Origin of the sequence: Acetobacter sp. AC2005 (assembly GCF_037901235.1) — a bacterium.
Lineage (GTDB): Bacteria > Pseudomonadota > Alphaproteobacteria > Acetobacterales > Acetobacteraceae > Acetobacter > Acetobacter oryzoeni.
In genome coordinates this window covers 57,672-113,070 of record NZ_CP149626.1, presented here as the reverse complement: position 1 = coordinate 113,070, position 55,399 = coordinate 57,672, and the positions used below count along the sequence as shown (strand labels likewise).

Below are 55,399 nucleotides of genomic sequence, written 5' to 3'. Positions count from 1 at the left end.
CGGCCAGAGTGGCAAAGATACCGAACACCATGCGGCCGGATGCGGTTGTGGTGTCGATCTGAGCGCCTTTTCCGGTCAGCACACGCAGGCCGATCCTGCGGTCTGACAGATCCTTCACGGTGTTGACCAGGTGGGCGAGCGAGCGCCCGAGGCGATCGAGTTTCCAGACCACCAGCACATCGCCGTCGCGCAAGGATTTGAGGCATGCAGCTAAGCCGGGCCGATCATCGCGGCTACCGGATGCACGATCATCATAAATATTACCTGGCTCGATACCGGCGGCACGCAGGGCGTCGTGCTGGAGGTCGAGGGATTGGGAACCATCGGCTTTGGAGACGCGGGCATATCCGATCAGCATGTTTCTTAAACGTTGGTTTGAAGCGGTGACGAACATGAGCACATAAGCTTGCACTATTGTGTATCTTAACCAGCATCGCAATCAAACTATCTCAAACCTTACCTTGGAAAGAATAAGGAGCATGTATGCCGCGTCGCGTGACCCTGACCGATCGACAGCGCGAGGCGCTGTTTCACTTACCGGTCGATCAAGGTGATCTGCTGCGGCACTATACCCTTAGCGATGAGGATCTCGGGCATATCCGCCAGCGCCGGCGCGCCCACAACCGTTTCGGCTTCGCGCTGCAACTGTGCGTCCTGCGCTACCCGGGCCGGGTACTCACCCCTGGCGAGCTGATCCCGGCACAGGTATCGGATTTCATCGCGGCCCAGCTCGGGCTGAGCCGTGACGATCTACTCCTCTATGCCGCGCGCGAGGAGACCCGGCATGAGCATCTGGCGGACCTACGCCGGATCTACGGCTATCGCTCCTTTTCGGGGCGGGGCGCACGGGATTTGCGCGATTGGATCGCTCGGGAAGCCGAGGCGGCGACATCGAATGAGGATCTTGCCCGTCGCTTCGTTGCAGAGTGTCGCCGCACCCGCACAATCCTTCCCGGTTTCTCAACGATTGAGCGCCTTTGTGCCGATGCACTGGTCAAGGCCGAACGCAGGATCGAAGATCGTATCGCCCATCGCATAACACCAGCCCTGAGCGAGAATTTGGCTCATCTGTTAGAGAATACGGTGGATGGTCGCATCACCCGCTTCGTATGGCTGCGACAGTTCGAAGTTGGCGCAAATTCGGCGGCGGCCAATCGGCTGATGGATCGACTGGAATATCTCCACAAGTTCGATCTTCCGGCAGATTTGCTGGACGGCGTTCCCGCGCATCGTGTGACCCGCCTTCGCCGGCAGGGCGAGCGCTATTACGCCGACGGCATGCGCGATCTGCCCGAAGGCAGGCGGCTTGCAATCCTCGCTGTCTGCACCATGGAATGGCGGTCATCTCTGGCTGATGTCATCGTGGAGACCCACGATCGCATCGTAGGCCGTCTCTATCGGGTCTCCGAACGCCTTTGCAGCACCAAGATCGCCGACGAAAAGGCGGCCGTTCGGGACACGCTGAAGTCTTTTGCTGAAATCGGTGGTGCTTTGCTTGGAGCGCAGGACGATGGCGCATCCCTGGACGGGATAATCACCACCGGTCCAGGCTGGGAACGGTTCAGAACCCTTGTCGCCACGGCCTCTGCGTTGACCAATGTGCTCGCTGCCGACCCGCTCAGCCGTGTGCTGGACGGCTATCATCGCTTCCGCCTCTATGCGCCCAGGATGCTGCGCCTGCTCGACATGCAGGCGGCGCCGATTGCCAAGCCTCTTCTGACGGCTATCGCGCTGCTACAGAGCGGGATCAAATCCGATCCTCCTATGGATTTTCTACGTCCCAACTCCAAATGGCATCGCCATCTTCGCGCTGCGCCCGCCGGCGACTACCGACTTTGGGAAATCGCGGTGCTGTTCCATATCCGCGACGCTTTCCGGTCCGGCGACATATGGCTGGCAAAATCGCGCCGCTATGGCGACCTCAAGCAGATCCTGGTCCCGCCACAGGCGATAGAGCAGACCGCGCGGTTCGCTGTGCCGCTGCAACCCGGCGAATGGCTTGCCGAGCGCAGGGCTCGACTGGATACACAACTGAAGGCGCTTGGCCGCGCGGCGCGAACCGGTACGATCCCAGGCGGCATCATCGAGAACGGCAAGCTGCACATCGACAAGCTGAAGGCTGACACACCCGAAGGCACTGAGGATCTCGTACTCGATCTCTATCAACAGCTCCCGTCCACGAGGATCACCGATTTGTTGCTGGAAGTCGATGAGCGAACCGGATTCTCCGAGGCTTTCACGCATCTGCGCACTGGCGTGCCTTGCCGCGACCAGATCGGCCTGATGAACGTGTTGTTGGCGGAAGGCGTCAATCTTGGTCTACGCAAGATGGCAGCGGCGACCAATACGCACAGCTTCTGGGAATTGCTGCGGATCGCACGCTGGCATGTCGAAGGCAGCGCCTATGATCGGGCGCTCGCCATGATCGTGGAAGCCCATGCCGCTCTGCCTATGTCCGCCTTCTGGGGACAAGGGAAATCCGCATCCAGCGACGGGCAGTTCTTCCTTGCTACCGAGCAGGGCGAAGCGATGAATCTGATCAACGCGAAATATGGCAACGTCCCAGGCCTCAAGGGATACAGCCATGTGTCCGATCAATATGCACCCTTCGCTACCCAGGTCATCCCGGCAACGGTCAGCGAGGCACCTTATATACTCGATGGGCTGCTCATGAATGACGCAGGCCGCCGCGTCCGCCAGCATTTTGCCGACACGGGTGGCTTTACCGATCATGTGTTCGCCGCCAGCTCCTTGCTCGGCTACAGGTTCGCACCGCGTATCCGAGATCTCTCTCAGAAAAGACTCTATGCCTTCACGCCCAACGCGACGCCCGCCAATGTGCGAGCGCTGGTTGGCGGCAAAATCAATGAACCGCTCATCGAGCGCAACTGGCCCGACATCCTGCGCGTCACGGCAACGATCGCAGCGGGCATCGTCGCCCCCAGCCAGATTCTTCGCAAGCTCGCTTCCTACCCGCGCCAGAATGAGCTGGCCCTCGCATTGCGGGAGATCGGTCGCATCGAGCGCACCCTGTTCATGATCGACTGGATTCTCGACGCCGGTCTCCAGCGCCAGGCTCAGATCGGTCTCAACAAGGGCGAGGCCCATCATGCCCTCAAGCGCGCCATCAGCTTCCATCGTCGAGGTGAGATACGCGACCGCTCAGGCGAAGGGCAGCACTATCGTATTGCCGGCATGAACCTGCTCGCCGCCATCATCATCTTCTGGAACACCATGAAACTCGGGGAGGTCGTGGACAGACGCGCCGTGGACGGCATCATCATCCCGCCTGATCTCCTCGCCCATGTCTCACCGCTGGGATGGGAACACATCAACCTCACCGGCGAATATCGCTGGCCTAAATCCTTAGCGTAGGATTTCGCCCCCTCCCGCAAACGACCCCAACTATCCAAATGAGATAGTTCTATTAAGTTGTTGTTTATTCATGGGAATATATTTTTCCGTGCATAGACGAGTATCGTTGCAGACAAAAAGTAAGGGCCACTTTTGGGGATATAAAAACACGATAGAAGATCGTGTGAACGCACATAAACGTGATTGTTATGGCTCGTAATTAATTATTCATAGTCGTGAGGACAACGGCAATCATCCTGAAAGGGCTACGTTGTGGTCCAGCCTATAGCCAGCCCATGATTGAAATGGATGCACAAAAAAACTCTAAAGATCACCCGAGAGAGTAAAGATCTATCCTGAATACTAATTGTTTCCAGATAAGACTTCTGCCAGTGACTTGTAAACACTGGCAGAATCTATAACAGCCCAACGACATCATGATGATCCAAATGGAGATGTACCTGACGCTGTGCGGAATAAATATTCCACTGTCGAAAGCATCTCGTTAACAGAGCTAATTTGACCACACGCAATTATGGACGCAGCTCGTCGCTCAAGATCAATTTGGTTTTTTTCAGTTTCTGGGTCTGTTTTGAAGAAGAACGAAATCGGTGCCTGTAATGCTTCCGCGAGTTGATATAACGTTTGCATTGAAGGGTTTTGTAGACCTGCTTCAATAGCAAAAATCGAAGAAAATGGTACGCCGGAAATACCTCTCAGTTCAGATCTTCCCAATCCTCTAACTATTCTAAGGCTCCGGACACGTCGGCCAATCATGATAAGAATTTCAAGCGATCCCGGTATTTTAAACCCTGATTCTGCAGCAAAAACGGCAGCCGTTTCTTCAATAGCTGGATTCGTAGGCTTTCCCATCTCCGACAATGTCTTCATTAATCTCAGCAGGTCGGGCTTGGACGTCTCTAATGCTTTAGCGGCTACTGCAAGCGAATCAACATCTTTTTGTGTCAAAGGGGGAGGAAACGGTTCCAATGCTCCACCATGCGGAGGCAGAACTTGGTCGAAATCAAGTTGTAATGCTTTTGCAAGTCCGAAAAAAGTGCCAACGGAAAATGGTTTGCCAGTTTTCTGACTTGTCCTGAAATACTTGATTGTACTTGTATGGATACCAGATAATTTCGACAGGGTCGTGGGGGTTATACCAATACGTTTGCACTGTTCAGTTAAAGTTGCGCTGATGTTTCGGTACAAAAGCCCATCTTTAAACAGTTTCGTGTTGGCCTGCGTCTCTTTCGGTTTCTTAGACATTCCATAACTCTTTCTCGGCAGGCGTCCCGACCGCCATAAGATCGGGAACAAAACACCACGAAAGTGGTGGTTTTAATAATGCGTAACGTCCTTTCGTTCGTTAAAGTCCATGCCAGTCAATACCAGTCAATACCTTTATATTGATGGTTAATGCATCGTCATACAGTTTCTGGTCGCATCATAGCGGTTTTCATATGGTTTCGAAGGAGAGAAACCTATGATTATCCCTGCTATCTGTCTTGCGATCAGCGTAACGACACCAAATAATCCCCGTCATTCGATGTTCCATAACGCTGCATTCCAGCTAGTGCAGCCAAATCAATCGAAAAATAAGGACGTGCAAGTCCATTCTATTCCATCAAACCGTGATCAACCGACTGAAGAGACTGTTGAAAAGCCCTTAGCCGAAACTGGAACCGGGGAAATTAAGTCTCATCGTAGTCATTTTCGTCGTGTCAGCGGCTTTGGAAATGAGGTGCCTCTAGGCTTTGCCGTTCGTCAGATTGTCCCATTTGGTGTGCGCGTGAGTTTTGGAGGGGATATTGATACGACCCGACTGGTTAGCTGGGCAGGCGGAGACACATGGAACCGGGTGCTGGCCGCGACAGTTGCGCAACTCGGATACGCCATCGATGTTGGCCATAACTCAGTAAGGATTATCACAAAAAAAACTGTTTCGTCGCATGATGAACGGTGACGCTGGCCTCATTCAGGAGGCAGATCATGGCACAAGCGTCATTACAGAAGACCCAACGCGACCAAACTCAGCACGGCGATGTGCTGATGGCAATCGAGAATCTGGCAAGGGATATCGCGCAACAAGGACGTGATTATACTCTGCAGCGCCTGCAGCAACCAAATATCCGGACATTATGGGGCAAGACACTGGATGTTGTCCCACCCGAATACTGGAATGAACTTCGTCAGGCGCTGGATGAACTTGCCGGTCCACATGGCAGTCTCTCTGGTTTGTTGACGCCTGAATCCCAATTTACCAGAGGCGTATTTGGCCGTGCCCGTGTTGAAACACTCGTGCGACTGCTTGCTCCTGAACGCTTGCAGACTTTGGCCAATCTTATTCCCTCTCACGCAAAGACAATCCCATGAAAGCAAGGCCTTTATGCTTTCCTATGGCCCTTTGTCTGGGACTGTTGGCTACCCCTGCGTTTGCTCAACAGACCGAGCAGGGAAGTGTCGGATGCGCCGAGTTAACTCAGGCGGCCGCAAATGCAATCAACCAGCGTGTACAGGCCAATGATGCTTACGAAAAACAGCCAGATAGCATTGGTCCTCTCTCTTGCCTTGATGGTTTCCTTCACGGGCAGGGTTTGAACGTCATCACAAGCGGCCTGGACCCAATGTCCCTGATCCAGAACCTTGAAAGCCAGTTGGGTTCCCAGATCTGTCAGGCAGCTCAGAGTGCGTGGGGGAATGCCATGGGAGGCACACAATGCAGCCTGAGCCTGTCAGGTATCAATCTGGGGCTTGGGTTCGGAAATGTCGGGAGCGGCACCATGTGCCCGTCTCTGAATTTTGGCGGCGGCGGACCGCCTTTAGCCTCTGGCGGGTTTGGGACTACTGGAGGATCTGGCGGTCTTTATGTGGAAAGCAACCCGCTTCTTCCATCGGGATACAGCGCAGATAGCGCTATGGATGGGGTGTTCTGATGTCGAAGCAAAACAGGCGAATTACGCACACTGCACTGCTTGCTGCAGGGGTTTGCCTCTTGACTGTCAGCATCCAGCCTCAACGCGCTTATGGATTCATGGGTGAGGCTGCTGTTGTCGGGGCCATTCATGCTCTGCAGTCTTTTATGGGCAAGCAGATGGATAAAGTCGGGGAAAACATCACCAATAGCCTCAACGACATGACGAACCCAAACTCGGTGTCATCAATGATCCGCGATGCCGCCACCCAGGAAGCAAATTACGCCAAGGGACAGGTTGCGGCACAAAGTCGGATAGCGGATGCACAAAATACAGCTATGGCAGCCTTTCTGCGTCGTCAGCAGGAAACCGGTATTCGCGACGAGCACATGATGTCTCCAGAGTTTTGCGGTGGACTGGACAGTCAGCAGACTACGATGGCGGCTGCGAGAGCTTCGCGATCTGCATTGGGAGCAATTACCACAATCGTTGAACCACGAGGGGAAGCCGCCAAAGGAACGCCCTCATACTACGGGCGGGCTCAGGGGGTTGATGCAAACACCAACTTCCATTTGAGACGGTATTGTTCCCAAGAAGATGTTGACGCAGGGCTATGTAGCGCTGTCTCCCGTCTGCCCAACGCTGACCAGCGTGCCAGCACATTATTCATCGCGGATACCCTCTCCGGTGATGGTGCTGTGGATGCAGCCAATGATTATTCAACGACACTGATCCAGCCTGTTGCTCCGGCAGCTATCCGGGGTGAGCAGGCAAGCAGCACCATGGGACGCGAGCAGATGCTCCAGCGCCGAGCATACAATGCGCGCATGTCTCTGGCGAGGTTTGTGATGGCGTTCATCACGTCACTGGAAACGCCTTCTGTGTCCCTGACTACCGAACAAAAAAGGGAAATGCAGGCTGAAGGCCTGCAACCTCTTGATCGTGCATCGTGGTTGCAGGCCATGAGCCTTGAGGTCAATCGCCGCGTTTCAAGCGTCAGTTGGAATGCAGCCCTTCAGGCAATGCCAACGGCCAGCATCCTGCGCGAGATTGCGACGGAACTGGCTCAGTCAAACTATCTCGCCATGCAGAATTATCGCCTTGGACTTTACCAGGCATCCATAGGGGCGACAGGTATCGCCCAGAACGAGGAAGCACGTTTGCAGCATGGCTCGAACAAGATGCCGTCTCCAACCATCAATCCTTGAACCAAGAGGTCACTATGTCTGAAACCCTTACCCAGATTGCCGATCTGGCAAATGTCATGGATTATCTTGATCGCACGAAAGATGTGGTGCGAGAACATGCTCCGGATGTTGTTCAGCGCTTTGAGCGCCTAAAGGAACGGGTATCGAGAGCACCTGAAGATGATCTATTTCTCCGGACAGAGATTGCCTACTCAGTACAGGATTTTTCGCGGGTAGCTGGCCCCGTTCTTCCTGATACGCACCCCTTAGCGGCGGAAATGAAAGAGAGAGCCACATCTGCACCAGAAATAAACTCTGAGGAAGTCCAGCATCTCCTTGCCAGCACCGTCTCTCTGACAGACCAAAGACTGGTCAACCAGATCAGGGGAATGGTTGAGGATATGAGGTCAGGCGTGGCAGATCCAGAGCACCCTGATTTTCTGTTTTCGATCGAACAGTTAGAGCGAGCTGTCAGCGGCGCTCAAAATGTAAATGAGCCACAAAGTTCTTCGGACACACGCCCAACTGATGAGACCAGACCTGGTCTACATCCTTCTCCGGGAGGCGGGCACGCGGAAGAAAACAATCCATCTGCAGATCAGACCACACCACAGAAGGAAGGGAGCCGAACAGAACCTCAGAATGCCGAACAAGCCAAGAAAGAGCCTGCAGGAACTGACAAAGCACAAAGCACGGACAAAAAAGAACCGGAAGCACAAAAGGAGCTTGAAGCTCCGGTTGTTCAGAAGATGAGCATGGGGGCTGCGCTTGTCGGCGGCTTCTCTCGTTTGGCAGGTGCCTTGGCGACAAAACTTGAAGCAGAGCCCGGCAAGCTTTCACCCGGATGGCTCGATAGGGCGAGAGAGAAAAGCCAAAGGCATGATGCTGCTCAGGCTGAGAAGAACATGGACCACACCGCCCATTTAGGTTCAAAAGCCGTTGAGGCCATGCAAGCTCTTCGACAGGGACCGGGATCCAGTATCCTTGCTGCGATTGCAGAGGCCGCCGCCAGTGATCCGGGCGGCATGTCAGCTGTGTTATCCGAAATGAAACCCGGTGGAAAATATGCGTCTCTGCATGGTCAGTTTGAGGCCGAAAAGCAGAACAATCAGGCATTCGCCAGCAGCCTTGAGAACGCGGCCAGTAAACTTGACGCCTACGGGAAGGGGCGGGAAGCCGCCCAGAAGCTTGGTGAAACCATGAACACTACAACGCGGGTGGAGCAACGTTTTGCACAGATAGATGCGCAGATCGGAAAGGAGGCCGAAAGTCTCCCTGGCAGCAAGCCTGGGACGTCGATGATGGAGGAACTCGGGGAAAAAACCAAAGAGTTGGTCAAAAAAGCCGTTGAAACTCTCGCACGTCTCTTCCGTGCCGCACCGTCCAGCGGCCCGACAATGTCACCGGGCTGAGGGAGCAACGGCCATGACAGTTAGAGGATTTCTGGCATCGGTGTTCATGGTGTTGGGGCTGGCACTATATGTTCCATCCGCGATGGCGCAGTCTGGTTCAGTAACTGGAAGCACTACACAAAGCACAATGTCGGGCTCATCATCTGAGGCTTCCGGTTCTCACACCGTAACATGGGATCTGCTTGATCCTGAAGACGATTGGACTGCGGTGGTGGTTCGCTCGATCTTTCCCGTGTTTTCGTCAGGAGATTCCTCCATAGGGTCTGAAAATACGGTTATTGGTACCATGCTGGCCTGGCTGTCCGCTTTTGCCGGGGTCATTGCGTCAGGTTGGGTGACTTATCTGTGGTTCAATACCAATTTCCGTGGTGCCGAGACAGCCAAGCTTCTTGGTGACAATCAGTCCCAGATGTCGATCGTCAAGATCGGTCTGGCGGCATTGATGATGTTTCCCACGATATCCGGTTTCAATGGTGGGCAGGCGGTTGTTGTCCAAGGCTCGCTCTGGGGCATTGGGATGGCAAAGACTATCTATCATTACGCAGTAAAGGCCATTGGTCCGGATGGTAAAGTCATTGCGACACCGATCGTGCCAGGAACCAAAGGTATCGTCCTTAATCTGGTCAAGGACGAATTCTGCCGATCACTGCTGAACGTTGCGTCAAATAACCCGAACCTGATTCCTGCGCCTACGGGACGCACAATACAGGGCATTTCAGGACAATCCATAGGTCTGGTGGTGAACTATGCCTACAACATGACACTGGGGGATGGCACACCGACTTGTGGCGCTATCAATCTGGAAACGCCAGCAATGGGCAAAACCAATCTTGCGGGAGTTTCTGTTGATACGGCTGCAATGCAAAAAAATGTGCTTGATGCCGTACTTGCCGCAGACATCCGTGGCCCCGTGGAAACGGTCGCTCGTAATTTCTGGATGTCAAAGAAGACACAGGATCTTGCGCCTCTGATGCAGATTGTGATGACTGCCACAAATGACTACACGTCCAGACTGACCGAACAGGCGGCTCAGATGCGCTCCCAACTCGAAAAGGCTATCAGTGATCGCTCAACAACCTTAAACCAATGGGGTCTCGGCACAAACGGAGATGCAACAAATACTGCCAACCGTCTGGATAGCCTCGGCTGGTCTGGTGCTGGCGCGTATTATCTCGAATTTGCCCGACTGAACGGGCAGACGCTCTCTCTGATGACTGCCACCCCTAACGTCACAACGCCGAGTTACAGTGGTATTGGTTCTGCTCTTGCGTCGGATGTCGCTCCTCTCATCCAGTCAGCGCATACCTTTCTAGGCAATATTGACGCCATGGTTGCAACGACTGATGGCATGAGCGCGCCGGGTGGGAATGGTGACCTCTATTCAGGTGCCATGCCCGGTGGCGATGGGTCCAGTGTTGTGACACAACTCTTTCGTGCCCTGCACTTCAACGATTACGCCTTACAAATGCTGGTTGGGTTTATGGAACCTTCTGGCACAGGGGGATATTGGATTGATCCCTTTGGAAACCTTATGTCTCTTGGGCACTGGCTTATTACTCTCTCTGTCACGGCCATGGGTACAGCGTCAGTTCTGTCTTCAAATGCTGGAATGATCAGTACGGGTATTCTTTCCTTGCTGGCAGGTCAGCCCGAAGGGGCCGTTGCGGCTGGACTTGGTCATATGGCGATGCAATTTTTCTCGACACCGATCATGCTCGGTTGTTTTGCAATGCTTGTGCCGGGACTTACCGTCGCGTTTGTTCTTCCCATGGTCCCGTATGTCATGTGGATGGCAGGTATTGCCAGCTGGTTGATCCTTGTCTGTGAGGCTGTTGTGGCAGCACCTCTATGGATGCTTGCGCATATGACGCTGAATGGTGAAGGGCTGCATGGCAACGCTCGGCAGGGTTATGCGTTATTGTTTGACGTGTTGTTTCGGCCAACACTCATGCTGTTTGGTCTCTTTTTCGGGTATTTCGTGTTTGATGCAATGTCTTGGCTAGTGCACCAGACATTCGGGGTCGCGGCCGGATTTGCGCTTTCACATGGTTGGCTGGTCAGCAATTTTCTGGGCATGTTGCTTCTGGTATGGATGTTTGTGTTGCTCCATATGATTCTTGCACTTGCTTCGTTCAGGTTGATTGCGATTGTGCCAAACCGTGTCCCGCAAATTCTTGGTTTCGGTGGCGGTGAACGGATTGATGTCGATGCGTTTAGTCGTGACGTTGCAGCTGTGGGCATGGCCGGAGCAATGCAGAACATGCAAAAGGCATTAGCTTCGAAAGAAAGCCATTCTGTGGAAAGTGTAAGCACAACTCCACCAATGAAAAAAATGCTTGCGAGGGATACAGGCAAACTCGATACTACGATGAATAAAACATCAGGCTAAAGAGGAGGCCCGGATGACAGATACTGGATTAGGAACGTTCGGCGCTTATATGTTGGGTCGATATTCGGCTGAATCCTCTGAAATTGTGAGCCGACAAGTTCATAATTTTTTTAAGCCTCGCACTAGGCTGGTTTCTGAGGCCGACTATAATGAAGCTGCGAAACTTGCACATAGAGCTGTTGAATATGTGCAAGTTTTAGACGGGAAGCTTGATGCCATTAAAGTTGAGCTTGCCACAGAACGTGAGAAATCTGCCACTCTTGAAGAGCAGTTGGCAACGGCCAACGCAGCCAATGCGGAACTTCAGAGACGCCTGGAAGCTGAGAAGGCCCATGCCGTCATGCTTGATGATCGCCTGTTCGACCTCACGAGAAGACATGTAAGGCTTTGCAAACAAACCGGCATGACGGAAACGTCTTCGACATAAACGTTTTTGATCGCATGATGCAGCCGCATTGTTTGATCCATCACAATGGAGATGACAATGCGGCCTTTCTTTTATCTTCCGCTCGCCCTCATGTTGGCTTTGTCAGCCTGCGATGGGGGTAATGTTGAGTCAGCGTCCCATGCTCATGGACCGAAACCATCTCGCCTGCACAATCTGTATTATGAACCCAATGGAGCTTATGGTTCTGCGCGAGCCATATGGGCATCCCCCGTCTACAATCGTGAGGGTACCATCGTAAAACCCACAGACTCACGCAACGATACGGGTCGTGAAGATTATGAGCATTCACCGTGGGCAACGGGAGCGAGTGGCGGGGATCAGAACGCGCCTCCCGGCACCTGGTGAAATAACGAATGGGTCGCCTTTTACTGGGCGGCCCAATCTTTAGGGGAGGCGGGGAAGCAGGCTATCCGCTCTGTCCAGAAATTCTCGGAAAGTCGCGATCTGGCGTGTCCTAAGCTGCCAGTTTACAGAGCAGTTCCATAAGGATATGGAACCCAGAAGAGCCAGAAAAGGCAGAAATGCCACGGATGAAAGCAGGCGGCTGCTTGTCCAGGGAAAGAATATCATTTCTGTTGACCACATTATAAACAAGACAATGGTCAGAAGACCCGCACATAAAGCGCGGAAAAAAGTCTCACGCTGGCGTTTTCTGATCACATTATACAAATCATCATCTGTCAGATAACGATAGGGAATAGCACTTCGAATGGCAGGCAATGGCTTCTTTCCAACAATGTCATTGCGTGCGTCTTCGATGAGTTCATGATCATCGTCTTGTAAGGAAGGTGGATTTGGCACTTTACCCTCATCCTTATGTGGCTCAGGCTTTGCTGAGAGTTTAAGGATGGTCCAGAGCAGACGGATGACATTGAAATTCCCGCTAATTTGACGCCAACCTACGGCGTCACTTGGCGAGCCTGTCACGTGCTTTGCCAGTTTGGCCGTCGTTTTTATGACGCCTTTTTTCTGAGATGCTTGGAAAGAATTGTCGTGTTCGCTCATCGCGCCAACTCCCCCAGAAAAGAAGACACATCTGTCGGATTTCCCTCTAACCTTCCCAATGAACCGTCTGTGCGGATCCAGAGGAACGTCGGCGTGCCCTTGAGTGCAATGCTTTTAGCAAACGTTCCATTTTCTGCGAGTTGACTGGCAGCGTTAGAGGCTGGTGTGTCGGCCCGTTCATGAAGGTGTCCCCCAAGCCATGCCCGCACCATATCTGTTTCAGGATATGATAACATGGCTTGCGCATTGCGCGTGCTTTCTCCGCGATCTTCGTAATCCAGAACTGAAAGTGGAACCACTTTCAGGCGAAGTTTTCCAGCTTGTACAAGCGGCATCAGATTTTGAGCCGCCTTGATGGAATACATGCACTGCGGATCTATCAGCATGACGGCCGACGGCGCAGAAAGAGAGCCTACTGTCCCACCATGCAGAGATGCCAGAACAGTTTTTGTGATCTGGGCACCATCCATCCGAACAGATGGAACAGCTCCAGGAATATGCTGGATTTGCTGGCGGGTGACATCTCGACCAGATGCGTCCCAAAGAGATCCTGCTACCGCGGCTTGTCCATCTGGCGTTGCGTAGATTACCTGAAAATGGGAACCATTTTGCAAAAACATCCCTCGAATACCATGCCACTGGGCAAGATCAGTTGCGCGTTTACCAGAAAGCGAACGCAGAGTGTCATAGGGAACGGGGATTGCTGTTCCACCAAGCACTCCACGATGATCTTTGAGCAAGAAATAGATAAACACGCGATCTGGCGTATAGGCTGCTCCGGTTTCAAAGCCATGAAACTGACCTGGGCTTGCGAGATGGGCACCAGAACCAGTCAGACGATTCAGAGCATCATATGAGTCAGACGGGTTTGACTGGCGCTTAGGTGGTAAGGATGGAGAAGGAGCGGATGATGTTCCGTTACTAGCAATAGAGCATTGTTGAGCCTGAGTGACCGTCGGTTCGAGCAGGATAAGGGTAAGGGCCAGCGGATAAAAACGTAACACGGTTTTCTCCCTACATAATGTTGGGAGAAAATTTATCGGGTCAGGATGCGACAGACTGTTTTTTTTTGTTACTACTGCAATTTATCAAAGATGCTGGCGGTATCCAATGGAAAGGTTCTGGGGTCGCCTCTGGAAGAATGGGTCTTACGATTTTCAAAAATCGACTAATAAGACGTCGCTCTGATGGCGTTGCCCTGCGCCTGTACCATTTTATCACCTCAATAAGATGAACCCATTGCTCTCTTGGAAAAGACAAAGTTAACACGAGAGACGATCTTAATATGGGATGCGGGCAATCAGGGATAACGCGGCAAATATGTTTCTTCAAAAAAACAATTGCCTCTCGAACACATGTCGGCAAATCTTCTTTTGCCAGCAATGCAAGGGAAGAAAAACCCCGATAGAATTCCTCGTGCATTCAAATAATCCCTTTATGCCACCAGAGGTTGCTGACCACCTCTATTTCCGTATTTTCTTGTTGGTTAAGTTATTACGGATAGTTACTGACTGTGTCTTCAAATAAACCATTTCACGGAACCGGGAGAAACCCCTGTACACGCATCCGTGAAGAACAAATGTTCCTCAATCTTGGCTATGTGTCATTTTGGTCGCATGACGCCATATTAAAGTCCTTATTCAGACCTGTTCGGTCGCATCATCACTCAGCATTTTCGTCCTAGGCTTTTGAAGGAGGCATCATGCTCGCTACGATTGAAACTCAAGAAACTGAAACAGAGGCTCAGGTCGGTGGTATTGCCGCTGATCGCTTGCGCTCGATTATTGAGAGGGTCGAACGTCTCGAAGAAGAGCGCAAAGCGCTCGCCTCGGACATCAAGGATATTTTCACTGAAGCCAAATCGGCCGGGTTTGATGTCCGAACCATCAAGCAGATCATTCGCTTGCGCAAGCAGGAGCCCGCAGAGATAGAAGAGCAGGAAACACTGCTGGATATCTATCGGCGTGCGCTCGGAATGTAAGAACGCAACCTGGCTGGTGCCTGCTGTCTATCTCGCAAGACATAGCAACCTGCCCCCTGGTACCGTTTAATTGGATCGTAAAGGAGATCAAACCTGCAGGATAAGGAGAAGGCATTCGGCAGACAACAAGCGGAAAACCGCCATTTCCAAGGCATATCAGGCGAGGATAATATGGAGATCATAGGATTTCAGAGCGAGAAGATGACAAGCTTAAATGACTAAGTAAGATGTCCTGATTCGACTCGTTTCCCATGGGACAACATGACCTTCTTAGGCAGCTTAAACGCCTGTTTTTGCAGAAATAATAGGGTCGTTCATTGTGGAATCAGTCTCAAGCATTTAAGCCCTTGTGGTTGGTCGCATCATGAGTGTGCATTCTGTCGCATGACGAGCACGTTTCAGGAGCGCCAACCAGAGACACTCGTTCGCATCGAATTTTCCTATGAAAGGAAGATACGGAGCGTTGAGAGACCCAAGAATGACGATGGCCATGCCCCAAGTGCGGCGTGATCCGTCGGTAAGAGCGAGAAGGAAGAGAGAGCCATGACATAGTTTCCCCCTAAAACGACTGAGGCCCCGCTTTCGCGAGGCCTGCAGACACAAAATACATTCCCTGATGGGGATGTCGGATGAAAAAGAGTTTGGCGACAATTTTTCTCCGACATATCCCGTAAAATTGCAAGTCTTTTCTTGCCACAGGGGGCGTTTGTCCTGCGGGTCAGCATCGCGACGGGGAAGGTATTCCCATTCGTCGGACAAAAAGAATAATGTTATCAGAAGGTTATTCCCGCTCTGCGGGCATAAGGAAAATCACGCCTGCCATGGTTGCGGCGCGAACAACAGCTGAGGCTCTGCCTCTCCAGGCCGTGGAAATGAGCGACCTCTATCGCTATCTACGCCAGGGGCGGTCGATTCTCGGCCTGACATGCCAGCAGACGGAACTGCTCTGCTATCTGATCGCATTCACCCAACCAGCTGACTGGTCGGGTGAAGACGATGTCCTGCCGGTCTCCACCGCATCCAATCTGGATATCCAGCAACGCTTTGATCTAGGGCGAACCCGCGTTAAAAACCTGTTGCGCGAGCTGGCCGAAGCAGGGTGGCTCCTTCACCGGGATAGTCCCAACGGACAGCGTTACCGTCGTTCCAACCCTTTTACTCCGCGAAGCCAGCAGGCCTACGGTTTTGATCTTTCTCCGCTTGCCCGCCGATTTGATGATCTCAAACGTGCGGCTGAAACGGCTCTTTGGCGCCAACAGGAAGGTCGTCGCCTCCATCGGGAGGTTACAACACTCTCCCGCACCATCTACGCCCTGTTTCAAACTGCAGAAGAAGCAGGGGTCACGGTGAAAGACGGAAAACAGATACTCGCCCGTACCTCTGCTCTTGTCAGTCAGCGGGGGAGTGAACGTGATCCGAAATGGCTTGACCCCATCTGCCAGGAACTTCGTCAGATTCATGAGCAGGTTGAGCGGGAGATCGCTTTTGCCAAGGAGATGACCGTCTCTTCAGATACCTCTGATTCAGTTCCTTTATCTGTGGAAAGTGACCCCATGGGGACACCAGAACGCCCCCACTATACTTATACAAAATCAACCAGCTTAGCTAAAGCTACTGTAGAAGCGGCCGGCTTCGCCGAAAATTGCAATGAAGCTTCGCGTAGTCGGTCGTCCTCGTCCTCCCGTGCCGCTCAAACCCAACCTGTCCCCTCGGCTGTTACAGATCCGCTTCGTGGTTTCCGGGCTAAGCCATCTTTTGTCCTGCATATCGCCCCGATTTTCCGGCAATATTGCAGTTCCGACAAACCGGCAGAAACCGAAATCATACAGGCCGCACTCTTTGCGTGCGAGCAGCTTGGAATATCCCGACATGCCTGGGCGCAAGGGCAGGCGGTTTTTGGGGATTACCCGAATGCTGTGGTGATTGCGGCAATTGCTGCACGGACGGACGCAGGTGAAGTGCGCTCACCAGGAGGCCTGTTGCGCGCCATGATCGCACGGTTCCTTGCGGGGCAACTCGCACTGGATCGCACCCTTTATGGGCTGGCGGAAAAGCTGAAACGCGGACCGACTATAGTGCAGTAATCACGGGAGCGGGTCTCGGGTCAGTGGAAATCGGAAATGCTTTCTGGTCGCATAATGGTCTGGCTGACTCCTGATTGTAGGAGATCATACGATGCAGACGATAAGGGATACGTATCCCCATTCGCTCGGCACAACCGGGAGGACTGAGGGCAACATGAATGAACCAACGCGCTTTCCACGGGTCGAGCGCTATCGAAAGGAATTGGCCAAACTGACGTTTGAGCCCGTATCTCCGGAGATGACGTCTTTCTACAAGGTGCTGATTCAGGACGCGATGAGCGCCATGACCGAACATGACAGGCCAGAACGTAACCTGATGGCTGAAATTTGCTCCATCACAACATTACTGATTGAGGCGCGTGTGCCGGCTGAAATTCTCATGGATTATCTTGAACGCCTTCATGAGGAACTGGATGAACCGATCCGTCCAATGGAAGGAGATGAATGATGCCTGTCACTGACCCCTATCTCTATCCAGACACCGATGTTCTCGTGAACAAGAAGGGCTATCAGAACGCAGATCGCCTGCGCGTTTTTGAAACAACCCGTTATCTGAGCCGGGCGATCACCATGCCGACAGCAACCAGCTCACCATCTGCATTGAAGAATCTGCATCATCATCTGTTCCAGGACGTCTACGACTGGGCAGGACAATACAGGACATGCAACCTGTCAGTTGACGGCCGGAAAGGTCTTCACCCACAGAGTATTCATCAATCCGTTAATGCTGTTTTCCAAAACCTGAATGCGAATAATGGTCTGCAGGATCTGTCATCTGATCGTTTTGCACGGGCAGCAGCCACGCATATTGCCTCTTTGGATAAAATCCTGCCCTTCCGGCATGGGAACCAGCAGGTCACGCTGTTGCATCTTGCCCATCTTGCCAGAAATGCGGGGCATACATTTGATCTTAGCCAACTGGATCACGACCAATGGAACAGGGCAAGCAGCCAGGCGGCAGTCAATGACGAGCGTCTCATGACGCATGCCATCGCCTCATTGTTCAAGTCTGGTCGTACCATGACGCCTGACCAGGCGCGCCGCGAAGCTCTCTCGCTGCGTGATCCAGCACGCCATGAAATACAATCCCGGATTGAGGGGGCCACCAGAACACTTGGTGCAGGCCGGGCTGACAGCACCACGTTGAAAGAGCTGAGGGGGTTACGGGGAGAACTGAAAGCTCTTGAGAGTGACACACAGGTTGGCACAGTTCTGCGTCATATTGATCAGGCCCAAAAGGCCGGCATTGAAAAGCTGACCGTTCTCCCCGGACGGGACGGATCGGCGCGTGACGCCATCTATGCCATCGGTCGGGCAGCCGTTCGCAGTCTTGATCTGCGTGAGGATCAGCGTGCAGCGCAGGGGATGAAAGCTGAACAGGCACACTTATCTTCTTCCTGGTTTACTCGGGCCAGCCAGAAACTGTCTGCGTCAGAAGGACCTGCCCCGCAATCAAATGGGCCAAAATCGCGAGGCCCACAGATTGGATAGAACACTCTGTGCCTAATCAGCACGATAGTGGCGTATGATGCGTTCTGCGTTCTCTATCGCGCGGTCCAGCTCCTCATAATTTATGGGTGCAAACGTGGGCACTGGTCCTAGGGACCGGATGTCCACGTCCTCCTCTGGAAGATTGGTTTCCTGACTTTCGCTTTTTTTCGGCCGCCCGCGTTTCCTGCCGGGTAGGGGTCTTTTGGGAGGGCGCACGATCTCGCGGAGTGGTTCAAGTTCTTTCAGGGCGAATAATCGCCTTGCTGTGCGATGCGTGACTTCAACAATTAGACCATCTGACAGAAATCGTTCCAGATAGATGTAAGCCGCTTTTAGAGATAACCCCAGTTCGTCCGAGAGGCGCGTTGCAGATATCAGTGGGTATGCGGCAAGGATATCTATGACCTTATCGGCACGTGATGTGCTTCTCTGGGCACCTGATTGCAAGCGTGCGTGACGCCAGCTTCGTTCGAGTGCACGCGTACGGTTTTCTACGGCCGTCATTTCATCATACAGACAGTTGAGGAAGAACGGGATCCATTCTGATGGTTCCCATGGTGCATCCGCTATAAAAGCTCTGGCGCCAACAAGGGGAAGCGGAAAATGAAGGATATCAGTACGTCGCCAATGTCGGATCAAGGCTGCGCGCATCGGGGCACGGGCATGACCAGCTTCTACCCAGGCATGAAATGCAGTAGCAGCGCCAAGAAGAGGGCCTGATGCCTTGCTGTGCTCAGAAAGCCACCCCAGGGCGCTCTCTATCGCGTTGCGTTGTGCTTCATCTGGCTTAACGAGCCATTGGTATTGTGCAAAAGCAGCATGTGCCGCATCAACAGAGGACCCCCGCTCAAAGACATCAGAGCCGAGTGGTACCACTCTCAAGCCCTCAAGTTCGGCGGCAAGGCGCCAGGGATCTATGAGGTGGCCATCGACAGCTGCACAGGCACGTGCGGCTTCAAGCCGTTCCCGAAAGAGGATGGCAGGGAGAAGAGGGTGATGACGGAGCCGCTGATCAATGCGGCCGAATGCAATCGCCGTCTGGGTGAGAGCAATCATCAACGAGGCGGATCAATCACTCCAGCCATGGAGTTATATTCTCCAGTATCAACTGTAACATCGAAATGCATTTTAGCAGTTTCAAGGAGACGGGATGTCGCTGTTAACCAGCCCTCAACATCTGCCTGGGGTGGGGCTTTGGGAATCCTGCCGCCAGGTGTCGCATACCGGTAAGTGGTGGCATATCCTGTTAATACTTCTAGTGGACGAAATTCCGGCTTCCATGGATTTTCATCAGGCATGGTATCAAGTATCGCGCCTAATTGATGTTGTTGATGCCGGTTAATATGTAGTCCTTCGGCTGTCATCGTTGCGATCAAGAGCGCCTCAACCGCATAAAAGAGTTGATTGACTGCATTTCGGCTGCGTGTCTCAAGAAGTGTTTTTGCGTCATGAAGGTAACAGCTTGCCAACCAAATCTGCGCGCCGATTTTTTTCGCAATGGGATCAGACTTTTCAGGCAACGCGAACACCTTCACGATGTAAGACATACGACAAAGTATTCGGCACGTTGATTGCTGAACGGACTTCAATATCGCGTTCAGCGACAACATCAGCAATCAAACCGGCGCTTCGCCCAATAGACCAGGTCGTAACGGGATTAAGATCATTATCAGTGGCCGTATTGGGGAGGACGAGGAAAATGTCCCAGTCGCTATCTGGCCGGTTTGTCCCATTGGCGCGGCTACCGAAAATCCAGACCTGTTTGGCCTTGAGTTGTTTTTTCGCGAGTGCGACAAGGGTCTTCAGCTTTGGTTCGCCAGCAAGCAGGTCATGCGCACGCTGATTGTTATGCCTTCTGCGCTCTACGGCGTTTGCTTGAATTTCTCCAGAAAGGGCACGTTCTCGTTTCTCGCCGATAATCATGGTTTGCATCTTGAATATCCGCTCAGTGTTCTAGTGTGCTTTAGGTTCTTTACCACATATTGCAGAAAGACGTCAGGTCTCTCAATTCTAAAATGGAGAGCAATTTCATTTTATTCTATTTAAAGTAATCTAAATTGTTTTTACATTCAAACCGTGTCTTGTCCTACAAATCCTTTTCCTACGTCTTAATCTACCTGCGATAATATCAATATCCCGCTAAACCATTATGAAGATGCGCTAAACAAACAGGAATAACGGGATATGCGTGCATTGATGATGCGGTATTAATCTGTCTGTTTTTGTTTGGAAATCTCGCCAAGGTGCTCAAGGATTGCCAGCAAAATGCGCGGTGCACCACGATAGCCTTCGTCTCCTTCCGTTTCCTTAATGTTAACCATGGCATCAAACAGGCGATAAGCTGGGCCATCCCTATTTGAGATAACTTCTTCAATCGCATCCAGGTCTAATTCGAGAGTTTTCTGTCCAGCGTTCCGTAGGGCAGTATATTTATCAAGCGCATCCACGAAATAAGGATCTGATGACCAATGTCTCGACATTCTGATGTGGGCCTTATTGTTCAAGTTTGAAACCATAGTACATATACTTTTTTATATCAGCCGAAATAATCTGTTCGTAAAGATGAGAAAGAACTTTCGCGCAGACAGAAATTCATTGCAAACTGACATTCTAGTGGTCGCTATTTCTATAACAGAATAATTATTTCGCATGTAAAATCGAGATGGTGTCTTAATATGTAGAAAATATTTTCGACGCTGATTTCTCACACTTGAGGCAATTTCGGGTTATTTTGTAGAATTCAGTCATCCCACAGGAGCCCGATCTGGAATATTGACGATATTCTGCTTCTGGCGGCGGGTTCTGAACGCAGTGAGGGTGTCACGGCCTGAGAAGGCAGTGTTGGTGGAAGCTATGTGGTCTGTGCACTGTCTGTTTCTTCAGATGGCCTGCCGGAGCCTTCGCAATCGTGCATGAGCGAGGGCGAATTCATGCTGACAGGGGAACATGTCCGGCATGGACAGGACAATCCGACGGACGCTGAGCGTTACACGTGTCGCGATTTTGAGCAGCCGTGCGCGTATGGTGCCACAGGTCGCCGTCTCCAGGCTGGTCTGGCCAAGGGCCAGTCTTTGCAGAGCGGTCAGCAGGACATAGGCTGCGGCCGAGAACCACAGCCGGAGCTGGTTGGCCCGGATGGTGTGGGACGAGGTCCTGTCTGAGAACAGATCCATCTGGCATTCCTTGATGCGGTTTTCCATATCCCCGCGTGCGCAGTAAATCTGTTCGTAGAGATGGCGGGGGTCGGACATTCCCTGCGGTAGCGTGGTGACAATAAAGCGATGATAGCGGTTGCCGTGGCGCCATTCGGCCTTGGCCACCACCCGCCTGCGGCGCGTCCAGCTGTCCTTTGTGATCCAGTCAAAGGAGGCGAAACCGCGCGCAGCTCTGCCTGTCGTGGCGGCTTCGTCACGAACCTCAGCGGACAAAGAGGCAATCCGGTCATACAGGCGGGTGTTGCCTGCAAGCCCGAACAGGAAGTCAACGTGGTTGTCTTCGCACCATGTCATCAGACTGTCCCGGGCGAAACCGCTGTCCCCACGCACCAGGATACGCACCCGGGGCCAACGGCTCCTGATCTGCTCCACGATCCGGCGGATGTCTGCCAGTGCTTCCTTCCCCGGGTCCCTGTCTGCCGTGCGCAGGGTAGCGCTGAGGAGATGGTCCCCGCAGATGGGGTGGTTGCCGTCCTCCCCGCACGGCATCGCAATGTGCCAGAATGGTCGTTGAGTAAAAACAACCGCGTGAAAGGACGGCAGATGAAGGATACAGTGATTGGCGTTGATCTGGCAAAGACCATTTTCCAGGTTCATGGAGCTTCGCGTGCGGGCGAGGTGATGTTTCGCAAAAAGCTGCGTCGTCAGCAGTTTATGCAGTTCATGGCAACGCAGCCGCCTGCTCTGGTCGTTCTTGAAGCGTGCGGGAGCGCGCATTACTGGGCCCGCGAACTGGCGGCATCTGGTCACGAGGTCAGACTGATCGCTCCGCAGTATGTGAAGCCTTTCGTGAAGCGGCAGAAGAACGATGCTGCCGACGCGGAAGCGATCGTCATTGCGGCCCGTCAGCCGGAAATGCGCTTTGTCGAACCGCGCACTCAAGCGCAGCAGGCCCGAAGCGTTCTCTTTCGCTCCCGCGAGCGTCTGGTGCACCAACGCACGGAACTGGTGAATGCCCTGCGTGCCGTTCTGTATGAATTCGGTCTCGTCGTGCCACAGGGGATTGCGCATATCAAACGCATTGAGGCCATGCTGGATGAGGCAGTTCTGCCAGAGCTTGTAAGGCAGGAATGCCTTGATCTGCTGCAACAGATTTCGGAGCAGAGTGTGCGAATTGATGCCAGAACAAAGAAGATCAGGATGCTTGCCCAGGGAAGTGAAACCGCCTGCAGATTGCAGAGCATGCCTGGAGTGGGTCCTCTGACCGCTCTTGCGGTTGAGGCTTTTGCGCCTGACCTGCAGACCTTCCGGCGCGGGCGCGACTTTGCTGCGTGGCTGGGACTGGTGCCCCGGCAGTTCTCATCTGGCGGAAAGGAAAGGCTGGGGAGGATATCAAAAGCCGGACAGGCTGATATCCGCAGGCTTCTCATCATGGGTGCCATGACCCAGGTGAACTGGGCCAGTCGCAAGGGCCCAGCACCGGGAAGCTGGCTGGCACGGATGCTGGCCCGCAAGCCCCGTATGCTGGTAGCGATTGCCCTGGCCAACAGGATGGCAAGGGCAATCTGGGCCATGGCAACGAAACAGGAGGATTATCGGGATCCGGCCCTGTCCGTGGCAGCCTGAGCGATGGCTCGGCTCCCGCGGATGGAACCGGTAGGGGTGTGAGAGGGCGATGACCTGAATGGGCGCATGATCGTTTGATCCGGATCGGAAAAACCAGTATGTCTTTTCGTACTTTCAAGCACGCCCCGCAGATTTGGATCTGATCCGCTGATCACCATACCGGCCAGTGGCTTCTGAAAGGCCACATCAACAGGCCTTACAGAAGACCGCACACGATCACACGTCAATATGGGTCAGAAAACTCTTGCATAACGGACGGCAACCACAGAAGAAGACATACAGGGGAAGATAACAGTTATGGCCGTAATATCCATGAAAGGCGCGGCCTTCCTGATGGCCATGGATACGGTCATCGGTGGCATCCACATCCAGAACGATCCGGGCGGGTGCGCGCTCATGCTGGTCCATGAAAAGCGTCACGAACAGCTCCGCCAGGGCCTCATGATCAGCAATGATGCGGCAGTAACGATCTGCCTGCTGCCCACTGCGCTCCAACCGGTTCAGTGTAGATTTGCCAGCCAATGCTGCGCAGTTTGCCCGGCCTCCTGACAGACGGCCCGAGGCCAGACCAAAGATCAGGTCATGCCGCAGGGCATCGTGATCATTGAGATCTTCATAGCCCAGTGCCAGGCCCATGATCCGCTGACGGACAAGGTCTTCAACCCGGTATTCCACAAAGCCGGGATGCCGCTTATCGCGAAAACAGGCAGCAAAGCGGCGGCTGAGACCCAGAATGTCATCAGCCTGCTTCACCAGAATGATGCCCCCATCCGAACTCATGCGACCCCCGTCAAAACGGGCCACAACACGCCGTCCACAGGAGGCTGGAAACTCATACGCGCCTGCGCTACACTCTGTCTGCATCGGGTTTTCTTATAGCTTACGAAAATTTCTTTTGTGCAAAACAGACTTTTTCATAATCTAACCCGATGTACAACCCTTCTGTGAGATTTCCGCGTCGAAAGTTCCGGACGTCGCTGTTGGTCCATTTGTCGATTTTCAATGAGGCAATGTCGGAACCAAGAAGGGCCGGAAGGTGACCCATACGATCGGCATCGCGCTCTGTCATGCGTTCCCGACCAAAGCGCTCAAAGAGTTCGCCAAAAGTAATCTGGTTTCTCTTGCGTGCGGGGGGCTCAAGTTGGCCCACATGCGCCTTGGCGCGTACGTCCTGGAGCCAGCGGCGGGCAAGACTGGCTGACGCGAAGGTTTCGCGGTGACGTTTGCCGTTCACCATCCTGCGGGCCTGATACTGGCCGGGGCCACGATACCAGACGCCTTTGGGCAACGGCTTCCCTGTTACAGGGTCCTTGAGGGTCTCTTTTGGTGATTTGGTCATCGTTATTCGATCCTCTCCCAGTTTGGCTCGGGATTGGCTCAAAAATCAACGATTTTCAGATTAACCTGCTGCAAGTCCTTGAAAAACTTGGCGTCCCGTACGGGATTCGAACCCGTGTTGCCGCCGTGAAAGGGCAGGGATAAATAGGCAATTTCAGGCAGATGGGCGCAATTATGCACAACTTCGGGCAACACCAAAACGGCAGGAAATAGCCCCGCGCAACTGTTTAAAGGTCCCACTGGACCACAACGATTTTCCTGCGTTTAGTACCCGCTTCGTGCCTTGGTCTACCGGACCACCGTGATCGCTCGCCTCCCAATCTTCCATACAATTGAAGGTGAAAGATCGTGTACGAAGATAACGAAATGCGTGTTGAAATCCGTGCCAGACTGAAAGGACGGATCCGCTACAATGTGACTACGGACCAGATCGAAGTCATGGTGGGTGAAGATGATGAACTTCTGCGCTGGGAGACCATAGACCGCAGGACAATGTCTCAGCATCTGCCACCAACCGTGATAGATCGACTCTGGGACATGATCTGTGACGCGGCTGGAAGCGGCGTTTACGCTGATGATCGTCTGGCCGGGGTGCAATTTCTTGGGCTCCATCGCATCGTCGATCATCTCGAACGGGAAGGGCTTCGGATTGAGGCAGTTCCTGTGCCATCTCTGTCGCCGCCAGCGCTGATCGCGGTGACTCTGGCCGCGTTCCTGGCTGCGCGAGAAAGAACAACCTTGGCAGAAATCATGCAAAACGTGATCGATGTGCCGCCGGAAAAAGAGCTGCTTGTTATGCTCAAAAATGCAGGATGGGAGTCACGAAGGACCGCCACCGGGCGCTTCTGGGTAAAAACCAGGGGGTGAATAGCTGACATCGGATACGTCCGTCCGGCTTGGATGGGCGTATCCGATGAAAGGAAGGCCCTGACACGCCGGACCAACACTGGGCGATTGCGCTTCCTGAGGGAGAGCCATAACCTGCTTCCATGACTCGAAATCCCTCTGAAAAGCCCAAGTCCCGTGCCTCAGCGAAAGTCGGCACGACTGTCACGAAGGATAATCTGAAGGCGCTTGGTGCGGACCGACTTGCGGACCTGCTCATCGAACTGGCAGGGCAGGACACCGCACTGACCCGCAGGCTTCGCATGGCGCTGACAGCGGTTCACGCGAAGGATAAACTCGGCAAGGAGATCGAAAAGAGACTGCGCACGATCCAGCGTTCCCGTGGGTTTCTGCCCTGGGACCGGATCCGTCCTCTGGCTGCTGAACTTGATACCTTGCGGCAATCCATCCTGGGTGACGTTGCCTCTGCCGATGTCGGGCAGGCCATTTCAGCCATGAGGCTGCTTGTGGAGATTGCCCCATCCGTCTACGAGCGCTCGGACGACAGTTCCGGATACCTGTCGGACGTCTTCCGGGAGGCCGCTTCTGATCTTGGCGTTCTCTGGGGACGACAGGCCAACCGGGATCCCGCCATCGTTGTCACAGACCTTCTTACGCTTCTCGATGATGACGGGTATGGCACCTGTGATCGTCTGCTCGCCGCGTGCGGCACGGCATTAGGCGAAACGGGCGCAGCCATGCTCAGAACTATGCTTCTGGCACGACTGCGCGACCTTCCTGCGTCAAAGGGGAATAGCGATTATCATACCGACATCGCGCGTATGCAGGTGATCAGGCACCTGCGGGATCTTGCGGATGCCATGGGTGACGTTGATGCGTATAGTGAAGCTGTCAGCCTGAGTGACCGCCAGTATGCCTATACCGGCGACGTCGCACGCCGCTTGCTGGACAAGGGGCGCGCCCGGGAGGCACTTGACTGGCTCGACCGGGAAACTGAAGAGAACTCTCGCTTTTACAAGGAAAACGACGATCTGCGGATTGAAGCATACGAGGCCGTTGGAGACCGAGACAAAGCTCAGGCTCTGCGATGGAACGTTTTTCGGGAACGCCTGAGCCTGCCGCACTGGAAAGCCTATCAGCGTCATCTCAGTGATTATGATGCGATCGACGCCGAAGAGCAGGCGCTCAATCACATCCGGAATTTCTCGAATAGAAGCGCGGCCCTGTCTACTCTTCTGGAATGGCCCGCTCTCGACGAAGCTGCCCGTCTCGTGCGGCATCATACAGCGGAACTGGACGGACGGGACTACGGGACGCTGCGTCCGGCAGCGGAACGTCTATCTGAAGCTTATCCCAACGAAGCGACGCTGCTCTACCGTCTGCTGGTCGAGGCCGTGCTGGACAGGGCGCTTTCCCGTTACTACGCCTATGCCGCAAAGGATCTTGCGTCCTGTCAGCGACTTGCACCCATGTTGACCATGGCTGAAGGCATGGAATCCCATGAAACGTTCATGACCCGGTTGAAGGCTTCACATAAGCGCAAACTGGGATTCTGGTCATTGATCGCCGTGCCCTGAGAGCAGGGTTGGGGGAAAATGGTCTGGCCAGTATTGCGAGCGAATTCCATTGTTACCCGGCAAGAGTTTGGATATACTGTCGGCATATCCCAAATGGAGGTTACGATGCTCACCCGCACGACGCTCTTTCTGTCCAATCGCTCCCAGGCCGTGCGTCTTCCCAAAGCGGTTGCATTTGACGTCAACCTGAAAGACGTCGTGATCATCCCGGACGGTGCGCGTCGTATAATCGCACCTGCAAATGCCGCATGGGACGATTTCTTTGCCGCGCCGGGCACTCCACTGCCTGAGCGTGATCAGCCGAGGATGCAGGAACGCGAAAGCTTCTGATGCTTCGTTATCTTCTGGATACAAACTTTTGCATTCGTGTCCTGCGTGATCGTCCGCAAGGCTTGCGTGAGCGTTTCAATGATAACGCCGAGGCGCTCTGCATCTCGGATGTCGTGCTTTACGAACTTCTCTATGGAGCCGAAAAATCTCACGATCCGGCAAAGATTCGACGTGAGGTTGAGCATTTTGCCGCACGTCTGTCTGTTTTGCCGTTTGATGATGACGCCGCAGCCCATACAGCGGAAATCAGGGCAGAGCTGGAAAAGCGTGGCTGTGTCATCGGCCCATACGATTTGATGATTGCCGGGCACGCTCGAAGCAGGGGGCTTGTCGTTGTGACTGGAAACTTACGAGAACTTACGAGGGTAGATGGGTTGCGATCTGAGGATTGGACGGCCGGTTAAGGGATAAGTGGAGCTTCTGCTTCGGCTTCTGCCTCATGTCAGACGTAACAGGAATTGCTGGAGTTTTCTGAAAGCAGGCATATAGCGAGATGATAATATGCGCATGGAAATGTGTATAAATATGTGCTATGTTTCAGTTCTCATGTAAATAGGATCAAAGCTATGGTTCGTGTGCACTCCACCAGCCCGTTGCGTCGTCCCACTAATGTGACGTTACCTGCTCAGTTACTCGAAGAAGCCAGATCGCTTGATCTCAACATATCGCAGGCCTGCGAACAGGGGTTGAAGTCAGCGATCGCTTCGGTTCGTGCTCAACAATGGCTCGCAGAAAATCGCTCCTCTCTTGAAGCATCCCGACAGTATGTCGAAAAGAATGGTCTTCCTCTGGCGGATTATCGGAACTTCTGAATGGCGCGTTTTGATGTGTATTGTTTGGCCGGACGAGGTGAAGCGCGTTTCGTTTTAGATGTGCAGGCAGACCTGCTGGACGAGTTGGGCACCCGCATCGTGGTGCCGCTTTTATCACAGAAAGTGGCACCCAGGCCGGCAAAGAGACTGAATCCGATTTTCGTAGTCGATGACCAGTCGTTCGTTATGATGACACAGTTTATGGCTGCTGTACCTGACCGTGATCTGAAAAAAGTCGTGACGTCATTGTCTCTTTATCAGGATGAAATCATCCAGGCTATTGATCTACTTTTAACTGGTTTCTGAGGGAGAGCCTTGGTCGGCTTCCGCCTCATGTCAGACATAGAAAAGAGCCAAACAATGCTCCGAAAGCGGACGTTATCTCTAGAATTAAAATGCTGAGATCTCCGAGTTAACTCGTTATTTTATTATTGCCACGAACGAGCCAATAGACGATCCCCAAGGCCAGGATTGCCGCCGAGAGTGCCAGAACCTCCATGACGTCGAGGCCGCTGAGATCCAGGACAATAAATTTGCGAACGGTCGCCATCATACCGATGAGAAGGACGGACCGCATTCTGACCATGCTGTGCGAGGGTGTGTCGGGCGAGACAAGAATAGAGTGTTTGAATTCCAGTGCAATCAGGACTGTAAAAAACAGACCAAAAAGGCTCTGTAGAACCACAGGATTGGTCGGGGAAAGGGTTGCTGTTCGGAGCATTTCAAAAACGGCGTATAGCACATGTATGAGACCAAGGGCCGCGACGACCATGATGCCGAGCGTAAGAACCAGCATAGCGATCTCTTCAAAAAGATCGAAAATAGAAGAAATCTTCTCAAATCCTGGTATGTTTTTAATCATAGCCTTTGCCGTCCTTTTTAGCCTATGTCTGCGTAGTTAGAAACCTAATACCGCATCAGCTCCGAAAGTGAACTGACCAACATTTCTAAGGTCATTAAATGGCCTCGTTCCGTTCAGTGAGCGATCAAACCGGACTTCAGGACGGATCTCGAACAACTTGACGGAATGACCGAGCACGGGACGCCAGGTAGCACCCAGTGTCAGGGCACCGTACGTCGTCGGCGATGCTGATTGCGTGACGGTGGGTTTACCGAGCGTCGCTTGCATGTAGGCATTATTTGCGATGAAGGATGTTACAAACAGACCGGTATCATCACGATAGATCTCGCCGCGGTAATTTAGAAGAAGTGTGGGAGTTAATTGATAGGAAAGGTAGCTTACGAAGCTGTAGGTGTTGGCATGAAGCCCTTCATCGTGCAGGAAGTTCAGCTCACCGGTGAAGGTCAGTCGGTCTGAAATCTTGTAACTTCCGCTAAGATCATTCCAGTAACGTTGAGCCGAGTTTGCACGCTGTCCGAGGGACCGGGTAGAGTTTTCAGGACCGACGCGACCGAGGTATGTCAGAGACAGTTTGCCATTTGCCAGACTGGACGCTGTCAGACCGAAATATCCCGCAGCAGTATGATTGTTGTCACCTCCCCCGAACGAGACCTGATTGCCCGTGTCCACTCCGAATAATGCGTCGATATGGTCGGTCAGGTGCCATTGAAACATTGCGCCCACATGCTCGAACGGCGTGGAATACTCAGTCGTATAGGACAGGGTATAGAAAGGACGGAGTGAGGGGTCAAGGGATTCCACGCCCATAGGGGAGGGCCAGTATGCCAGCCTGCATGTCCAGACCATGGGGGGTTAACCAAGGCAGGTGAACGTCGAGATGGGCCTGAGGCACAATGAACTGGTAACGACTGGTCATTAACCGGTCTGTGATGCCTGCAATATCAAAGTACCGCCCCTCGGCACCGTAGAGCCCCCGGACCATGAAGCCCACGTCGTAAGACGATGCTGTCGTATCGACTGCACGCGCAGCCGTCAGCGTCAGCTGGTCGAGTTGCGCCTGATTGGCCCTGTCACCGGTAATCCCCCCATAAAAAGAGTGACTTTTGGATGAGAATTTTCTCAGCGTAAGAATTGAGGAGATTCTGATGAAGAGTGATCGCTTTACTGACGCGCAGATCATGGGTGTGATCCGCCAGGCTGAGGGCGGTGTCCCGGTTCCTGACCTGTGCCGGGAGCATGGGATCAGCAACGCCACGTTTTACCGGTGGCGCGCGAAATATGGCGGCATGGATGCTTCGATGATCAGTCAGATGAAGGCTCTGGAAGAGGAGAACCGTCGGCTGAAGCGCATGTATGCGGATCTGAGCATGCAGACGGATATCCTGAAGGAAGCCCTTGGAAAAAAATGAAGCGGCCAGCCCAGCGCCGGGAACTGGCCGCACAAGCTGTGGCGCATCATGGGGTCAGCATTGCGCTGGCCTGTCGGATTTTTGGGATATCCGCGACCTGCTTTCGCTATCGTCCGCGACTGGCAGCGGAGAACGACAGGATTGCCGCTCTTCTGGTGGGACTGACCCAGGCTCACAGGAGATGGGGATTTGGTCTGTGTTTCCTGTATCTGCGCAATGTGCAGGGACATGTCTGGAATCATAAGCGGGTTTATCGGATCTATCGGGAACTGGAACTCAACCTGCGGATTAAACCCCGCAAGCGTCTGGTTCGCGAAAAGCCTGAAAAGCTGTCGGTTCCGGCCCTTCCCAACAGGGTCTGGTCCATGGACTTCATGGCGGACAGGCTTTTGGATGGACGTACTTTTCGGCTCCTGAACATTCTGGATGACTTCAATCGTGAAGGACTGGCGATCGAGGTTGATTTTTCCCTGCCAGCCTGTCAGGTTGTCCGCTGTCTGGAACAGGTTATGGAGTGGCGTGGCAGGCCAGAAGCCATCCGAATGGATAATGGCCCTGAATATGTCAGTCATACGTTGGTTTCATGGGCCGAAAAACAGGGGATTACCCTGATCTATACGCAACCGGGTAATCCGCAGCAGAACGCCTATATTGAACGCTACAACAGAACTGTCCGGCAGGAATGGCTGGAGCAGTATTTGTTTGAAAGCATTCAGGACGTGCAGGAGGTCGCAACACAATGGCTCTGGACATATAACCATGACAGACCCAACATGGGGAACAGCGGGCTAACCCCCGCCCAGAAACTAAAAACAGCTGCCTGAATTCTCATTCAATGCCCCACTAAAAATGGGGGGATTACCGGGGCAGTATATCAGCCGATAAGACTGCGCAGCTTTGCTTCGGCCTCGGGGGACAGTGAGGTTTGAAGGATATGCGGGTGTCCACTCATATAGCGCAGATCTTCAATAACTTTTTCTGGCTGGGCTTTGCGTACAAGAATGAAAAGGGCGGATGTGCCATTTTTAAGTGTGGCGCCAACCTGCTTGATGAAATCATCACTGATTCCATAATCACTCAGCTTGCCATCCAGAGCGCCAGCTCCTGCTCCGGCAACGCTTCCGGCCACAAAACCGGCCAGCGGATTAAGAAAGATCAGGCCCAGAAGGGTGCCCCAGAATGCCCCCATGGCAAGGCCGATGGAAAAACCAAGGGCAGTCAGATTAACGGATTGGTCAAGATGTACCTTGCCATCTGCTGTACGACGCACAACAACGGCATCCTCCAGATCCAGAAGATATTCCTTCTGAAGTTTAAAACACTCAAATCGCGCCAAGCTTGCGCCATCTTCGGTATTAAAGCCAACAACAATAAGATCTGCCATGAAAATGCTCCGTGTTTTCAGAAAAAGTTACTGTGTTTTACGGTGCCGAAAATGCACAATGGCTGATATTGCCAGTGCAGCTGCCATTGTAAGACAGAACTTGAGATGAGACGCATGTCTCTTGTGCTCATGGGTTTCAAGCTGATCCTGAAGTGTTTTGATCTGGATTTTCAGGTTTTTCTCCATGCGATCGGCATGGCCCGAAAAAAGAGTTTCAATATGTTTCTTTAATGAGTCTGAAACAGTGTGGCTGTTTTTTTCGTTTAAGACTTCGAGTGTCATATAAACCTCCATTTGGAAGCGGAGTCATGCATGATGCTCCGCTTACCAAGCGCTACAGTTTTTTATCCATGTTGTAAACGATACCGCATGGTATTATTGGAAGCACAGAACCACATCACTTAAAGAAAGAAATATTTCCATGACTTAAAGAAAGAAATATTTCCATGATATTTCGTTTCCATAAGCTTTTCCATGCGTGCTGGATGGCATCCGCCATGTTTGCAGGCATGATGCCTGCTTATGCACACCCCAAATGCCGGCAGGAGGATGGAAGCATCAATCTAACGCTTCATGAAACGGGTGTCGTGGTGGGGTATGGTTCCGGGCAGGGTGTTTTTACAGAGGGAACACACCATTACCCCGTAGAAATCAAAGGTGGAAGGCTGCTGACATTTGGAAACGCAACACTAGGGCCTGTTAGGGCTTGATCCAGTCTGCTGCGGCAGCGATGTGGATGACCGCGAGGAACGACGTTGCTGTTTTTTCATATCTGGTTGCGACAGCGCGCCACTCCTTGAGGCGAGCCCAGAGGTTCTCAACGAGATGCCGACACCGATAGGCCCATTTGGGGCAGGCGACCGGGCCGTCGCGTCGTTTCGCGGGAATGGCTGGCCGTGCTCCCATGTCCCATATCCGTTCACGCATGGCGTTCGACGCGTAGCCCTTGTCCGCTACTACCCACAGGGGAGTGGCGGGAAGGCTGTCGAGCATGGCTGGTGCCAGAGGCAGTTCATGAGCCTGTCCAGGGGCCAGCGCAAAACCGAAGGCTTTTCCATGTCCATCAGCGATCACGCAGACTTTTGTGCCATAGCCGCCGCGAGAGCGGCCAAGTGCTTCACGATGGTCTCGCTCTTCGAAAGAGGCCCCTTTTTTTGGGCTCCCGCCGCTTTGTGGTGAGCCCTGATGTTCGTGCCATCCAGAAAAGTCATTCCGAATGCCACTCCCTGTTGTTCCTGAACCAGTGCGAGCAGCCGCTCCCATACGCCGAGCTTCGCCCAGCGGATGAAAAGCTGCGCAGCCCGCCACCACGGACCCAGTTCAGCGGGGATACTCCGCCATTTCGCGCCATTCTCATGACGCCAGAAAATCGCTGCTATCGTCCGCCGCAGATCATGTGGCGACGTCTTGCCCCTCGGGCGAACCTCCTCAATCAGAGGTTCCCAGATCGCCCATGTCTCGTCCGTAAAGGTGCCTGTTCTGTCTCCTTCTTCCATCCCTACAATATGGGAAGAAATTCAAGATCTAACAGACCCTAATTGATTCGAATCAATTACAAGTACGTAAGTTCATCTATATGTTGCGGGGTTCGGGTAGTATATATTCTCAAGGAACTACATTTTGCACGCATTCACTACTCTTTTATCCAGCCTGTTTGGTGCGTGTCCAGAAATGGCCTTGTTTCTTGCACTTGTTATAGGGTGCTGGATCGGGCGATTTCGCTTTGGCTCGTTCCAGCTTGGCGGTGTAGCGGGCTCGCTTTTAGCAGCTGTGCTTATCAGCCAAGTGGGCGTTCATATTGATTCTGGTATCAAGAGCGTTCTGTTCGCTCTTTTTATCTATGCCGTGGGCTATCAAAGCGGCCCGCAGTTTTTTCGTTCATTGGGGCGGCAGTCTCTTAAAGAAATTCTGATGGTCGTTGTGTTGGCTATTACGGGATTGATTACCGTTGTAGCGGTTGCGCGCATATTCCACCTTGATAAGGGGCTTGCAGCAGGGCTTGCGGCAGGGGGGCTTACCCAGTCGGCCATTATTGGTACGGCAGGCTCGTCCTTGGAAAAAATTGGTCTGCCGCTTGCGCAGGTGCAGCAGCTTCAGGGCAATGTCGCTGTTGGCTATGCCGTAACGTATATCTTTGGCTCCCTTGGGCCCATTTTTCTGTGTGTTAACGTTTTGCCGTGGTTCATGAAGCGCGGCATCCGTGAAGATGCTATTCGTGCTGAAGCCGAGCAGGCGGGCGGTGTGCATGTTATGGGTGAGGGAGAGGTTTCTGCTTTTCCTAATCTTGTTGGGCGTGCGTATCGTCTAACGCAGTCTGATCTCACTATTGCTGGTGTGGAAAGCCTGGCTGCAGGCGTTACGGTGGAACAGGTGCTGCGCAATGGCAAACCTGCCGGTGTAGGGGCCGATGCTGCGCTGCTGCCGGGTGATCAGCTTCTGCTCGTTGGGCAGCGCTCAGAGGTTCTGGCTGTAGGGCAGAAGATCGGGCAGGAAATTGGTGATGTTCCCGGCCTTGATCTTTCCCTTATCCGTCGGGATGTTGTTTTGTCTCGTAAGGATTTTGTCGGAAAAACTGTTGATCAATGCGTACAGTCTCTTTCCGCAGCTGTGCGTCACGGTGTTTATCTGGTCGCGCTCTCCCGTGCAGGTAAGGCAATGCCTGTTACGGGCTCCATGCAGGTAAAGGATGGAGATATTGTTACCCTGCTTGGTACGTCTGCCGATGTGCAGCGTGCAGCCACGCAGATTGGGACGATCCTGCTTCCAAGCATTAAAACCGATCTCGTTTTCCATTCTCTGGGCGTTGCCCTTGGTTTGCTGATCGGTTTGGGTGTGGTGCATATGGGGTCAGTCCCCCTTACTCTTGGTAGTGGCGGTGGGGCTCTGCTTTCCGGGTTGCTGTTTGGTTGGTATCAAAGCCGCCATCCCGTTATGGGGAATATGCCGCAGGGTGCCTCAACTTTTCTGGTGGACTTCGGGTTGGCAGGCTTTGTGGCCGTAACGGGCTTGCAAACGGGCCAGCAGGCTATTGCTACCATCATGCAGCACGGTATTACGCTCTTTCTGTTGGGCGTAGTGGTTACATTGGTGCCGCTTATCCTCACCATGCTCTTTGGGCGCTACGTGCTGCGCTATAACAATACGGCCATTTTTGCAGGTGCTTTGGCAGGTTCTCGCAGTGCCAATCCAGCTTTTGGCGAGGTGTTGAACAAGGCAGGAAATGCCGTTCCCACAACACCCTTTGCCATTACTTACGCAGTTGCAAACGTATTGCTTACGCTACTTGGGCCACTTGTGGTCGCATTTTCCTGAATACTGAAAAGAAGGAAACGCAATAATGACACTCGATTATTCGAAATTTCGTGATCTCAGCCCATTTGAACTTAAAGACACGCTCATCAGCCTGGCATCATCAAAGGCTGACCGCGTTATGCTGAACGCTGGCCGTGGCAACCCCAACTTTTTGGCAACACTGCCACGTGCTGCCTTTTTCCTGTTGGGGCAATATGCTTTGGCTGAAGCGCGCCTTTCTCTTTCCTATCTCTCTCCCGGTCTTGGCGGTACAGTCCGTATTGAAGGGATTGAAGCACGTTTTGATCGGTTTATTGAAAGCAACGAAGATAAAGAGGAAGCCGCTCTTCTGGGGCATGCCTTAAGTTATGTGCGCGACCAGATGGGCCTGCCAGCAGATACATTCCTTGTTGAAATGGTTGAGGGTATTCTAGGCTGCTACTATCCAACACCACCACGTATGCTGACATTGAGCGAAAAAATTGTTGGCCAGTACGTTCTGCGTGAAATGGTGGGTGGTAGAATTTCTCTGGATTCCACAGACTTTTTTGCAACCGAGGGCGGCACAGCGGCTATGGCCTATGTGTTCAATTCTCTCAAGCAGAATGATCTGATCAAAAAGGGAGACAAGGTGGCAATCGGCATGCCGATCTTCTCCCCTTATATCGAAATCCCGCAGCTTGAAGAATACGGTCTGGAAGTTGTGCCCGTGCAGGCAGATCCTTCTCTGGATTGGCAGTATCCAGAAAGCGAGCTGGAAAAGCTGCGTGACCCGGCCGTTAAAATGTTCTTCTGCGTGAACCCCAGCAACCCGCCATCAGTCAAGATGAATGATGCATCGCTGGAGAAGATTGCCGCTATTGTTAAAGATCGTCCCGAGCTGATGATTTTAACAGATGATGTGTATGGCACGTTTGCTGATGGCTTCCGTTCGCTGTATGCAATCTGCCCGCGCAACACCATTCTTGTTTATTCCTTCTCCAAATACTTTGGGGCAACGGGTTGGCGTCTGGGTGTTATCGGGATGCACAAGGATAACGCGATTGATGCACGTCTGGCGCAGCTTCCGGCAGATGCAAAAGCCGCATTGGCAAAGCGCTATTCCAGCCTGACAACAGATTCAGCTGATCTGAAGTTTATTGATCGGTTGGTGGCAGATAGCCGTGCCGTGGCTCTTAACCACACGGCAGGCCTTTCTACACCGCAACAGGTCCAGATGGTGCTGTTCTCTCTGTTTGCGCTGATGGATCACGAAGGCCGTTATAAAGCCACGCTTAAGAGTGTTATTCGCCGCCGTGAAGCTGCGCTTTACCATGAGCTGGGTGTGGCACCATCGGAAGATGCCAATGCAGTAGATTACTATACGCTGATTGATCTGGAAGATACTTGTCGCGCTCTGTATGGCGAAGAGTTTGCGCAGTGGATGCTCAAGCGGGCCAGCACAGGTGAAATTCTGTTCCGAATTGCAGATGAAACCGGTATTGTGCTGCTTCCCGGTGCTGGGTTTGGGGCTACGCGTCCTTCAGCTCGTGCTTCTCTCGCCAATCTTAATGAATTCCAGTATGCCGCAATCGGGCGTTCATTGCGCAAGATGGTGGATGAATATCACGCTGAGTTTGTGAAGTCTCAGGCGTAATGAAAATTGTGTCCGGAAGGAGAGAGCGCTCCTTTCGGTAGATTTGGTTTTTAAATGACGACAAGGGGAGGTAAGGGCATTCCTTTATCTCCCTTTGTTAGAAAGAGTGTTGTTTTATGGTTTCTGTGCGTGGTCTGCCTATTCTTGCTGCAATTCTGGGGGTAGCCTCTGTTATGCCTGTTTTTTCTCATGCAGAAGGGGCATCTGCACCTCTTGCGGCCCATCAGCAGGTCTCCTTACCACGTGTGCTTGTGCTGGCTACGGGGGGCACAATATCCGGTAAGGCTGATACCCGTTCCGCTATTGGATATGATGCCGGTGCCGTAACTGGTGAACAGTTGATTGCAGGTGTGCCTGGCGTTGAAAAACTGGCGCAGTTGCAGGTGGAACAGATATCCAACATCGCATCCCAGAACATGAACAGCCAAGTCTGGTTCAAGCTGGCTGAGCGTATTCGTCGGGCTTTTGCCAATAATGAAGCAGATGCCGTTGTGATCACCCACGGGACAGACACAATGGAGGAAACAGCTTTCTTTCTGGATAACGTAATTGCAGATGCACGCCCGATTATTTTAACGGGCGCAATGCGACCGAGCACGGCCATTAGCGCAGATGGCCCCGCCAATATGTATGAAGCCGTAAAGGTTGCGGCTGATCCGCAGGCCCGTGGGCGAGGCGTAATGGTGGTATTGAATGATGAGGTGCAGTCTGCGCGTGGTGTCAGCAAAATGCATACCACTGCACTGCAAACCTTCCATTCACCTAATCTTGGTCCGGTTGGTTATGTTGATCCGGCAAGTGTGCGCTTTGTGGCGCCAGCCAAGCCTCAGCAGCATCTTGATCTGCCAGCAGACCACAAACTGCCACGAGTGCAAATTGTTTATGCCCATGCAGACATGGATGCGCAGCAGATTGATGATGCCGTGAAAGGTGGAGCGCGAGGCATTGTGATTGCGGGTATGGGTGATGGCAATGTTTCAACAGATGCATTGGCAGGCATAGAGCGCGCCACAAAAGCTGGGGTTGTTGTTGTGCGTTCCACCCGCGTGGGCAACGGTTTTGTAAACCGCGATGTGGAAGTTGATGATGATCACTATGGGCTTGTGGCCTCTATGGATCTCAACCCGCAAAAGGCACGGATACTTCTGCAGCTTCTGCTGGCTAATGGCAAAACCACAGCTGCAGAGATTCAAAAAGCGTTTAGCGCTGGCTTTTGAGCAAAAAAACTTAGCAGGATAAGTAATTGAATGAGAGTACGCCTTAAGCAATGGGTATATGCGGGTAGCAAGGTTTCCGTAAGAAAAGCACTTGTCTGCTTTCTTGCATCCACGGGTAGTTTTGCTTCTGCCCATGCAGATCAGTGGTATACAGGCTCACTCGTTTCCCCTTCCGGCACAACGCGGGAAGGGGTGCTGAATGTTGAACCCTATTATTCCTATAGTCAGCCTTTAGGGTCTTTTGATGCGCATGGGCGAGCAGGGCCTGCATCTCATCCCATGCAACGCATGTTTTCCAATTCAACGCTCTGGAAATACGGGATCTCTCAGGATTTCAGCATCCAGTTGCATACTATTGTCGATTATGGATGGAAACATGCAGATGGACATTCTCATGGTCCTAAAACAGGCGATGTTCCGTTTGATCTGATCTATCGTTTGGTGCGGCCTGATCCCAAACATTACATCCCGGCTTTCAACCTTTTTGTAGGTATGATTTTCCCTACAGGGGATTATAAAAAACTGGGAGATAAGCAGGATGGAGTGGGGAGCGGCGCATATGTTTTCCGTTTTGCCTTAACTGAGCAATCTACTTATACGTTGCCAGGCAACCATGAATTACGCTTGCGTGTATGGAACTGGTTCCGGCGTGCTGTCACCTCGGCCAAACTTACAGATGTCACCAGTTATGGCACAGCGCATGGCTTTCGTGGCCGTGGGCAGCCGGGCATGAGCGGCCAGACAGGTTTTTCATTGGAATACGGTTTAAGTCAGAAATGGGTGCTGGCCATGGATCTTGCGCGAGATTGGTCCAATGGATCAACGTTACGTGGGCATGATAGTAATGGCAATTACATCCATAAAACAGGGTCTGCCGGAACGGATTGGCAGATTGCGCCTGCGTTTGAATATAACTGGAACCCACGTTGGGGGGTGATTGTTGGTTCTGCTTTCTATTTTGCAGGTCACAACAAGAGTATCCAGGTTTCCCCACAGTTTGCGGTCAACGCCATGTTCTGAAAATAGGCGGAACTCTCATAAAACAGTGAATTTTGGGAGTTCCTTTAGTGTTTTAAAGATACGATTATAAAGACCTGACTCATATGGTCCGACATTGTTGTACCTCTCAATCATTTCGTCATAAAGGACGATATTACCGCGGCCTAGTGCAATGAGCTATAATACTGATGGTGCTTCAGAAATGGTTCGTGCATGCATTCGCCTTGGAATGATCTAGGGCCTGTTAGATCTTGAATTTCTTCCCATATTGTAGGGATGGAAGAAGGAGACAGAACAGGCACCTTTACGGACGAGACATGGGCGATCTGGGAACCTCTGATTGAGGAGGTTCGCCCGAGGGGCAAGACGTCGCCACATGATCTGCGGCGGACGATAGCAGCGATTTTCTGGCGTCATGAGAATGGCGCGAAATGGCGGAGTATCCCCGCTGAACTGGGTCCGTGGTGGCGGGCTGCGCAGCTTTTCATCCGCTGGGCGAAGCTCGGCGTATGGGAGCGGCTGCTCGCACTGGTTCAGGAACAACAGGGAGTGGCATTCGGAATGACTTTTCTGGATGGCACGAACATCAGGGCTCACCACAAAGCGGCGGGAGCCCAAAAAAAGGGGCCTCTTTCGAAGAGCGAGACCATCGTGAAGCACTTGGCCGCTCTCGCGGCGGCTATGGCACAAAAGTCTGCGTGATCGCTGATGGACATGGAAAAGCCTTCGGTTTTGCGCTGGCCCCTGGACAGGCTCATGAACTGCCTCTGGCACCAGCCATGCTCGACAGCCTTCCCGCCACTCCCCTGTGGGTAGTAGCGGACAAGGGCTACGCGTCGAACGCCATGCGTGAACGGATATGGGACATGGGAGCACGGCCAGCCATTCCCGCGAAACGACGCGACGGCCCGGTCGCCTGCCCCAAATGGGCCTATCGGTGTCGGCATCTCGTTGAGAACCTCTGGGCTCGCCTCAAGGAGTGGCGCGCTGTCGCAACCAGATATGAAAAAACAGCAACGTCGTTCCTCGCGGTCATCCACATCGCTGCCGCAGCAGACTGGATCAAGCCCTAACAGGCCCTAATCTGCCAGTGCGCTCCGCCTTTGCCGTGGCCCAGCTCGCCAACCCCGGGTGGCTGATTGAAATTGAAGTAACGGCCGTTCGGACGCCTAAAAAATAAGGCCTGTTGCCTGACAACGAATTCCCCAGTCTATCGCTTTTCAAACCAAAAGACAAGCGGGGGGATCTGGGGAAACAGCATCCCGCCTCACACATCTGCAAGTCTCGTCATACACGGCCATCTAAAGGCGCAGGGTATCTTGTTATACTAGGGTATCTTGTTATACCAAGATACCCACAACACGCTCTTTTACGAGGCCTGACGATATGACTGAGCATTTAACAAAACGCTGGCAGACCCTGCCTGCCACCCCGGCCCCTCTGGCCTCCTTTAAAGGACAGCACGCCCCCATTAACGGATGCTCGCTCTATTATACGGAAGGCGGCACAGGGGACGATGTCATCATCATGCTGCATGGGGGCATGGCAAACTCTGACTACTGGGGCATACAGGCGGCTTATCTGGCCAAAACGCACCGTGTCATCCTCGTGGATAGCCGCGGGCATGGCCGCAGCACGTTAGGGGATAAACCCCTCAGCTACGCTCAGATGGCAGACGATATCATTCACCTGATGAACCATCTGGAAATTCCGAATGCCAGTCTCGTCGGGTGGAGCGATGGCGGTGTGCAGAGCATTATTCTGGCCTCTGAACACCCGGATCGCATCAAACGCATCTTTGCTTACGGGCCGCATATGTCCGCATCCGGCCTCAATCTGGCGTGTAGCGGAAATAAGGTGGTCAACGCTTTTGTAAAGCGCGCCACAGAAGACTACCGCGAGCTTTCCCCGACCCCGGATAAATTTGATGTCTTTTCAAAAACCGTCTGGGGCCTGTGGAAATGGGAGCATGATGCCGAATTCACGGAAGACCGCCTGAACGCCATCCGCTGCCCCGCATGGGTTGTGGATGGGGACCGGGACGAGATGATTCATCGCGCCCATCTGGAATATCTGGTGGCGCATATTCCGGACAGTTCTTACATGATCCTGCCCGAGACCAGCCACTTCGCCTTCCTGCAGGCCCCGCTTCTGTTTAACGAAGCGTTGGCTGACTTTCTGTCCGTCAAAGCCTGACGGTCACACTGACGGTCAGGGCGAGAAGGGTTCAGCTCTGATAACGGGCTGAACCTCTTTTTATTTCCCGTCTGTTCTCTCAAGTTCGCCGTCGGCGTCATCCGGCAGAAAGAAGTCTTCCGGGTCTTCTGGCACGGGCAGAGACAGCAGGAAAAATCCCGCGGCTACCGTGATCGCACCCGTTGCAACGGGCAGCCAGCGGAGGACTATCACCATCGCGGAGTCCTGCGTGCTGCCGTTGACGACAAGCGCCCAGCCACTCACGCACAAAAGCGCAAAACCACCCACAAAACAGGCCACAATCCAGAGCAACCGACGCACATAAGGAGACGAAGACTTGCTCATGATGTGACCTTTCAGATCATTGCTTGAAGGCCCGCGCTAGGGTCTGTTAGATCTTGAATTTCTTCCCATATTGTAGGGATGGAAGAAGGAGACAGAACAGGCACCTTTACGGACGAGACATGGGCGATCTGGGAACCTCTGATTGAGGAGGTTCGCCCGAGGGGCAAGACGCCGCCACATGATCTGCGGCGGACGATAGCAGCGATTTTCTGGCGTCATGAGAATGGCGCGAAATGGCGGAGCATCCCCGCTGAACTGGGTCCATGGTGGCGAGCGGCGCAGCTTTTCATCCGCTGGGCGAAGCTGGGTGTGTGGGAACGCCTGCTCGCACTGGTTCAGGAACAACAGGGAGTAGCACTCGGCATGACTTTTCTGGATGGCACGAATATCAGAGCTCACCACAAAGCGGCGGGAGCCCCAAAAAAGGGGGCTCTTTTGAAGAGCGAAACCATCGTGAAGCACTTGGCCGCTCTCGCGGCGGCTATGGCACAAAAGTCTGCGTGATCGCTGATGGACATGGAAAAGCCTTCGGTTTTGCGCTGGCCCCTGGACAGGGTCATGAACTGCCTCTGGCACCAGCCATGCTCGACAGCCTTCCCGCCACTCCCCTGTGGGTAGTAGCGGACAAGGGCTACGCGTCGAACGCCATGCGTGAACGGATATGGGACATGGGAGCACGGCCAGCCATTCCCGCGAAACGACGCGATGGCCCGGTCGCCTGCCCCAAATGGGCCTATCGGTGTCGGCATCTCGTTGAGAACCTCTGGGCTCGCCTCAAGGAGTGGCGTGCTGTCGCAACCAGATATGAAAAAACAGCAACGTCGTTCCTCGCGGTCATCCACATCGCTGCCGCAGCAGACTGGATCAAGCTCTAACAGGCCCTAATCCCAATAGAGTATAAATCCCGTTCAAGTTATCCGTTCTCCGCAAAAGCTATTTTGGCTATCGGCATACGAAATTGATGGCTTAGAATTTCCCGTGGCAGGAAACCCTTTTACATAGGCGTTAAGAGAAATCTTGCATTGGACCCTGATAATGGATATACATTATCTTTATTTGGATACCATTGCGCAGGAGGTTCTTATGCAGGTTTCTAAATGGGGTAACAGCCTTGCCGTGCGCATTCCCTCTCATATCGTCAAGCAACTCGGTTTGCAGGAAGGCGATAATGTGGATGCCGTCTTCACACGCCTGAAATCCCGGGAAGAAGCGCTCCGCTCCCTAAAAGAGATTGGAAAGAAGCTGCCTTCCGGGTTTCGGTTTGAGCGCCCCGAAGGCTAATGTCTCTCTTTCTGGATACGAACATCCTTCTGTATGCCATGATGGAAGAAGGAACAGAAAAGGCCGGGATTGCGGACAGCCTTCTCCTACATCAGGACTGCCATATCTCGGTTCAGACACTTAACGAAGCCACAAACACACTCAGGCGTAAAACCAGACTTCCACTGGACGACATCAAAACATTGATTGCGGACTTCCGGGGACTGGTCACAATCCATCCCATCACAGAAGCTGTTTACAGCCGTGGCTGGGCCATCATCGAACGGTATGGGCTCCAGACCTATGACGCCATGATTCTGGCCTGTGCCATAGAAAATGGCATTGAAACCCTCTTGTCCGAAGATATGCAGAATGGCCAGAGGATTTTTGACATGATAACCATAATAAACCCCTTCCAGAAGACAGAAGACAGAAGACAGAAGACAGAAGACAGAAGATTGAGGTTAAATTCGTCGTACCAAGTTCCCAGATTGTTTAACCAATTCCGGGAACTCAGACGCTAACCGGAAGACAGCACGTCGCATTCTTTTTGCTGTTTCAAGGGGTTGGAAACGTGTCACTGCGACCAAAGCGAGCGGGTTCGAGTCCCGCAGTTCATCCCATCAACTTATGGAAATATAATCGTAAAATAAGAATTTGATTGGTCTACGGGATTTGCCCTTTATATCTTTCCAGCAGGCCCATCTCAGTGTCAGTCCGGCCAGATTCAACCGTCACGTTTTTTAAGTCAAGACAATGAAAACCGATCAATCACCAACCCCATGAAGATCTACTGTCAGTTGACGAAGCAACGCGAGATCGTCATGGGGCAGGAAAAAAGCCTTAATCAACCGAGTTTCTTTTTACGTCCCCTTTTGACCTCAGGTAAGCGCGTCACAATGGCATCTTCTTCTGATTTTTCTTGCTGTAGTTCGGTAATCTCTTGTGACTTGTTATTCCCCAATCCTGAGGAGCGCGCTAAACGTGATCGTTGTTCTGAATAAGCTGGCGCGACCATCGGGTAATTAGCCGGCAATCCCCATTTTTGACGATAAGCTGAAGGGGTGAGGCCAAATGCTGACATCAGATGGCGTTTGAGCATTTTCACCTTTTTCCCATCTTCTAAACAGATAATATAATCAGGAAACACCGATTTCTTAATGGGCACAGCAGGCCCTAACTCTTTATCATCACTTACGTCCATTTCAACGCCCGCAAGAGCACGATAAATCTGTTGTATCAGTAAAGGTACATCGGAAAATGGTATGGTATTTCCAGACAAATAAGCAACGACAATATCACATGTCAAATGATGCAAATAATTATCTTCGTGTTTATTATGTTCCATAATTCTTCAGATCCTTTGGAATATCATTGATTGAAACGGTTGATTCCATAACGAAATCCAGCAGCTTTAAATCCGATTAAGGTGCGGGCAACTTCCATGCTTGCGCCTTAATCTGCGCTGACACTCCTGGAAACGGGTCAATCCCGACATTCCGTATGAGCGTTGCTACTGTAACCTGCGTGCAGTGTGGATGCTGTTGCGCGTTTTTACACACATATGCAGATGCTTTGTTCTTGCTGGGAGAATAGACTGCTTTCCACGTTGAGGACGGCACGTACACGCGGTCATGCCCCATAGTCTGAATAGGACGCAAGTGAAAAACAGGGCCTGTCACCACATACAGCTCTCCTTCATCATCTGCCATATCACGCACACGTCGTTCCACACGTGACCAGATGCCTTCATTCAGACTGGCTGTCTGAGGCACCACATTTGAGAGTGCGTAAGTCTCTGCCTGGGATGCTTCTGTAGGTTGGTCACCACTCGGTGCCATATGTCCGCGGTCATAAATGGAGTTATAATAGTCCTGTAAATCCGCGCTGCCCGCAAACCGAGTGTCTGCATAAAAATGGCCTGCCCTTTTTAGCCTTTCTGCTGCCTCCACATCATCCGACCAAAGATGTTCGGCAGACCAGAGAGGGCCATGCGAAATAGAGGAAGCTAAGGCCGCATAGCCTTTGTTGCACAATAATTGAGTGCCTGGGCTTAGCTTGGAATTTATAATCTTTGGTAAATGGCTATTCGCCCCAAAATCGTTGCAGTTATCTTCTTCTGCATGAAGGGAGCCTGCGTAAAAGACGCAGAGAAATATCAAGGCTAGTCGTCTCATGAGAGGCTGATAACAGAATTAACACGAATTCCCTACCCCTCAACAAAGTCGAAATCCAGCATTCCTTTACGCGTCTTGCTATACTTCGGAAGATACACGCGGGTTTACCTGCAACACATCCTTCAAATCTGCAACGCATGCTGATTATGACGCATCGAAGTTTGGCCCTACTTGATACGGCTGGCGCTGGATGACGTTCAGAAGGCAACGCAAGTGTATTCTTCTACGCTCACCTGGCGAAAATATTTTCTACATATCAAAACATCATCTCGATTTTACATGCGAAATAATTTTTCTGTTATTGAAATGGCGACCACTAGAATGTCAGTTTGCAATGAATTTCTGTCTGCGCGAAAGTTCTTCCTCATCTTTACGAACAGATTATTTCGGCTGATATAAAAGAGCATATGTACTATGGTTTCAAACTTGAACAATAAGGCTCACATCAGAATGTCGAGACATTGGTCATCAGATCCATATTTCGTGGATGCGCTTGATAAATATACTGCCCTACGGAACGCTGGACAAAAAACTCTCGAATTAGACCTGGATGCGATTGAAGAAGTTATCTCAAATAGGGATGGCCCAGCTTATCGCCTGTTTGATGCCATGGTTAACATTAAGGAAACGGAAGGAGATGAAGGTTATCGTGGTGCACCGCGCATTTTGCTGGCAATTCTTGAGCACCTTGGCGAGATTTCCAAACAAAAACAGACAGATTAATACCGCATCATCAATGTATGCATATCCCGTTGTTCCTGTTCGTTTAGCACATCTTCATAATGGTTTAGCGGGATATTGATATTATCGCAGGTAGGTATGGGGAAGAGGGCGGAGTTTGAAGTCAAGTAAGTTTAAGTAAAGTAAATGGCCGGCTTTGCCATTTCCTGATGACATTCAGGCGTGATTAAACTGATGGATATCCGAAGTAATCAGCGCGATATAGTCCTGCTATCATCGCGCTTGATGCCTAACCGTCAAAACTAGTTAGCATGCTGCCAACGTGATTTACGGTCGAGGCTTCGTGTGTCCCCAACCGCCATTGCGCTATTGGATTTAAGCCTAATGGCGAAAACGCATCCTTAGCATGGTTCAGGCGCAGCCCACAGTCCGATCCAAAGGACAATATGCAATGCTGTAACGTTAAACTGCATTCGTCACGAATTTGGAGGAGAGGACTTACCCAGCCGGTCAACTGTAGCCTGATCGGACGCAGCTGCACAAAGAGCGTCCCAATCGTCTGGCGGGTTGCCCTTCTGTAGCATCGCCTTGAAAACTTTGTAAGCGTCAGTCCTTGAACCATAGGTGCGCAATTTCGTCTCATCGTTCACCCAAGCGAAGATGATTATTTTCTCGGCCGAACTATAGCGGAAGAACAGGCGAAAGCGACCATTCCCGAACTTTGCCCTAAACCAATGCTTGTGCGCTTCACCAAGCGTTCCGCCTTGTCTATAGACGGTTGCTGTCGGATCGGCAGGGATGGACTGGAAGATCAGCTTGTTCAAAGCGGCCAATAACTTCGTGCTCGGTTTCTTTTGATATTCGTGGGGCTTTTTTTCCTTCAACTCTTCAACAGCGCCGATGAGCTTTTCCAACTGATCGAGAAAGAGCGGATGCGCTAGGATGGTCCAGCCATTAATCGTCAGCATGGTCAGAGCGCCACATCACCTTCAATCTCATCATCGAGATCAACGTCCATATTCCCGACAAGCGCGGCTACGCGATCAGGCAGACTGGCAGGTAAGTTGACAAGGCGTGAACGGGAATGGTCGAGCATGTCCTTCTCCAGAAATTCGAGGAAGCGCTCAACGACTGGATCGCTTGTCTCTTCTGTAGCCTTCTCGACATGAACACGGCGCTGATCGTCCACGACGAACGCAATACGCCCACCATAGTCTACACCTAAAGCCTTCCGGACGCTCTTGGGAATAGTCGTCTGGCCCTTAGCGGTGATAGTGCTTTCTGCTTTCAGCAAGTCGACCATGGCTTAACTCCAGTTTTAACTTTCTTCATAAGTAAGGAAATCCCCTTACTTTGTCAAGATGGTCATGCCTAGGATCAGGACCTAATGATTTGATTGCGGAAATCTGATTCAGGCTCTGTGAAGTGACTGGAGATGAGCGAGCTGTTTTGGCTGACGAACGAACAAATGGAGCGTCTGCGGCCCTTTTTCCCAAAGAGCCACGATAGAAGCCCGTGTTGATGAGTGTCCCAACTGATAGAGGTGGACCCGTCTGTTCGGACAGTTTTTGGGTTTGAATAAGCTATACCCGGTTGTTGTTATGCCGCCATTCTGACGGCGTTGCTGTTGGCCATCTGGTCCGGGGTTAACCCCGGACCAGATGGCGTCGGCACGCCATGATACGCCTCATCAGGCGTTCGTCCAGCCAGGGCCGTATGGGGACGTTGCCCGTTATAATGGGTGATCCATTTCGTGAGCCCCACTCGAAGTTCTGATCCGGTCTCAAATGCGTGCAGGTAGACACATTCGTATTTCAACGACCGCCACAGACGCTCGACGCGGAAATCTCACAGAAGGGTTGTACATCGGGTTAGATTATGAAAAAGTCTATTTTGTGTAAAAGAAATTTCCATAATCATCAAGAAAACCCGATGCAGACAGAGTGTAGCGCAGGCGCGTATGAGTTTCCAGCCTCCTGTGGACGGCGTGTTGTGGCCCGTTTTGACGGGGGTCGCATGAGTTCGGATGGGGGCGTCATTCTGGTGAAGCAGGCTGATGACATTCTGGGGCTCAGCCGCCGCTTTGCTGCCTGTTTTCGCGATAAGCGGCATCCCGGCTTTGTGGAATACCGGGTTGAAGACCTTGTCCGTCAGCGGATCATGGGCCTGGCACTGGGCTATGAAGATCTCAATGATCACGATGCCCTGCGGCATGACCTGATCTTTGGTCTGACCTCGGGCCGTCTGTCAGGAGGCCGGGCAAACTGCGCAGCACTGGCCGGAAAATCCACGCTGAACCGGCTGGAGCGCAGTGGCCACAAGGCAGATCGTTACTGCCGCATCATTGCTGATCATGAGGCCCTGGCTACCCTGTTCGTCACGCTCTTCCTTGACCAGCATGAGCACGCACCCGCCCGGATCGTTCTGGATGTGGATGCCACCGATGACCGTATCCATGGCCATCAGGAAGGCCGCGCCTTTCATGGATATTACGGCCATAACTGCTATCTTCCCCTGTATGTCTTCTTCTGTGGTTGCCGTCCGTTATGCAAGAGTTTTCTGACCCATATTGACGTGTGATCGTGTGCGGTCTTCTGTAAGGCCTGTTGATGTGGCCTTTCAGAAGCCACTGGCCGGTATGGTGATCAGCGGATCAGATCCAAATCTGCGGGGCGTGCTTGAAAGTACGAAAAGACATACTGGTTTTTCCGATCCGGATCAAACGATCATGCGCCCATTCAGGTCATCGCCCTCTCACACCCCTACCGGTTCCATCCGCGGGAGCCGAGCCATCGCTCAGGCTGCCACGGACAGGGCCGGATCCCGATAATCCTCCTGTTTCGTTGCCATGGCCCAGATTGCCCTTGCCATCCTGTTGGCCAGGGCAATCGCTACCAGCATACGGGGCTTGCGGGCCAGCATCCGTGCCAGCCAGCTTCCCGGTGCTGGGCCCTTGCGACTGGCCCAGTTCACCTGGGTCATGGCACCCATGATGAGAAGCCTGCGGATATCAGCCTGTCCGGCTTTTGATATCCTCCCCAGCCTTTCCTTTCCGCCAGATGAGAACTGCCGGGGCACCAGTCCCAGCCACGCAGCAAAGTCGCGCCCGCGCCGGAAGGTCTGCAGGTCAGGCGCAAAAGCCTCAACCGCAAGAGCGGTCAGAGGACCCACTCCAGGCATGCTCTGCAATCTGCAGGCGGTTTCACTTCCCTGGGCAAGCATCCTGATCTTCTTTGTTCTGGCATCAATTCGCACACTCTGCTCCGAAATCTGTTGCAGCAGATCAAGGCATTCCTGCCTTACAAGCTCTGGCAGAACTGCCTCATCCAGCATGGCCTCAATGCGTTTGATATGCGCAATCCCCTGTGGCACGACGAGACCGAATTCATACAGAACGGCACGCAGGGCATTCACCAGTTCCGTGCGTTGGTGCACCAGACGCTCGCGGGAGCGAAAGAGAACGCTTCGGGCCTGCTGCGCTTGAGTGCGCGGTTCGACAAAGCGCATTTCCGGCTGACGGGCCGCAATGACGATCGCTTCCGCGTCGGCAGCATCGTTCTTCTGCCGCTTCACGAAAGGCTTCACATACTGCGGAGCGATCAGTCTGACCTCGTGACCAGATGCCGCCAGTTCGCGGGCCCAGTAATGCGCGCTCCCGCACGCTTCAAGAACGACCAGAGCAGGCGGCTGCGTTGCCATGAACTGCATAAACTGCTGACGACGCAGCTTTTTGCGAAACATCACCTCGCCCGCACGCGAAGCTCCATGAACCTGGAAAATGGTCTTTGCCAGATCAACGCCAATCACTGTATCCTTCATCTGCCGTCCTTTCACGCGGTTGTTTTTACTCAACGACCATTCTGGCACATTGCGATGCCGTGCGGGGAGGACGGCAACCACCCCATCTGCGGGGACCATCTCCTCAGCGCTACCCTGCGCACGGCAGACAGGGACCCGGGGAAGGAAGCACTGGCAGACATCCGCCGGATCGTGGAGCAGATCAGGAGCCGTTGGCCCCGGGTGCGTATCCTGGTGCGTGGGGACAGCGGTTTCGCCCGGGACAGTCTGATGACATGGTGCGAAGACAACCACGTTGACTTCCTGTTCGGGCTTGCAGGCAACACCCGCCTGTATGACCGGATTGCCTCTTTGTCCGCTGAGGTTCGTGACGAAGCCGCCACGACAGGCAGAGCTGCGCGCGGTTTCGCCTCCTTTGACTGGATCACAAAGGACAGCTGGACGCGCCGCAGGCGGGTCATGGCCAAGGCCGAATGGCGCCACGGCAACCGCTATCATCGCTTCATTGTCACCACGCTACCGCAGGGAATGTCCGACCCCCGCCATCTCTACGAACAGATTTACTGCGCACGCGGGGATATGGAAAACCGCATCAAGGAATGCCAGATGGATCTGTTCTCAGACAGGACCTCGTCCCACACCATCCGGGCCAACCAGCTCCGGCTGTGGTTCTCGGCCGCAGCCTATGTCCTGCTGACCGCTCTGCAAAGACTGGCCCTTGGCCAGACCAGCCTGGAGACGACGACCTGTGGCACCATACGCGCACGACTGCTCAAAATCGCGACACGTGTCACGCTCAGCGTCCGTCGGATTGTCCTGTCCATGCCGGACATGTTCCCCTGTCAGCATGAATTCGCCCTCGCTCATGCACGATTGCGAAGGCTCCGGCAGGCCATCTGAAGAAACAGACAGTGCACAGACCACATAGCTTCCACCAACACTGCCTTCTCAGGCCGTGACACCCTCACTGCGTTCAGAACCCGCCGCCAGAAGCAGAATATCGTCAATATTCCAGATCGGGCTCCTGTGGGATGACTGAATTCTACAAAATGACCCGAAATTGCCTCAAGTGTGAGAAATCAGCGTCAATCTTCTGTCTTCTGTCTTCTGGAAGGGGTTTATTATGGTTATCATGTCAAAAATCCTCTGGCCATTCTGCATATCTTCGGACAAGAGGGTTTCAATGCCATTTTCTATGGCACAGGCCAGAATCATGGCGTCATAGGTCTGGAGCCCATACCGTTCGATGATGGCCCAGCCACGGCTGTAAACAGCTTCTGTGATGGGATGGATTGTGACCAGTCCCCGGAAGTCCGCAATCAATGTTTTGATGTCGTCCAGTGGAAGTCTGGTTTTACGCCTGAGTGTGTTTGTGGCTTCGTTAAGTGTCTGAACCGAGATATGGCAGTCCTGATGTAGGAGAAGGCTGTCCGCAATCCCGGCCTTTTCTGTTCCTTCTTCCATCATGGCATACAGAAGGATGTTCGTATCCAGAAAGAGAGACATTAGCCTTCGGGGCGCTCAAACCGAAACCCGGAAGGCAGCTTCTTTCCAATCTCTTTTAGGGAGCGGAGCGCTTCTTCCCGGGATTTCAGGCGTGTGAAGACGGCATCCACATTATCGCCTTCCTGCAAACCGAGTTGCTTGACGATATGAGAGGGAATGCGCACGGCAAGGCTGTTACCCCATTTAGAAACCTGCATAAGAACCTCCTGCGCAATGGTATCCAAATAAAGATAATGTATATCCATTATCAGGGTCCAATGCAAGATTTCTCTTAACGCCTATGTAAAAGGGTTTCCTGCCACGGGAAATTCTAAGCCATCAATTTCGTATGCCGATAGCCAAAATAGCTTTTGCGGAGAACGGATAACTTGAACGGGATTTATACTCTATTGGGATTAGCGATTGGTCCTGACTTAGCTATAACGTCGAATATCCATTTTAAATGATGCTCTTCAAGATAGATTTGCGGGCGACCTCCATATATCTCTGGATCGCTTTTCATGGTTCCTGAAAGTTCCACAGGCATATTTTTAGATAAATATTCCTCTGAATTTCCACTTGTATGTTTAATAATATTTGATAAATGGCAAACTATAAAAAGATTATCATTTGGAATATTTTTTAATGCAGGGTCTTTTTGTCCTAAAGTCTCTAATGCACGCTTGAGTTTTTCATAATTTCCAAGATTTGCAGGTTCTGTTTTTTGATTTTCCTGATGATACCATTTCTAAACTGAAGTTTCCCAGTAATGATACGCAGTCAGCACAAATGAGCGGCGGAGTTCCAAAAGCGCTTCCTGAAGACGTTCGATATCCAACTCGAGGATTTCGTTCTGTTCCCAGAATACGTCCCCGTCTTCGTCACGCTCTCCGACAAAAACACCGCTCTCTTCGTATGTCTTCAATTCCGTTTCCTTGGAAGAGATAGCCTTTTGAAGGCTGTTCTGGCCGCTTTGAGCCGCTAGCCAAATACAATCAAGACCACTTTGATATATGTATCCGCGTAGACTGAAGACGAATGGGAGTTTGGTGGGCATGTCTATTATGCAACATGAAAAATCGTAATTAGACAGTATAAGGAAGTCGAGCTTGCTAGTCGGTCAGTTTCTAGGTGGATGTTCTGCTTTCTTCCGCCCATGATCGCCATAGTTACAGTTCTCCCTGACCAGCCCAAATGGGCGCGAACTGCTCTGCCTGACGCAGGATGTGTTTGACCGCTTCTGCCTCCATGTCCGGTGGATATCCATAATGACGAAGCAGACGTTTGACAGAAGTCCGCATTTTGGCCCGCGCCTGCGCCATGACGGTCCAGTCTACAGTGGCATTTTCCCGGATGGTTTTCACAAGTGCTGTGGCGATAACCCGCAGGCTCGGGTCTCCCATGGCTTCCTTGGCGCTCTTGTTCTGCGCCAGAGCATCATAGAAGGCGATTTCTTCCTGCGTCAGCCCAAGTTCCTCGCCCCGATCACGTGCAGAGGCCATGTCATGTGCCATGCTGATCAGTTCATCCAGGATCTGGACTGATGTCAGGGCATTGGCATGGTAGCGGGCAACGGCCTGTTCCAGTCGTTGCGAGAAGGCTTCGGCTTCCGTGATATTGGAGCGGGTTCTGCTGCGGATCTGACCCTCCAGCAATTTCTTGAGCGCCTCAATGGCGAGATTGCGCTGAGGCATTTCGCGCACTTCCTGCAAGAAGGCATCCGAGAGGACGGAAATATCAGGTTTGCCAATACCTGCTGCTTCTAGGATGTCGATGATATCGGTTGAAATGACCGCCTTGCTGACCAGCTGCTTGATGGCCAGTTCGCGTTCCTGCGCACTGCGTCCATCACGACCTGTGCTCACGCTCTTAACCAACGCCGCCTTTATGGCCTCAAAGAACCCGATTTCATCGCGCAGCTTCGTGGCTTCATCACTGGCAGATGCCAGCGCAAAGGCCACGGAGAGTGCCTTGACCGCATCGGGGTAGCGTTTCTGGGCAGCCTTACGCTCTTCATCATTTTTGGCCTTTGCCATGGCCCGATGCTGCTGCCCCAGAATATAGTTAAGCGCTCCACCCATGATGGACAGCTTGTCCTGGGTCTCTGCCCCTTCTTGCAAAGCTGGACGGTAGTCAAACCCGCCAGCCTGACCCGGGTTGAACATGGCCCGCACGACTTCGTAACGCTCCTGCAAGGCACGTATGGCCTCGCCCTCGTCAATGCCGACCTGTTCACGATCTCCAGCGGAGTATTCGCCCAAAGCTGCCTTCAGGTTCTGGGCAAGACCGATATAGTCCACCACTAGACCACCGGGTTTGCCCTTGAACACACGGTTGACGCGGGCAATGGCCTGCATCAGCCCATGCCCGCGCATGGGTTTGTCTACATACATGGTGTGCATGGAAGGAACGTCAAAACCCGTCAGCCACATATCGCGCACAATGACCAGTTTGAGCGGATCGTTGTTATCTTTCATGCGCTTTGCCAGAAGCTCTCGCCGAGCCTTGGGCTTTTTACCAATATGAGGCTGGAACGCTGCGGGGTCGGATGAACTGCCGGTCATCACCACCTTGATGGCGCCTTCATTGTCATCATCACTGTGCCATTCAGGACGCAGGCGAATAATCTCATCATAGAGAGCCACACAGATCGCCCGGCTCATGCCCACAATCATGCCCTTGCCTTCAAGAGCGGTCAGGCGGTTTTCAAAATGGGTCACAAGGTCTTCGGCTATCCTGCGCAGGCGGGGCTCCGCTCCAACCAGCGCCTCTACCCGCGAGTATTTCTGGCTGAGCTTGTGTTCCTCATTTTCAGAAAGACCTTCGACAATCTCGGCCAGTTCATCATCCAGATCTTCTTTGATGTCTTCATCTAGTTCGATGCGCACAAGGCGGCTCTCGTAATAGATGGGCACGGTTGCGCCATCCTCGACCGCCTGCGCGATATCGTAGATGTCGATGTAATCGCCAAAGATGCTACGGGTGTTCACGTCAGCATTTTCAATGGGCGTGCCGGTAAAACCGATAAAGGACGCATTGGGCAGGGCATCGCGCATATGTTTGGCAAAGCCGTAGGAGACCTTGCCCGTCTGGCGGTCGAATTTGGCTTCCAGTCCATACTGACTGCGGTGCGCTTCATCCGCCATGACCACCACATTGCGCCGATCGGTCAGCATGGGCAGGCTGGTTTCGCCCTCTTTGGGCTGGAATTTCTGCAAGGTGGTGAAGATTACACCACCCGAGCTGCGCCGGAGCAGTTTTTGTAAATCTTCCCGGCTGTCCGCCTGCTCCGGTGTCTGGCGCAAAAGAGCCTGTGCGCTGGAGAAAGTGGCGAAGAGCTGGTCGTCCAGATCATTGCGGTCTGTCAGGACAATGATGGTAGGATTTTCCATCTCCGGGTGGCGGGCAATCACACCAGCATAGAAAGTCATGAGCAGGCTTTTGCCTGACCCCTGCGTATGCCACACCACGCCAACCTTGCGATCTCCGCCTGGGGCAGAAGCCCGCACAGTCTGCGCCACGGCTTTTCGACAGGCATGGAACTGGTGGTAGCCTGCCAGAATTTTGATGGGGCTGCCGTTTTTCTCGCCAAACAGCACGAAGTCATGGATCAGGTTGAGAAACCAGCGAGGCGTAAACACACCGCGCAGCACGGTTTCCATTTCCTCCTGATTCTTTGCAACCAGTTCTTCCCCGTCCACGGTGCGCCAGGGCATGAAGCGGTCACGGTCGGCTGTCAGAGAGCCAATACGCGCCTGGGTCCCATCCGAGATCATCAAGGCTTCATTGAAGCGGAACAGGGATGGAATAAAGCTGCGGTAGGTCTGGAACTGGTTCCAGGCTGAATCAAGCGTGGCGTTCTCGGAACTAGGGCTTTTAAGTTCTACCACGCCAAGCGGCATGCCATTAACAAACAGCACGAGATCTGGCCTGCGGTTGGCTTCGTCCTTTTCAACAACGAACTGGCGCACGACCAGAAAGTCATTGTTTTCCGGGTTCTCAAAATCCAGCAGACGAACCCGATCACCAGACTGGGTTCCATCCTTGCGTACCACATCTACCGGCACACCGTTGACCAGATAGTCATGTAGGCGGCGGTTTTCGTCCACATGGTCCGGCGTGTCTTCCCGCATCAGGGCCAGCAGTGCTTCATCCTTTGAGGCCTGTGGTAAATGCGGATTCAACTTGTTTATCGTTGTCCGCAGACGTTTTTCCAGAACAACATCCGACAATGAGGCCCGTTCAGGCTTTTTTCCGCCGGGGGCAATATCTGGACCCCAGGCAATGGTATAGCCACATTCACGTAGAATATCGCAGGCCCAGTCCTCGATCTCGTTTTCGGACAGAAAACTCATGCCGCGTCTTCCACCATCTTTTTAGCATCCCGGATGCTGATTTCGCCGGACATCAGTTTGGGAAGAAGTAAGTCTCGAAGTTGGGCTAGCGTATCTATTTCACGTATATTTTCGGATTGTTTTCTGAGCATAGGATCTATCATTTTGAGATAAAGGTTAACCACATCATTTTTATTTGGAGTGCAGATAGTCTGTTCAATAAAATCAGGCCAGTGGCCTTTATATTCCTGAAATTTTTGCTTCCCAAGAGTTGCAAAAAATATCCATTCAGATGGAAAATTTTTACCTTTAAAAGGAATGACATTTTGAATTGTAGAAAAAGGGAAGTCGATTAATTTTTGTGTGCATGTATGGTTT

General features: G+C 52.6%; 58 protein-coding genes and 5 pseudogenes (2 of these 63 only partly in view). 34 read left to right on the top strand and 29 right to left on the bottom strand.

Annotated features, from left to right (window positions below):
* A protein-coding gene (locus QQM41_RS13550; RefSeq protein ID WP_010512305.1) for a recombinase family protein crosses the window boundary here: on the bottom strand, nt 1–358 show its 5' portion. It extends 257 nt beyond the left edge of the window; only the first 358 of its 615 coding nucleotides appear in the window; its start codon is at nt 356–358; the stop codon falls past the left edge of the window.
* Between the two features lie 125 nt (nt 359–483).
* On the opposite strand from QQM41_RS13550, the gene QQM41_RS13545 reads away from it, so the two are divergent.
* Nucleotides 484–3,375, top strand: coding sequence for a Tn3 family transposase (locus QQM41_RS13545; RefSeq protein ID WP_061507276.1), 2,892 nt, complete (start codon nt 484–486; stop codon nt 3,373–3,375).
* Between the two features lie 414 nt (nt 3,376–3,789).
* On the opposite strand, the gene QQM41_RS13540 is transcribed toward QQM41_RS13545, so the two are convergent.
* Nucleotides 3,790–4,620, bottom strand: a complete 831-nt coding sequence (locus QQM41_RS13540) for a helix-turn-helix transcriptional regulator (protein WP_339078167.1) — start codon at nt 4,618–4,620, stop codon at nt 3,790–3,792.
* Between the two features lie 217 nt (nt 4,621–4,837).
* Between QQM41_RS13540 and QQM41_RS13535 the strand changes: the two genes are divergently transcribed.
* The 7 genes from QQM41_RS13535 (at nt 4,838) to QQM41_RS13505 (ending at nt 11,681) form a co-directional block, all read left to right on the top strand.
* Entirely contained in the window at nt 4,838–5,317 is a 480-nt protein-coding gene (locus QQM41_RS13535) for a hypothetical protein (RefSeq protein WP_042788894.1), read from the top strand.
* A gap of 26 nt (nt 5,318–5,343) precedes the next feature.
* Nucleotides 5,344–5,727 carry a hypothetical protein gene (locus QQM41_RS13530; RefSeq protein WP_087636522.1) on the top strand — a complete coding sequence of 128 codons (384 nt, stop codon included), beginning with the start codon at nt 5,344–5,346 and terminating at the stop codon, nt 5,725–5,727.
* Between the two features lie 23 nt (nt 5,728–5,750).
* Entirely contained in the window at nt 5,751–6,287 is a 537-nt protein-coding gene (locus QQM41_RS13525; RefSeq protein ID WP_012813311.1) for a hypothetical protein, read from the top strand.
* Nucleotides 6,287–7,474, top strand: coding sequence for a hypothetical protein (locus QQM41_RS13520; RefSeq protein WP_339078166.1), 1,188 nt, complete (start codon nt 6,287–6,289; stop codon nt 7,472–7,474). The genes QQM41_RS13525 and QQM41_RS13520 overlap by 1 nt, the downstream gene beginning before the upstream one ends.
* Nucleotides 7,475–7,866: 392 nt before the next feature.
* Complete coding sequence (locus QQM41_RS13515) at nt 7,867–8,865, top strand: hypothetical protein (protein WP_339078165.1); 999 nt, start codon at nt 7,867–7,869, stop codon at nt 8,863–8,865.
* Between the two features lie 13 nt (nt 8,866–8,878).
* Complete coding sequence (locus QQM41_RS13510; protein WP_339078164.1) at nt 8,879–11,254, top strand: DotA/TraY family protein; 2,376 nt, start codon at nt 8,879–8,881, stop codon at nt 11,252–11,254.
* Nucleotides 11,255–11,267: 13 nt separating this feature from the next.
* Nucleotides 11,268–11,681, top strand: a complete 414-nt coding sequence (locus QQM41_RS13505) for a hypothetical protein (RefSeq protein ID WP_339078163.1) — start codon at nt 11,268–11,270, stop codon at nt 11,679–11,681.
* A gap of 405 nt (nt 11,682–12,086) precedes the next feature.
* Here the strand turns inward: QQM41_RS13505 and QQM41_RS13500 are convergent, their stop codons facing one another.
* Together QQM41_RS13500 and QQM41_RS13495 are read right to left on the bottom strand one after the other, a co-directional pair.
* Nucleotides 12,087–12,707 (bottom strand): hypothetical protein, encoded by a 621-nt coding sequence (locus QQM41_RS13500; protein ID WP_339078162.1) that lies wholly within the window; start codon nt 12,705–12,707, stop codon nt 12,087–12,089.
* Nucleotides 12,704–13,711 (bottom strand): thiol:disulfide interchange protein, encoded by a 1,008-nt coding sequence (locus QQM41_RS13495; protein WP_012813114.1) that lies wholly within the window; start codon nt 13,709–13,711, stop codon nt 12,704–12,706. The genes QQM41_RS13500 and QQM41_RS13495 overlap by 4 nt, the downstream gene beginning before the upstream one ends.
* Nucleotides 13,712–14,409: 698 nt before the next feature.
* Here QQM41_RS13495 and QQM41_RS13490 point away from each other — a divergent pair.
* From QQM41_RS13490 to QQM41_RS13475, 4 genes are all read left to right on the top strand, one after another.
* Nucleotides 14,410–14,688 carry a DUF2312 domain-containing protein gene (locus QQM41_RS13490; RefSeq protein WP_019088706.1) on the top strand — a complete coding sequence of 93 codons (279 nt, stop codon included), beginning with the start codon at nt 14,410–14,412 and terminating at the stop codon, nt 14,686–14,688.
* An 821-nt stretch (nt 14,689–15,509) separates the two neighbouring features.
* Nucleotides 15,510–16,772: a plasmid replication protein RepC gene (gene repC, locus QQM41_RS13485; RefSeq protein WP_339078161.1), complete on the top strand. Its 1,263-nt coding sequence runs from the start codon at nt 15,510–15,512 to the stop codon at nt 16,770–16,772.
* Nucleotides 16,773–16,926: 154 nt separating this feature from the next.
* The gene (locus QQM41_RS13480) at nt 16,927–17,220 is read left to right on the top strand and encodes a hypothetical protein (RefSeq protein ID WP_019088708.1); all 294 of its coding nucleotides are present in this window, start codon (nt 16,927–16,929) and stop codon (nt 17,218–17,220) included.
* The gene (locus QQM41_RS13475; RefSeq protein WP_339078160.1) at nt 17,217–18,263 is read left to right on the top strand and encodes a Fic family protein; all 1,047 of its coding nucleotides are present in this window, start codon (nt 17,217–17,219) and stop codon (nt 18,261–18,263) included. The genes QQM41_RS13480 and QQM41_RS13475 overlap by 4 nt, the downstream gene beginning before the upstream one ends.
* Nucleotides 18,264–18,275: 12 nt before the next feature.
* Here the strand turns inward: QQM41_RS13475 and QQM41_RS13470 are convergent, their stop codons facing one another.
* From QQM41_RS13470 to QQM41_RS13450, 5 genes and pseudogenes are all read right to left on the bottom strand, one after another.
* On the bottom strand, nt 18,276–19,319 hold the full coding sequence (locus tag QQM41_RS13470) for a hypothetical protein (RefSeq protein ID WP_339078159.1): 1,044 nt from the start codon (nt 19,317–19,319) through the stop codon (nt 18,276–18,278).
* Nucleotides 19,319–19,810 carry a hypothetical protein gene (locus tag QQM41_RS13465; protein ID WP_168455063.1) on the bottom strand — a complete coding sequence of 164 codons (492 nt, stop codon included), beginning with the start codon at nt 19,808–19,810 and terminating at the stop codon, nt 19,319–19,321. Before QQM41_RS13465 ends, QQM41_RS13470 begins: the two co-directional genes overlap by 1 nt.
* Nucleotides 19,776–20,186: a nucleotidyltransferase domain-containing protein gene (locus tag QQM41_RS13460; protein WP_039891566.1), complete on the bottom strand. Its 411-nt coding sequence runs from the start codon at nt 20,184–20,186 to the stop codon at nt 19,776–19,778. The genes QQM41_RS13465 and QQM41_RS13460 overlap by 35 nt, the downstream gene beginning before the upstream one ends.
* A 284-nt stretch (nt 20,187–20,470) precedes the next feature.
* Entirely contained in the window at nt 20,471–20,710 is a 240-nt protein-coding gene (locus QQM41_RS13455) for a hypothetical protein (protein WP_087652266.1), read from the bottom strand.
* 432 nt (nt 20,711–21,142) lie between these two features.
* Nucleotides 21,143–21,934: pseudogene (locus QQM41_RS13450) on the bottom strand (IS1380-like element IS1380A family transposase); the annotation flags it as partial.
* Nucleotides 21,935–22,021: 87 nt separating this feature from the next.
* Here QQM41_RS13450 and QQM41_RS13445 point away from each other — a divergent pair.
* Nucleotides 22,022–23,044, top strand: a complete 1,023-nt coding sequence (locus tag QQM41_RS13445) for an IS110 family transposase (RefSeq protein ID WP_339076906.1) — start codon at nt 22,022–22,024, stop codon at nt 23,042–23,044.
* Nucleotides 23,045–23,305: 261 nt separating this feature from the next.
* Here the strand turns inward: QQM41_RS13445 and QQM41_RS13440 are convergent.
* Nucleotides 23,306–23,908, bottom strand: a pseudogene (locus tag QQM41_RS13440) (transposase); the annotation flags it as partial.
* 16 nt (nt 23,909–23,924) lie between these two features.
* On the bottom strand, nt 23,925–24,383 hold the full coding sequence (locus tag QQM41_RS13435; RefSeq protein WP_339078158.1) for a hypothetical protein: 459 nt from the start codon (nt 24,381–24,383) through the stop codon (nt 23,925–23,927).
* A 347-nt stretch (nt 24,384–24,730) separates the two neighbouring features.
* Between QQM41_RS13435 and QQM41_RS13430 the strand changes: the two genes are divergently transcribed.
* From QQM41_RS13430 to QQM41_RS13405, 6 genes are all read left to right on the top strand, one after another.
* The gene (locus tag QQM41_RS13430) at nt 24,731–25,249 is read left to right on the top strand and encodes a hypothetical protein (RefSeq protein ID WP_339078157.1); all 519 of its coding nucleotides are present in this window, start codon (nt 24,731–24,733) and stop codon (nt 25,247–25,249) included.
* A 122-nt stretch (nt 25,250–25,371) separates the two neighbouring features.
* Nucleotides 25,372–26,805 (top strand): DUF6880 family protein, encoded by a 1,434-nt coding sequence (locus QQM41_RS13425; protein ID WP_339078156.1) that lies wholly within the window; start codon nt 25,372–25,374, stop codon nt 26,803–26,805.
* A gap of 105 nt (nt 26,806–26,910) precedes the next feature.
* A complete protein-coding gene (gene vapB, locus QQM41_RS13420; protein WP_012813340.1) occupies nt 26,911–27,135 on the top strand; it encodes a type II toxin-antitoxin system VapB family antitoxin in 225 nt (74 codons plus the stop codon).
* A complete protein-coding gene (gene vapC / locus QQM41_RS13415) occupies nt 27,135–27,539 on the top strand; it encodes a tRNA(fMet)-specific endonuclease VapC (protein ID WP_003630720.1) in 405 nt (134 codons plus the stop codon). The genes vapB and vapC overlap by 1 nt, the downstream gene beginning before the upstream one ends.
* Nucleotides 27,540–27,746: 207 nt before the next feature.
* Nucleotides 27,747–27,947, top strand: coding sequence for a type II toxin-antitoxin system CcdA family antitoxin (locus QQM41_RS13410; protein ID WP_012813343.1), 201 nt, complete (start codon nt 27,747–27,749; stop codon nt 27,945–27,947).
* Nucleotides 27,948–28,253: a CcdB family protein gene (locus tag QQM41_RS13405; RefSeq protein ID WP_012813344.1), complete on the top strand. Its 306-nt coding sequence runs from the start codon at nt 27,948–27,950 to the stop codon at nt 28,251–28,253. It abuts the gene before it with no gap.
* Nucleotides 28,254–28,359: 106 nt separating this feature from the next.
* Here the strand turns inward: QQM41_RS13405 and QQM41_RS13400 are convergent, their stop codons facing one another.
* From QQM41_RS13400 to QQM41_RS13390, 3 genes are read right to left on the bottom strand one after another with little or no spacing between them, the layout of a single operon-like run.
* Complete coding sequence (locus QQM41_RS13400) at nt 28,360–28,809, bottom strand: phosphate-starvation-inducible PsiE family protein (protein ID WP_035367481.1); 450 nt, start codon at nt 28,807–28,809, stop codon at nt 28,360–28,362.
* Nucleotides 28,810–28,845: 36 nt separating this feature from the next.
* Nucleotides 28,846–29,616 carry an outer membrane beta-barrel protein gene (locus QQM41_RS13395; RefSeq protein WP_339078155.1) on the bottom strand — a complete coding sequence of 257 codons (771 nt, stop codon included), beginning with the start codon at nt 29,614–29,616 and terminating at the stop codon, nt 28,846–28,848.
* Nucleotides 29,597–29,989: an outer membrane beta-barrel protein gene (locus tag QQM41_RS13390; protein ID WP_339078154.1), complete on the bottom strand. Its 393-nt coding sequence runs from the start codon at nt 29,987–29,989 to the stop codon at nt 29,597–29,599. Before QQM41_RS13390 ends, QQM41_RS13395 begins: the two co-directional genes overlap by 20 nt.
* Here QQM41_RS13390 and QQM41_RS13385 point away from each other — a divergent pair.
* Nucleotides 29,955–31,042 (top strand): IS3 family transposase gene (locus tag QQM41_RS13385; protein ID WP_339078153.1). Its coding sequence is split into 2 segments (ribosomal slippage): nt 29,955–30,216 and nt 30,216–31,042, totalling 1,089 coding nucleotides; the frame shifts between segments, so codons are not numbered across the junction. The genes QQM41_RS13390 and QQM41_RS13385 overlap by 35 nt on opposite strands.
* Before the next feature lie 50 nt (nt 31,043–31,092).
* Here QQM41_RS13385 and QQM41_RS13380 read toward each other — a convergent pair.
* Together QQM41_RS13380 and QQM41_RS13375 are read right to left on the bottom strand one after the other, a co-directional pair.
* Complete coding sequence (locus tag QQM41_RS13380; RefSeq protein WP_042789023.1) at nt 31,093–31,602, bottom strand: DUF1269 domain-containing protein; 510 nt, start codon at nt 31,600–31,602, stop codon at nt 31,093–31,095.
* 27 nt (nt 31,603–31,629) lie between these two features.
* Nucleotides 31,630–31,896 carry a hypothetical protein gene (locus QQM41_RS13375; protein WP_332341492.1) on the bottom strand — a complete coding sequence of 89 codons (267 nt, stop codon included), beginning with the start codon at nt 31,894–31,896 and terminating at the stop codon, nt 31,630–31,632.
* Between the two features lie 152 nt (nt 31,897–32,048).
* On the opposite strand from QQM41_RS13375, the gene QQM41_RS13370 reads away from it, so the two are divergent.
* A complete protein-coding gene (locus QQM41_RS13370; RefSeq protein WP_042789021.1) occupies nt 32,049–32,312 on the top strand; it encodes a hypothetical protein in 264 nt (87 codons plus the stop codon).
* Here the strand turns inward: QQM41_RS13370 and QQM41_RS13365 are convergent.
* A protein-coding gene (locus QQM41_RS13365; protein WP_275878335.1) for an IS5 family transposase occupies nt 32,302–33,098 on the bottom strand; the annotation gives its coding sequence in 2 pieces (ribosomal slippage) (nt 32,302–32,759 and nt 32,759–33,098; 798 coding nt in all). The two genes, QQM41_RS13370 and QQM41_RS13365, sit on opposite strands and share 11 nt — an antisense overlap.
* 175 nt (nt 33,099–33,273) lie before the next feature.
* Here QQM41_RS13365 and aspT point away from each other — a divergent pair.
* The 6 genes from aspT (at nt 33,274) to QQM41_RS13335 (ending at nt 40,941) form a co-directional block, all read left to right on the top strand.
* Nucleotides 33,274–34,914, top strand: coding sequence for an aspartate-alanine antiporter (gene aspT, locus QQM41_RS13360; protein WP_339078205.1), 1,641 nt, complete (start codon nt 33,274–33,276; stop codon nt 34,912–34,914).
* 25 nt (nt 34,915–34,939) lie between these two features.
* Nucleotides 34,940–36,529: a bifunctional aspartate transaminase/aspartate 4-decarboxylase gene (locus QQM41_RS13355; protein ID WP_339078152.1), complete on the top strand. Its 1,590-nt coding sequence runs from the start codon at nt 34,940–34,942 to the stop codon at nt 36,527–36,529.
* Nucleotides 36,530–36,645: 116 nt separating this feature from the next.
* Complete coding sequence (locus QQM41_RS13350; RefSeq protein ID WP_339078151.1) at nt 36,646–37,746, top strand: asparaginase; 1,101 nt, start codon at nt 36,646–36,648, stop codon at nt 37,744–37,746.
* A 30-nt stretch (nt 37,747–37,776) separates the two neighbouring features.
* Nucleotides 37,777–38,766, top strand: a complete 990-nt coding sequence (locus QQM41_RS13345) for a hypothetical protein (protein WP_050820017.1) — start codon at nt 37,777–37,779, stop codon at nt 38,764–38,766.
* A 255-nt stretch (nt 38,767–39,021) separates the two neighbouring features.
* Nucleotides 39,022–39,818 (top strand): IS5 family transposase gene (locus QQM41_RS13340; protein ID WP_275878335.1). Its coding sequence is split into 2 segments (ribosomal slippage): nt 39,022–39,361 and nt 39,361–39,818, totalling 798 coding nucleotides; the frame shifts between segments, so codons are not numbered across the junction.
* A gap of 313 nt (nt 39,819–40,131) precedes the next feature.
* The gene (locus tag QQM41_RS13335) at nt 40,132–40,941 is read left to right on the top strand and encodes an alpha/beta fold hydrolase (protein ID WP_064775940.1); all 810 of its coding nucleotides are present in this window, start codon (nt 40,132–40,134) and stop codon (nt 40,939–40,941) included.
* A 60-nt stretch (nt 40,942–41,001) separates the two neighbouring features.
* Here the strand turns inward: QQM41_RS13335 and QQM41_RS13330 are convergent, their stop codons facing one another.
* On the bottom strand, nt 41,002–41,286 hold the full coding sequence (locus tag QQM41_RS13330) for a hypothetical protein (RefSeq protein WP_281855216.1): 285 nt from the start codon (nt 41,284–41,286) through the stop codon (nt 41,002–41,004).
* A gap of 78 nt (nt 41,287–41,364) precedes the next feature.
* Between QQM41_RS13330 and QQM41_RS13325 the strand changes: the two genes are divergently transcribed.
* The 3 genes from QQM41_RS13325 to QQM41_RS13315 all read left to right on the top strand — a co-directional run bounded on the left by QQM41_RS13325 (nt 41,365) and on the right by QQM41_RS13315 (nt 43,070).
* Nucleotides 41,365–42,161, top strand: a protein-coding gene (locus QQM41_RS13325; RefSeq protein ID WP_339078150.1) for an IS5 family transposase whose coding sequence is annotated in 2 segments (ribosomal slippage) — nt 41,365–41,704 and nt 41,704–42,161 — 798 coding nt in all. Because the reading frame shifts where the segments join, the coding sequence is not laid out codon by codon here.
* A 208-nt stretch (nt 42,162–42,369) separates the two neighbouring features.
* A complete protein-coding gene (locus QQM41_RS13320) occupies nt 42,370–42,567 on the top strand; it encodes an AbrB/MazE/SpoVT family DNA-binding domain-containing protein (protein ID WP_035366454.1) in 198 nt (65 codons plus the stop codon).
* Nucleotides 42,567–43,070: a PIN domain-containing protein gene (locus QQM41_RS13315; protein WP_339078204.1), complete on the top strand. Its 504-nt coding sequence runs from the start codon at nt 42,567–42,569 to the stop codon at nt 43,068–43,070. The genes QQM41_RS13320 and QQM41_RS13315 overlap by 1 nt, the downstream gene beginning before the upstream one ends.
* 323 nt (nt 43,071–43,393) lie before the next feature.
* Here the strand turns inward: QQM41_RS13315 and QQM41_RS13310 are convergent, their stop codons facing one another.
* Both QQM41_RS13310 and QQM41_RS13305 read right to left on the bottom strand, forming a co-directional pair.
* Complete coding sequence (locus QQM41_RS13310) at nt 43,394–43,894, bottom strand: MucR family transcriptional regulator (protein WP_339078203.1); 501 nt, start codon at nt 43,892–43,894, stop codon at nt 43,394–43,396.
* A 76-nt stretch (nt 43,895–43,970) separates the two neighbouring features.
* Nucleotides 43,971–44,723: a DNA/RNA non-specific endonuclease gene (locus QQM41_RS13305; RefSeq protein ID WP_339078202.1), complete on the bottom strand. Its 753-nt coding sequence runs from the start codon at nt 44,721–44,723 to the stop codon at nt 43,971–43,973.
* A 483-nt stretch (nt 44,724–45,206) separates the two neighbouring features.
* Here QQM41_RS13305 and QQM41_RS13300 point away from each other — a divergent pair, with 483 nt between their 5' ends.
* Nucleotides 45,207–45,446, top strand: coding sequence for a hypothetical protein (locus tag QQM41_RS13300; RefSeq protein WP_087652266.1), 240 nt, complete (start codon nt 45,207–45,209; stop codon nt 45,444–45,446).
* A gap of 434 nt (nt 45,447–45,880) precedes the next feature.
* Here QQM41_RS13300 and QQM41_RS13295 read toward each other — a convergent pair whose 3' ends face one another.
* The 3 genes and pseudogenes from QQM41_RS13295 to QQM41_RS13285 all read right to left on the bottom strand — a co-directional run.
* Entirely contained in the window at nt 45,881–46,372 is a 492-nt protein-coding gene (locus tag QQM41_RS13295) for a type II toxin-antitoxin system YhaV family toxin (protein WP_012813161.1), read from the bottom strand.
* A 2-nt stretch (nt 46,373–46,374) separates the two neighbouring features.
* Entirely contained in the window at nt 46,375–46,707 is a 333-nt protein-coding gene (locus QQM41_RS13290) for a type II toxin-antitoxin system PrlF family antitoxin (protein ID WP_012813160.1), read from the bottom strand.
* 296 nt (nt 46,708–47,003) lie between these two features.
* Nucleotides 47,004–47,243, bottom strand: a pseudogene (locus QQM41_RS13285) (integrase core domain-containing protein); the annotation flags it as partial.
* Nucleotides 47,244–47,336: 93 nt separating this feature from the next.
* Between QQM41_RS13285 and QQM41_RS13280 the strand changes: the two are divergent.
* Nucleotides 47,337–47,939, top strand: a pseudogene (locus QQM41_RS13280) (IS1380-like element IS1380A family transposase); the annotation flags it as partial.
* A 261-nt stretch (nt 47,940–48,200) separates the two neighbouring features.
* Here the strand turns inward: QQM41_RS13280 and QQM41_RS13275 are convergent.
* Nucleotides 48,201–49,223 (bottom strand): IS110 family transposase, encoded by a 1,023-nt coding sequence (locus tag QQM41_RS13275; protein ID WP_339076906.1) that lies wholly within the window; start codon nt 49,221–49,223, stop codon nt 48,201–48,203.
* Nucleotides 49,224–49,310: 87 nt separating this feature from the next.
* On the opposite strand from QQM41_RS13275, the pseudogene QQM41_RS13270 reads away from it, so the two are divergent.
* Nucleotides 49,311–50,102 (top strand): annotated as a pseudogene (locus QQM41_RS13270) (IS1380-like element IS1380A family transposase); the annotation flags it as partial.
* A 165-nt stretch (nt 50,103–50,267) separates the two neighbouring features.
* Here the strand turns inward: QQM41_RS13270 and QQM41_RS13265 are convergent.
* Together QQM41_RS13265 and QQM41_RS13260 are read right to left on the bottom strand one after the other, a co-directional pair.
* Complete coding sequence (locus QQM41_RS13265; protein WP_339078201.1) at nt 50,268–50,669, bottom strand: PIN domain-containing protein; 402 nt, start codon at nt 50,667–50,669, stop codon at nt 50,268–50,270.
* Nucleotides 50,670–50,707: 38 nt separating this feature from the next.
* Nucleotides 50,708–50,905: an AbrB/MazE/SpoVT family DNA-binding domain-containing protein gene (locus QQM41_RS13260; RefSeq protein ID WP_035366454.1), complete on the bottom strand. Its 198-nt coding sequence runs from the start codon at nt 50,903–50,905 to the stop codon at nt 50,708–50,710.
* A gap of 303 nt (nt 50,906–51,208) precedes the next feature.
* Between QQM41_RS13260 and QQM41_RS13255 the strand changes: the two genes are divergently transcribed.
* Nucleotides 51,209–51,385, top strand: a complete 177-nt coding sequence (locus tag QQM41_RS13255; protein WP_339078200.1) for a hypothetical protein — start codon at nt 51,209–51,211, stop codon at nt 51,383–51,385.
* Between the two features lie 50 nt (nt 51,386–51,435).
* Here the strand turns inward: QQM41_RS13255 and QQM41_RS13250 are convergent, their stop codons facing one another.
* The 3 genes from QQM41_RS13250 to QQM41_RS13240 all read right to left on the bottom strand — a co-directional run.
* A complete protein-coding gene (locus tag QQM41_RS13250) occupies nt 51,436–51,744 on the bottom strand; it encodes a hypothetical protein (RefSeq protein ID WP_339078199.1) in 309 nt (102 codons plus the stop codon).
* 112 nt (nt 51,745–51,856) lie between these two features.
* Nucleotides 51,857–55,042 carry a type I restriction endonuclease subunit R gene (locus tag QQM41_RS13245; RefSeq protein WP_339078198.1) on the bottom strand — a complete coding sequence of 1,062 codons (3,186 nt, stop codon included), beginning with the start codon at nt 55,040–55,042 and terminating at the stop codon, nt 51,857–51,859.
* Nucleotides 55,039–55,399, bottom strand: the 3' end of a protein-coding gene (locus QQM41_RS13240; protein ID WP_339078197.1) for a restriction endonuclease subunit S. Its footprint extends 872 nt past the window's final position; 361 of the gene's 1,233 nt are visible here — the last part of the coding sequence; its start codon lies off the right edge, out of view — the gene reads right to left on this strand; its stop codon occupies nt 55,039–55,041. Before QQM41_RS13240 ends, QQM41_RS13245 begins: the two co-directional genes overlap by 4 nt.

What these genes read in the sequence shown, in the direction of transcription:
- QQM41_RS13255 (WP_339078200.1), top strand. Translation starts at nt 51,209, where the DNA reads ATGGTTCCTGAAAGTTCCACAGGCATATTTTTAGATAAATATTCCTCT.
- QQM41_RS13290 (WP_012813160.1), bottom strand. Translation starts at nt 46,707, where the DNA reads ATGGTCGACTTGCTGAAAGCAGAAAGCACTATCACCGCTAAGGGCCAG.
- QQM41_RS13250 (WP_339078199.1), bottom strand. Translation starts at nt 51,744, where the DNA reads ATGCCCACCAAACTCCCATTCGTCTTCAGTCTACGCGGATACATATAT.
- QQM41_RS13470 (WP_339078159.1), bottom strand. Translation starts at nt 19,319, where the DNA reads ATGATTGCTCTCACCCAGACGGCGATTGCATTCGGCCGCATTGATCAG.
- QQM41_RS13350 (WP_339078151.1), top strand. Translation starts at nt 36,646, where the DNA reads ATGGTTTCTGTGCGTGGTCTGCCTATTCTTGCTGCAATTCTGGGGGTA.
- QQM41_RS13510 (WP_339078164.1), top strand. Translation starts at nt 8,879, where the DNA reads ATGACAGTTAGAGGATTTCTGGCATCGGTGTTCATGGTGTTGGGGCTG.
- QQM41_RS13520 (WP_339078166.1), top strand. Translation starts at nt 6,287, where the DNA reads ATGTCGAAGCAAAACAGGCGAATTACGCACACTGCACTGCTTGCTGCA.
- QQM41_RS13320 (WP_035366454.1), top strand. Translation starts at nt 42,370, where the DNA reads ATGCAGGTTTCTAAATGGGGTAACAGCCTTGCCGTGCGCATTCCCTCT.
- QQM41_RS13295 (WP_012813161.1), bottom strand. Translation starts at nt 46,372, where the DNA reads ATGCTGACGATTAATGGCTGGACCATCCTAGCGCATCCGCTCTTTCTC.
- QQM41_RS13425 (WP_339078156.1), top strand. Translation starts at nt 25,372, where the DNA reads ATGACTCGAAATCCCTCTGAAAAGCCCAAGTCCCGTGCCTCAGCGAAA.
- QQM41_RS13355 (WP_339078152.1), top strand. Translation starts at nt 34,940, where the DNA reads ATGACACTCGATTATTCGAAATTTCGTGATCTCAGCCCATTTGAACTT.
- QQM41_RS13465 (WP_168455063.1), bottom strand. Translation starts at nt 19,810, where the DNA reads ATGTCTTACATCGTGAAGGTGTTCGCGTTGCCTGAAAAGTCTGATCCC.
- QQM41_RS13545 (WP_061507276.1), top strand. Translation starts at nt 484, where the DNA reads ATGCCGCGTCGCGTGACCCTGACCGATCGACAGCGCGAGGCGCTGTTT.
- QQM41_RS13345 (WP_050820017.1), top strand. Translation starts at nt 37,777, where the DNA reads ATGAGAGTACGCCTTAAGCAATGGGTATATGCGGGTAGCAAGGTTTCC.
- QQM41_RS13335 (WP_064775940.1), top strand. Translation starts at nt 40,132, where the DNA reads ATGACTGAGCATTTAACAAAACGCTGGCAGACCCTGCCTGCCACCCCG.
- QQM41_RS13530 (WP_087636522.1), top strand. Translation starts at nt 5,344, where the DNA reads ATGGCACAAGCGTCATTACAGAAGACCCAACGCGACCAAACTCAGCAC.
- QQM41_RS13260 (WP_035366454.1), bottom strand. Translation starts at nt 50,905, where the DNA reads ATGCAGGTTTCTAAATGGGGTAACAGCCTTGCCGTGCGCATTCCCTCT.
- QQM41_RS13525 (WP_012813311.1), top strand. Translation starts at nt 5,751, where the DNA reads ATGGCCCTTTGTCTGGGACTGTTGGCTACCCCTGCGTTTGCTCAACAG.
- QQM41_RS13330 (WP_281855216.1), bottom strand. Translation starts at nt 41,286, where the DNA reads ATGAGCAAGTCTTCGTCTCCTTATGTGCGTCGGTTGCTCTGGATTGTG.
- QQM41_RS13310 (WP_339078203.1), bottom strand. Translation starts at nt 43,894, where the DNA reads ATGGAACATAATAAACACGAAGATAATTATTTGCATCATTTGACATGT.
- QQM41_RS13390 (WP_339078154.1), bottom strand. Translation starts at nt 29,989, where the DNA reads ATGATCTGCGCGTCAGTAAAGCGATCACTCTTCATCAGAATCTCCTCA.
- QQM41_RS13305 (WP_339078202.1), bottom strand. Translation starts at nt 44,723, where the DNA reads ATGAGACGACTAGCCTTGATATTTCTCTGCGTCTTTTACGCAGGCTCC.
- QQM41_RS13500 (WP_339078162.1), bottom strand. Translation starts at nt 12,707, where the DNA reads ATGAGCGAACACGACAATTCTTTCCAAGCATCTCAGAAAAAAGGCGTC.
- QQM41_RS13315 (WP_339078204.1), top strand. Translation starts at nt 42,567, where the DNA reads ATGTCTCTCTTTCTGGATACGAACATCCTTCTGTATGCCATGATGGAA.
- QQM41_RS13245 (WP_339078198.1), bottom strand. Translation starts at nt 55,042, where the DNA reads ATGAGTTTTCTGTCCGAAAACGAGATCGAGGACTGGGCCTGCGATATT.
- repC (WP_339078161.1), top strand. Translation starts at nt 15,510, where the DNA reads ATGGTTGCGGCGCGAACAACAGCTGAGGCTCTGCCTCTCCAGGCCGTG.
- vapC (WP_003630720.1), top strand. Translation starts at nt 27,135, where the DNA reads ATGCTTCGTTATCTTCTGGATACAAACTTTTGCATTCGTGTCCTGCGT.
- aspT (WP_339078205.1), top strand. Translation starts at nt 33,274, where the DNA reads ATGGCCTTGTTTCTTGCACTTGTTATAGGGTGCTGGATCGGGCGATTT.
- QQM41_RS13505 (WP_339078163.1), top strand. Translation starts at nt 11,268, where the DNA reads ATGACAGATACTGGATTAGGAACGTTCGGCGCTTATATGTTGGGTCGA.
- QQM41_RS13400 (WP_035367481.1), bottom strand. Translation starts at nt 28,809, where the DNA reads ATGATTAAAAACATACCAGGATTTGAGAAGATTTCTTCTATTTTCGAT.
- QQM41_RS13275 (WP_339076906.1), bottom strand. Translation starts at nt 49,223, where the DNA reads ATGAAGGATACAGTGATTGGCGTTGATCTGGCAAAGACCATTTTCCAG.
- QQM41_RS13535 (WP_042788894.1), top strand. Translation starts at nt 4,838, where the DNA reads ATGATTATCCCTGCTATCTGTCTTGCGATCAGCGTAACGACACCAAAT.
- QQM41_RS13375 (WP_332341492.1), bottom strand. Translation starts at nt 31,896, where the DNA reads ATGGAGGTTTATATGACACTCGAAGTCTTAAACGAAAAAAACAGCCAC.
- QQM41_RS13395 (WP_339078155.1), bottom strand. Translation starts at nt 29,616, where the DNA reads ATGGGCGTGGAATCCCTTGACCCCTCACTCCGTCCTTTCTATACCCTG.
- vapB (WP_012813340.1), top strand. Translation starts at nt 26,911, where the DNA reads ATGCTCACCCGCACGACGCTCTTTCTGTCCAATCGCTCCCAGGCCGTG.
- QQM41_RS13265 (WP_339078201.1), bottom strand. Translation starts at nt 50,669, where the DNA reads ATGATGGAAGAAGGAACAGAAAAGGCCGGGATTGCGGACAGCCTTCTC.
- QQM41_RS13405 (WP_012813344.1), top strand. Translation starts at nt 27,948, where the DNA reads ATGGCGCGTTTTGATGTGTATTGTTTGGCCGGACGAGGTGAAGCGCGT.
- QQM41_RS13380 (WP_042789023.1), bottom strand. Translation starts at nt 31,602, where the DNA reads ATGGCAGATCTTATTGTTGTTGGCTTTAATACCGAAGATGGCGCAAGC.
- QQM41_RS13445 (WP_339076906.1), top strand. Translation starts at nt 22,022, where the DNA reads ATGAAGGATACAGTGATTGGCGTTGATCTGGCAAAGACCATTTTCCAG.
- QQM41_RS13435 (WP_339078158.1), bottom strand. Translation starts at nt 24,383, where the DNA reads ATGACCAAATCACCAAAAGAGACCCTCAAGGACCCTGTAACAGGGAAG.
- QQM41_RS13460 (WP_039891566.1), bottom strand. Translation starts at nt 20,186, where the DNA reads ATGATTATCGGCGAGAAACGAGAACGTGCCCTTTCTGGAGAAATTCAA.
- QQM41_RS13480 (WP_019088708.1), top strand. Translation starts at nt 16,927, where the DNA reads ATGAATGAACCAACGCGCTTTCCACGGGTCGAGCGCTATCGAAAGGAA.
- QQM41_RS13490 (WP_019088706.1), top strand. Translation starts at nt 14,410, where the DNA reads ATGCTCGCTACGATTGAAACTCAAGAAACTGAAACAGAGGCTCAGGTC.
- QQM41_RS13475 (WP_339078160.1), top strand. Translation starts at nt 17,217, where the DNA reads ATGATGCCTGTCACTGACCCCTATCTCTATCCAGACACCGATGTTCTC.
- QQM41_RS13540 (WP_339078167.1), bottom strand. Translation starts at nt 4,620, where the DNA reads ATGTCTAAGAAACCGAAAGAGACGCAGGCCAACACGAAACTGTTTAAA.
- QQM41_RS13370 (WP_042789021.1), top strand. Translation starts at nt 32,049, where the DNA reads ATGATATTTCGTTTCCATAAGCTTTTCCATGCGTGCTGGATGGCATCC.